Genomic DNA, 56,624 nt, shown 5'->3' with positions numbered 1-56,624 from the left:
GTACTTGGTCTAGTATAGGTATGTTATTTTCATTGATCAGTTCAAATATTTACTTCACATTAGCAGGTTCGTGGATGGTTTATGTAATTGTAACTGCCGTATGCGCCATTCCAATAGTTAGACTAATTAATTTTTCTCCATTAGTTATGTCAGGTCCATTTTTAAACAGTTTTTCGATATCCCCCATATGGGCTGTGATTTATTGGCTTATACCGATTGGAATTAGCTTATTCATCTTTATGGGAACATATAAAATGAGGAGAGATTTTTTTGACTGAATGTGCCATTGAAGTTATGGATGTCTGTAAAAAGTTAGGTCATGAGATGGTGTTTGAAAATCTTAATTTGTCGGTTAACTACGGTGAAATTGTTGGAATAATAGGTTCGAATGGTTCGGGAAAGACTTTGCTATTAAGAATATTAAGCGGGTTAGCATATGTAGATTCAGGTAGTGTCAGAGTAGGAGATGTTTATCTATCTAAGCCTGGAGTGTTTGGTCGCTTAGCTGCTCATGTTGGTTTGCTTATTGAAACTCCGGGTTTTCTACCCTATTTATCTGGATTTGAAAACTTACAAATATTGGCACACATTAGAAATAGGATAGGTCAAGATGACATTCGAAAAACAATGGAACTAGTGGGATTAGATCCATATAATCGTAAACCTGTAAAACAGTATTCTCTTGGTATGCGTCAACGATTAGGGTTAGCACAAGCGCTTATGGAAAAAAATAAAATTCTCTTACTGGATGAACCTACGAATGCCCTAGATCCAGAATTTACAACAGTTTTTTTGGATATTTTAAGTCATTTAAAAGAGGATGGTACAGCAATCATTTTAACGTCTCACGAAATGGACGAAGTTAGAACAATATCGGATAAATTGTTAAAAGTGAAAGATAAAAGGCTGATATTACAGTGGGATATGGAAGTGTTTAATGATGAACCTTAGTTTAGTGTATCTTATTTTAAATAGAAAAAATTGGCTAACAGTTCCTGTTCTTTCAATTATTATTGCATTATCCGAAGTTCTATCAATGTCCCATTTACCTGTAAGTAGAATAGATTTTAATGAATGGGATATACTCATAAATTCTTTTGATTCGCCTCTTCTTGTTTCAATTATTTATCCAATTCTCTTTTTTTCATTAACAGTTGATGTATTAACAGATGAATTTGCAGAGAATTGGCAATGCGGGATGATAATGAAATATTCTTCCCGTATAAATTGGATTTTAAATAAGATTTTTACCACAGTAATACTTGTTTTGGTATATATTATGATTTTTTTGTTTTTTATTCTAACCATAAGCGCACTTTTTGTTCCATGGGAGCCTGGATGGAGTAAGGCATCCTATGCATTAGATACGTTATCAACGGGGGGGCTATCTGCATCAATTTTTAATTTTCCACCCTATGTTATTATACTCAAAATCATTATTTTATTATTTGTTGGTTTATTTGTTTGGTCATCTTTTGTTACAATCATTGGATCTTTTTTTCGGAAAGCATTTGTTGGGTGGTTAGTTGGTGCATCTATTTGTATGATTTCCTATGGGATATGGATGACTCATTCTAATATGAGTATGTATGCACCTACATTACAAATGCTACTCAAAGTGCATTCTGGTTTTTGTTCAAAACTCTTACATATTCCACATTGGTTTAACATTGAGTGGTCGATTGGGACTGAGATCAGTATATTGGTGATTTCAATATTAGTATATATATTATTGTTTAGGAGACATATATTGTGATGAGTTCTTTTTTTAAAATTACTCTAATGGAGTTTTGTAGGATATTAAATAGATGGTATTGGTGGATTGCCCTGATTTTAACTGGATTACTATTTTCGTTTGAAAATTTATCGAAATATGAAACAATAAGTGTATCTAAAATGGAGAATTATCACCTATTTTTATTAGAAAAAGTTTGGTCAGGCCCTTCTATTCATGGAACCTTAATAGAAATTCTATTTTGGAATTTGCCACTTATCATTTTCTTATTACTAGAAGAAGAATCTTTATCACCATTCAGAAGATACTGGAGATATCATATATTGAGTCGGTCAACCAATCGGTTTTTAATGTGGGAGAGTTATACGCTTAGTTTGTACATGGCTTGTTTTATAGGTGCAATGATTTTGGTTTTGATGAGTATTTTTTTTGACGGATGTTTAAATGGTTATTTATCTATTTTAAATAGTATAGAAAATGTCTCGGAGATCATTTCTCTGTGGGGGTATTTTATAAAAATATCGATAGTTTTGGTTAATGTAATAAATATAAGAATATTGATTGATTCCATAACTTACAATTTTAACATTTCAGCATTTCCCTTATCAATTTTATTCATTATTATAATTGTTTTTTTTGAGACAAACCATATAAATATTCCATTTTATTTACCTTTTATAAACTATCATTATATTTTTACATCGTATTACAATCAAAAAATTGGAAAATACACTGAGTTCTTAATCAATTGCCTAACTTATATAATTTTGGCTAATTTCTCTATTTTGTTGATCAAAAGAAAACAAACTATTTAGCTATTCAAATACATTACAACCCCACCCGTCCTGATGGGTTATCGCGAAACAAACTTCCATCCCGTATGTATCGTCTCAATGTCACTAATGACTTGTGCCGGGTTTGTCGCATAATGTCCCGTTCCAACACACCATTGACCGCAGCCTGTGTGGCAAATCCAGCACGCAGGCTGTGGCCGGCGAATTGGTCAGGATCTAGCCCGACCTTTTGTGCATAACGTTTGATGATTAAAGCTACGGATTGGGCGGTCAGTGCTCTTGGTTCCACATTGTCGGACTTATTCACTTTACGGAAGATCGGTCCATTCACGATAAACGCCTCATCGAGCCAAGTTTGTAGTGCTGTAACGGGGCAAGTGGATGCCTGTTGGCCACGTACAATGGCAATCCGTTGTCCTTCTCCCTCTTGATCGGTTTTACTTTGTGGAATGGTCATGACTACGCCATCCTCACGAAATTCAACATCCTCCCATCGTAATGCAACGAGCTCTGACCGTCGAAAGGCTCCAGCAAACCCAATCAGCAGGAGTGCCTTATCTCGGAGTCCCCGGAGTGTAGTTGTGTCGATAGCGTCGATCATTTTTCGCAACTCGTCCGTAAGAATAGGTTGTTTAGGTTCAGCAGCTATGCCATGTTCTCTGCGAATGCCACGCCATACGGTACGCACCAATAGAGACCGAGTGGGGGTTTCCCATTGTTTGGCTTGATGTGCTAAGGATAAGGAAGAAAGTCGACGAACGATGGTACTGGTTTTCGCACCGGCTTCGGCCAGCGCGGAGATATAAGCAGCGACCGTTTCGGGAGTGGCAGGTAAACTTTGTCGTTGATGAGCCTGGCACCACTGGACAAAATCCTTCCAATCGGCGCGATAAGCACGTCGACTATTTTCTGCATGTGAACGTTCCAGATAACGTTCAACTCTGTTTTCGAAAAGAGCGCGATCTACTTTAAAAATGGATTTATCCAACATGGTCGATGTCTTCTTCCAACATGTTCTGTTGTTCCTTTGTGTGTAACGTTTCGAGTTTCGATTCGTAGGCGATGATTCTAGACCAAGACTGGGGAAAAGTGTCCTCCGAAGAAGCAAAGGCTTCCAGTGCATTGAGTAAACGATCCCTATCGGTTGTTCGTACGCCTGGAAGCAGTAGGAAACGGATCAATGCGTTTGCAATAGCTTCATGAGAGAGTGTAGGTTCCACCAGTTGTAGCATGCGGCAACACTCTGCAATTGCTACCGCATCCACGAACACACGTGCACGATTTTGGGCAGCCCATTCGAGAACTTCAACGAGTGGATCAGCACTTTCGCTACCCAGCAGAAATTCCACAATGATATCTGCATGTGCAACCCATGTCTTCATCAATACGAAGTCTCCTCTTGGTTTGGCGTTGGGTGTTCTGTCATTGTATGAGCGGAATGATCCGTCCATTGCTGCTTTTGTAATAATCCACGTACAGTATTCACTTGAATCGACTTTAAATTTTCCAAGTAGACACGTCCCGTATCATCCGTACGAAAAGCAATACGATCGTTAGGTTGTATTTGTAGGAGTTCTCTCACTTCTACAGGCAAAGTAATTTGAAACCGTTGAGAAAGACGCACGATGGATAACAACAATTTCACCACCTCATTTTTAAATGTACGTTATTTATGAATATATCATATTTCTTCATAATTTATCGGAAGAACTATCATGAAGTTAATTATGAGAATCTACACGTATTACTAGCGATAATCTTATCTTATCGATACTAATATGCAAATAAAAAATGGATATCTATGGATGATGTATGTTTTTGTTTTAGACGTATAAGGATTGAATCGGTGGATATTTCAAGAAGTTACTGTAATAATACGGACTTGCGGAGAGATACAAGATGAACTGCAAAGGATATGGAGGGTAAGGATATGAGTGTATGTTAAGTTTAGCCTCTAGACTATCCGCTATTGTCTCGATAGACTGTAAACAAGTTTGAGTGCGGAAAAATTCGATATGTCAGATAGAAAAAGGGGTACTGCTTAACATTGCAAATCCATACCAGTGAGTATAGAATTTTCGAATATCTTTGGGAACGAAGCCAACACCGACGCCGCCCTTCACCCAAAAGTTATCAGGCTGTTGCACGTAATTATTATAAGCGTTTTCCAGAGGCAACAGGGAAAATCACTTCCCTGGAAATGCTTCTGCAGCAGTTTGGTTCTTTCCATAATGCAACCATTTCTTTTATGAGAACTTACTATTTAATTCATGGTGGTATGGAAATACCCGACTATTGGTTGGGGTGGATGACCAATCGAGTCAATATTACTTGGGATAAGCGTGGAGGTGTTTATTTACGTATTATCGAAAAAGACAGCCTATGGATAGATATGCTACGACCTTTGTTAGAACCTGTATCTATTTTTCAAACTGGTCGAGGGAAGTCATCCAAGGATATACGTTCCCATAATCTTGATCTCATATTTACGGTTATGCTGTTATGGGAAACGAATACACACCCAGTTTTTCGACCCACATTGGACTTTTTACGTGGATATATCGAAGGACATAGTTTCTTTACCCCGTTAGGTCATGATAAGTATCGCTTAACGATTCACGGTCCACTGACGGAAGCTTGTCGACATTTGTTAGTCAATTTAGGGGCAACCTCATCTACACAAATCCTCCTACATAAAGGTACACCGAGTTGGAATATTCATACTAAGAGTATCCGTCGGATTCGTGAAACACTGTATCCTCAGGATAAAGATTTTATTTGTCATCCTGAATTCCGGGAACAGATTTGGAAAATCTAATAGTTATCAAAAAAATGATCGACCTGCTAAGCCTTCGTACTTCAGCAGGCCGATCGCTTTAAACAAAATTTTGTTAATGAGATATTTTCTTGGCAATGCTTTCGATTTCTTGTTTAGACAGGTTGGCCACGTCCACGATGTCTTCTATTTTCATACCTCTACGAAGCATGTTCATGACAATTTCCATTCGGCCTTCTTCACGACCCTCTTCGTAGATCTCTTCTGCCAGTTTGGACACTTTTCTCAGCTCCTTCCGAAATAGAAAGGGCCGGCCGGTGTGTTTTTTTATGCTCAACCCGGCCATAGTGATATTTAGTGAATCTGCGTGCGTAGTTTCTCAATTTGTTCGCGAGAGAGGCCTGTGGCCTTTTCAATCACGTTCACAGGCACGCCTTCTGCAAGTAGATTACAGGCGACTTTTTCTATACCTTCCTGACGACCTTCTTCATAGAGCTCTTCTGCCAGTTTGGACACTTTTCTCAGCTCCTTCCGAAGTTGTGCTCGTTGTTTTTCCGTGAGACCTTGATCGCCCAATACGAGAATGGCACTGATCACTAAATCTCGTTCGGTTTCATCTTTTACTTGCGGAATCAGTTTGCGTACTCGGTCAAATGCCTTGTCTTGATTTTCCAATCGCATATTCAGTGCCAATGAGAGGCGCATGCGGTCACCAGGTTCCCATTGTCCGGTACGCAGATGTGCTTCGACTTCATTCAACGCCTGTTCGCCGTCGAGTTGCGACAAGAATACATTCTCGACGCGGTAGAGCGCTGTGCCGATGTCGAGTTCAGCTGGCGCGTTCGTGACACTTGCGTGGTAGAGTACGACCGTGCGAATCTTCACACGATGTTCGTTTGCCAGGCGGGCGTCGTATTCTAAAAAACGATGCAACGTGGATTCCCGTTTCGTTTGAAATTCAAGATGGAACAAATCTTGATTCGCCATTCGCCATACACGATCCATGTGAAGCGTGTTGGCAGGAAGCTCCGTGATGAATGGTTCTTTCAACTCCACTCCGCGAATGCCCAAAATCTCCAAGGCTCCACCAGAGAGAGAACGCGTGAGTACTTTCATTAAGACATCTTGTTTTGCCATCACAAAAACTCCCCTGCATTCAGTATAAAGGATGGTGAAAGACTCAACAATTCTCATTTCACACCGAAACTTCCAGCATCTGCTCCACAGCGGCATCGCTTCGCATCCAACCGCGCCTGGCCTCAAAAAAGGTGCGGTGATGTAGGATGGTTCCATCGGCCAACAAGGTGTGCAGGATCATCATGACTGTCGTGGCTGCCATGAGATTGGTCATCAGGCGCTGCGGGTTGGATACCGACACTTCCCCACAGCTCACTTCGGTTGGCAGTTGGTCTTCTTCCATGAGATCGGGAAAAACTTCACCAGGAAACGGCAAGACGGTTTGTCCTTGAGACCGCACTCCAACAACGACCTGTCCTTCCCAACCGCTGTTTTTAAGGTGGGCCAGTTGATATCGATCCAAGTGTTCAGGATGTTCTGGCAAAGTGACAGCACTGTTGCCACTGTCAATAGAAACGATATGGTTCAATTGAGACAGTTTTTCGTGCAGAATACGCCGAGTACTGCCATTATCTACACAAGCTACGACTACACTGCCGTTTTGGATAGCCAGATCGTCTAGCGATGTTTCGCGTGTTAGGTAGTGTGGATAGGCGGAAATCGGCAAACCGTAGGCACGTGCATATCGTTCTGCTAACACGGATGCCTTGTTCTTGCCGATATCTTGCGGCAAGAAGTATTGGCGTAGCAAATTCTTCTCTTCCACCGTATCTCCATCTATGAGCAGGACGTCCGGAGTGGACGTCCTTTGCTCTTTGAGTCCATAGAGCAGGCGGGCCAATTGCTGCAAGACATACCCGCCTGTTCCACCAACACCAACGAGTGCGATGGATTGCAATCGATGAGGATCGATCACCCGCACAGGCTTTAGCATAGGATGATCCCCTCCCTTTGCAGGGATGAGGTGACCACCCACGGCTCAATATCGCCATCAAAATAGTCTTGTGCGGGCAATATACAGAAGTTCCCGCCACAGGACATGCGCCAGCGTAAGGTAGGACGTTTGTTTTGACAATCACCTATCACGCCATAAAGTCCAGTACGTATCTCGTCCTCGTTGTCAGTGCTGCTGAAAAACGCAGGCATTTGTCCGTGTGAGTGTATCTGCGCGACAACGAAAAGATCCTCGCTTTCCATGAAACCTTCGCCAATCACAGAGACCGAGTTGGAGCGTTGCTTTGGCCACATCACTTCATAGGCGTTGTGACGGCGGTCGAACAGAATATATGCGAGATGCTCGACATCCGGATCTGACTGAAACCGCGTCACAATATCCGCTAAACAGCGGACTGGAATACGGGGAACGGCCAGATTGCATCCAGGGAATCCTATCGTGTATTGACCTTTGACAGGTGCCTGAAATCTTCCGGTTTGCGTCGTACGCACTTCCCACACCGTTCCTTCCTCATCCAACAGATGATACACGGGAGGTTCGGGTTGAGGGACTTCGGTATAGACCAAAATTCCACGTGTTGCGCCTTTTTTGTGTGCTTTCAGTACAGGCACAATATGCCCTGTGGTTTTGTCGTAGACCAGCTCACAACGCTCTTTTGTGAGCTCTGGAAACTGTGGTTCCAGCCAGGCGCGAACGTCTTCGAGTTTCATATCTCGTCCAGGTACGTCGATTCGATGTCCGGCATAGTAGACGACGCGATCGATATCATAGACTTCCGGTTCAGTCTCTTCTTTCGATGCCGTTGGCGCAGTGGTTTTCGTTTTTTTCTTCGACTGCCTTGGTTCGTCGCTCTTGAAAGCTTTTGCTTCTTCCTCAGGCAAGAGATCAAAGAGAGAAGATTGGTTGGTTGTCATACAAATCGCTCCTTGGTTAGTGGTTTTTGGATTTTTGATGAAACGTTTGGACGTCCATGTCCATCGGGATGAGCCATTCCGGGCGTACTCCCTCCTGTACAACGGCGCTCAAAAAATCTTCGTATTCGGTATGGGGAGCGTTGTGAGAACGCCCCACGCCATACAAATCGTGATTGTTGGGTGTTGCCAGAAAAGCAAATACCGATTGTGGTGCCATCTGATGTAATTCGCCTACCCTGCTCGGCAAGCCGTTCCAACACACTTGTCCGCTGGGATATACGTTGGAGAAGGGGTAGCGGTAGAGTTGGCTTTGATGAGTGACGATATCATCTATCGATACAGCCAGACGCAAATGGTGGATTTTTCGCGACTCCTTACCGGTGATCTCGTAAGTGACTTGATACACCAACGCTGGAAATGGAATCAGGAAGGTTTTTTCGCCAAAAATCAAAGGATAGTCCATTCGCGGTAGCCACGCCGTCACGATACAACGGAGCCAATGTTGGGTTTGCAAGGTATCGACGAGCAAAGTCCGCTCCGGTAATGGTGGACTCGAAACAATCGACACGTCGGGTTTCTTCAGTTGTTCTACTACGATGGAACGATCCAAGATATTTAACAGTTCATGGTATCCCACCGTTTTGTAGTGGTGTATACCGTTTTCAATGATTTCGAGCACAGGATATCGCTTGGGGGAGAGTTTCAAGATCACCTCATCCGCGCAGCTCTCTCCATGCACGTGCGTGGGCAACGTTTCCATAGAACATCCGCACCTCCCCAATACGCAGGATGGTTTCCCACGCATTCATGATTTCTTCTTCTGAAGGTTCGGTGATACCCCAGATGAAATGAGAAGAATCGTGGGTTGTGTCGATCATGATGAGATCTTTAGGTCGCAACCACTGGATGAAATATCGGAATTCCACCAGTTGCTCTGGTTCTGGACTTGTGAAGTACATGAGCATGAGAAGATCAGCATTCCATAGTTCGCCTTGTACAAGCGATAAATGATCGAATAACTCATCATCTGTGGAAGTTAAGGTCAAGGTGCAATCCATCGGCATTTGTATCAACCACAATAGATCTCGCAGCTGTCCCTCGTAGATTCCTTCGCAGTCACCATTGTATTCAATGCCATATGGCCAAGTCAGATTATTCAAAGATTCGGGTAGCGCCACTCTGCGCAAGGCATCACGCAAAAATTCCAGATGATAGAGACTGCTGCATAGGTGCTCCAGTAACTCATCGTTCATAGAAACACCTCCGACAAGCTCGGATCGCACATAGCTTTCAGTCGATACAGTTGATGAAGCAAGTCAGGCCAACGGTCCTCATCAACGGTGAATTGAGCATATTCCAGTGCTGGATCACAGGCGTCGTCATTGGATAGCAAACGCCAAGCCGCGCCGATGACATCATCCGTGAGATTCCATAGGTATTCACCATCAAAATCTTGATGTTCGATGCGCATAAGCAGTTCTTGAGCCGCTTGATAGTTAGTGAGTTGGTTGGGATCGTCGGGGCATTTCTTTAAGGCGTTTACAAATTGATCCCAGTGAACGTGGAGGATTCGATCCAAGATGTCTCACTCCTGCACCTTCCCCTTGGCACGGGGGAAGGTCAAATTCCCGCCGTGCTCGGGGTTGAAACAGGTCTTTCAAAATAACGGTATGGCATACAAGTGTGTTTGTCTGATATTCGCGTATCTACTCGATTCGAGAAGTGAGTGGTATCACAGTGGTTGTTGTCTGTTCTCGATCCATACAAGCCACGATACCGCGCTTTGTCAATAAATCGTGAATAAACAATCTTCCTTTTTGTGTCCACTCCGTTTGCAACTGGACGCCGCGATCACCATTGGATCGTGTATATTGAACCGTGTGAGAGTGCGTATAGCCCATATGTTGATATTTGGAATACAGCACCCACTGACCATTCACTTTGAACTGCACACCGTCTTCGTGAAGAATAGCGTTAAGACGTTTTCCAGACAGTCCATAGTCCTTGGCAATCTGTGTGATGCAAACCGTGTCTTTGGAAGCGAGTATTTGATCTACGTAGGTCAGCTTGGGTTCTGCTTCTGCCAAGCATTGCTCTAAAGCGAGTTTATCCGCTTCGAGCTGTTCGTTTTTTTCTACTTGCACAACTAAAGCTTTCAATGCTTCTAAGTAGCTTTTGGGTAAGAGAGAACTAGAAGAAAACTGGCTTGATTGGCGAAGTGTTTCGCGCATCTTTTCAAATTCTTCAATATACGCTTCTTTGAAGCGCATGGCTTCCTTGCCGGTATATCCCATTACCAACAGCGTGAATCCTTGCTCAGTCATCAAAAACTTCGGCATGGTTCTGTTTTGTTGGTTAGTGTAAGAGGACTCCACGAAATGGTGGAGTCGAAAATGAATGCTACATTCGAGCTCCCGAATGTCTTGTAACACTCTGTCATGTCTTTTCCCGAAAACTTCTGCAACCGTCAAACTATCCGTGACTGGCCGATGGTTTTCTACAAACACGAGTGTTTTTTTCATTTTGACCTCAACCCCCAGTCGTTGTTAAGCCACGTGTGTACAACGGGTGAGTTTTTCTTGCTCCACAGGAATATCTCTCATCCATCGAATGGCTTCCCACCATGTCAATTGGGATTTTAAGATCGTCTCCACCCGGTTTGTAGAATCCACATACACGATGGCCACTGTCCGTCTTCCTTCGCGAAAGCCCATCGGTTGTATCCGAATACGACCTTTTTGAGAAACAGAGTGTATGGCTTGTCCAAAACACAAAGTCCACAAGATTCTCATTCGTATTTTCCCCTTTACGCTCCTCGCTCTTGGCGAGGAGTTGTTCCTCGCCATAGGGCGGGTAGTTCGAGCGTATTAAGCGCTTTGTTGTTGCTGTCTCGGACTTAAAACGGGCGATAAAAGTCCCAGCATGTCAAAGTCTGTGAATCCATCTTTGAAAAACACAGGCTCGTTCGGTCCATTCATGCCCACCAATACTTCTTCCCCACGCATGGCTTTGAGTTGACTAATGAGCAGACGTGGATTGAAAGTGATGGGAAAGTCCGGAAGAGCACTCTTCGCCAAAATGGCGACCCAGTCACTGCCTTGTCCATATTGTTCGGACTTGGACTCCACATAGCACCCTTCTTCCCTAAATGTCAAAGTGACACGGGGAGCGGACGATTCACTCAAAATTCCGATACGTTCAAGCGCTTGAAGCCATTCCAAGCGGTTGAGTCGTAGCTGGTATTGGAGTGGTTTTTGTGCGATGAGTCGGTTGATATCTGGATATTGTCCCGAAAGCGCACGCATCATCACTTGATGGCTGTCATCATCCCATGTCACTTGAAGTCCTGATTCGCCAAACTGGATGAGGACTTCTTCATCGTCATCTTCGGGCAAGTGCTTTACCCACTTCGACAATGTTGTGGCTGGAATGATAAGATGTGCACTTTCCAGACTTTCCAATGTACATGAAGCGGTACTCAAGCACAGTCCGTCCGTTGCTGAAGCTTTCAACTGACCGTTTTCAGCAACCAGGTACACTCCCGTGAGAATAGGTCTCACCTCACTGGTTGAAGCTGCAAACGCTGTGTACTGGATCAGCGCTTTCAGTTTAGAGGCGGGTACTCGAAAGACTTCTCTCTCATCGTCCTGGTATTGATACGCCAAAAAATCTTTTGGATCGATTCCAGCCAGTTCCATGTGGGTTTTGCCAGTGCGTATGGTTAACTTGGTCTTTTCGGTGGAGAGAGTGAGTGTATCGTGGCTGCGTGTTGCCATATCGGCTAACATTTTGTACGGCACGACGGCCTCACCGGATTGGTGAATGGTTACAGGGGTATTCATGGCACTTTCCCATACGGTCACGCGTGTCGTAGCCTCCATGTTACTCGTGGTGAAATCGACACGAGAGTCGTCTTGGTTGACCGCGATCTTGACGAACCGGGCGAAATTGGTCGCCTTTTCTAAGGTGGTCTCTTTCACTTCCTGCAAGGCTTTCACTAAAGCTACCTTTTTGATGTCGATTTTCATCTGTGGATACGCTCCTTTTCGACCTGCCCTACTGAGCAGGTCTGATGTTCTCAGTCCCTGCACAAACAGGAGGAAAAAAGCGTTTTTTAGGCACCCAAAGCGTTGGTGTGTGATTCCTCAATATTAGGGAACCATACGTCCTTTAACGTGATATCCAAAAAATCTGTTCTGTACACAAAATCTGCATCTGACAGTGCTTCGAGAATCCATACCCAAGTGTGATCCATATCTACGCCTCCTCCGTGTTCCGTGAAACGACAAAAAGCCACCGAAACACAAATAAGCCTTTCCACCTCTGCTTTTTCGCAGTCGGAAAAACTTCTTCTTGTGTCTCCGTGGTTCATTTCACGGTTGGGCTCTTTGCCCTCATTCAGTTCATGGAACGCTTACTTTTGCGTCTCGCGCTACTCCACCTGACTTCTTTGCCTCCACTACTCCACCCATCCTTCACTTCTTCGCTCTCGCTACTCCATGACGGCGGGCTTCTTGGCTTCGGCTACTCCGACCAGGTTTCTTGGCGCTCACTTCGATGGTTCGCTCTCTTGGAGCGTTGGGTACTTCCCCATCCATGTTTTCGTCGGGCGTGTTCTCCTCTTCCAAGCTTCGGACCCATGGATGGATGTGATTCAGTCCTCTGGAAGCTTGTGAGGCACGCAAGGCACCTGACCCATCTTGATTGTGCCTTGGGGCCTGATTCCCTCGATCAGACTCGTCAGGTCTCGTTGGCATCTCAGCCAAGAGATCGTCTCTTTCTCCTTACCGCACGGCAGCCGCTTTGTTCCGCGAAGGGATACTGCTAAAGCCTTTTTGTTCTGATTCCTGGAAGTTTCTTCACTGTCGCTACTCCGCTTCCCTCAGAACCGATAGGTGCCCGAAGAGACCCGAACCTTCCTATCCGCTTCACCCACGTGCGTCCTAAGCTATTACCAGCCTAGAGTCTCACTGGTGGAGACATGGAGTTTTCTATGGGGTATTCTTTATGGCTTCATTCTCTAGCAGATTTTTCTGTCTGTCAAGCATCAAAAAAACCGCCCCCTATTTGGGAGCGGATGATCCTCAAAGTGCAAAAAGCAACAGTTGATCTTCATCTTGGGATTTTTGTACCTTTTTCGCTTTCTTTGGCAACTGTCTTGCCCAAGCGCCCAAGGTGAATCCGTGATCTTTGTTTGTCTTAACAGTTTCGATGACCCCGGCGGATTCAGATGCTGAAAAAAGGGCCAGATCATCCCATTCGTTCGCGGGTTGATCAGATATCAACTCTAACGGTACTTTGGCCAAACGTTTGGTTTCTATGGCCAATCGTTGCATCGCTTCGTGAACTTCTTGTTGAAATTTTGTTTCTTCTAACATCCAAACCCCCTCAGGAATGTCTCGATCTGCGATGCTTTTCCACTTGGCACTCAGATCTTGAACGTCTCTCAAGCACGCAGCTATGGAATAGGCGGATGCCGATTTTGCATCTTTTTCGGCAAATGCGGCTACTTCCGAACGATCCATTCGTCCTTCCAAAAGCAACGCGTGGGTTCGTTTGGCCAACATGCGCTGAAACTGAACCATTTCATAGGATTGAGAATAGACGTAGTACAACACTTTGCATTTACGGTATTGTCCAATACGCCAGGCTCGTCGGGCAGCTTGCCGCATGGTCGCGATCTCATCCGTAAACTGATAAAAGATGAGTGTTTGAAAATCCAACAAGTCCAGTCCAACTTCCACCAGTTTGGCGTTGCAAATCACAACTTCCACCCCGTCTTTTACCGCTTTTTCTAACCAATCCACTCGTTCTTCCGGAGATATAGTGGCTTTCATGACACGGGAAACCATACCGTGACGTTGAAGTATGCTGTGAATACGTTCGTCCTGAGCAGCCTCTCCGCTATAGCGTACATAGACTACACAGCGTCGGTTGTTTTGCAACTCATCTCGGATGTCTGCGACTAATTGACGTTCTTTCGCCGATTCCGCATCCTCGGAAAGTGGAGCAAAAAAAGTTATAGTTTGGTCGATACTCACAGGTATCTCTTGTTGAACATCAGCCCGGTTCGCGGCATTGACGACTGCCGGAATGAATCCCGAAAAGGCATTGTGATTTCCTGCGGCATACGATTGTTTCATCGCCGCTTCCAGTTCTTGATGGAACTTTTGATAAGCTAGGGCATGTTCCTCATCCATCGATATGAAAATGGGTCTTTCTTCTAATTCCACTAAAGGCAATCCCAAATCCCCTAATTCCAGGAATACGGTTTTATCCGCCAAGTGATTGACGAACAACTTGGGCGATAAACCAGGTATTTCTCTGGGGGGATTGAACAAAATTTTTCGCGAAGTATTCCCACCTGCGGAAACTTTTTGATCTTCATCATATCGCCCTGTCTGCTCCACGGAACCGTAGAGGTGGACAAATTTATTGAGTGATTTATGATCGAGGCCGTCTCGAATCAGTCCTGTTGGATTGATGCGCCACAAGAGATGAAACAAGCTGGAAGCTTTGCCGTCCGATAATGTACCGGTCAGACCTAATACCTTTTTGGCAGCACCCACAATCGCCCCCATAGCTTCTCCTTGTCCAGAGAGTGATTTGTACTGGTGCAACTCGTCCACGATCACCAAGTCGATCCAGTTTGAAAAATACTTTTGGATAAACCAGGCGGGTTGGAGTCTGCGTCTTCGAAGTCCCGGCACTTTTTCTTTCGTCGGGTCTACAGAACGCATCAAGTTATGTCCACAGGCACAACAATGATATTGAGTGATATTTTTCTTCCATTCGATATTCCCGTTCACTTTATCCACGGCTAAATCTGTCCAAGAGAGCTTATTTTCCATCAACCAGGCATCCAATGGACTGTCTGCACGTGATGTAGACTTCGGATGAATCTGTACAGCATAGCAATCCGGACATAACCATACGTCTTCCACGACAAAGGTTCTGTGAGCTTTGTCTGCGGTTCCTGACCGTACTTCCCCAACGGACGAAAGGATAGGTTTAACCGATTGCTTGAGACCTGTACGATCGGAAAGTATATGTTGACTTTTGTAGATTAAGGCAGGCACTTTCGGCATGCCCATTTTGGCAGTATCGCGAGATAACAATAAAAATTCCAAGCGATTTTTTTTTCGCTTCTGAACTCGCTCACGCCAGTACTGGATTAATGTTCGCCAATCTTTGAGTACGGTAACGTGTGCTTGTGGGAGTGTTTTCTTGATTTCAGCCTGTATCCATTTAGGGATAGTGATCCCTGGGACCAAAAGAAGTGTAACAAAACCGCTTCGACTCGTTTGAGCCAGTGCATGAGATACGGCTAGAGAAACGATACTCTTCCCCGTGCCCATATCCGAACTGACAATCACGCCTTTTTGTTCTTTTAGACCTTTCAAAATCGCTTGAGCGGTATGGGCCTGAGCCGGAAAGGGTACGCGACTCATCGTGGCAATGGCTGGATCAATGGGATCGTCCAAGTCATGCAAAGGTTTGGCGATTCCATCGATGGTGGTGGCCAAATGTGGCGCATACACCTGCAAGTAATCTGTGAGAGCCATTTTCCCGTTTTCGTCGATTGGTACGGCATCAGCGATCGCCGGTGCGTTGGTCACGCCGTTTGGCAAGTGGATTTTCTTTGTGTTCAACAAGTCACCTAAGATTTCACAAGCCTTTTCTTCGGTCAGTTCCGGACTACGTTCAAACGCTTGAAGACCACGCCATTGTTCGACCGCATCTGATGTCCAAACCTCCAACGGATGGATGAAATTCAGGGTTTGACAAGTCTCCCACAACACTTCTTGCCACTCAGGAACCATGGGTAAGTTGAAATCGCTCGCAAATCTTTGCAAAAAAACTTTGGCCAAGTTATCCTCGCCTGGCAACAGAAATATGCGGGATTCCTCTGCGGGCAATACCTCATCAACGGCTGCCTTGGGAAGTAACAACACGTGTGTTAATGTTCCTACGCTTTTTGCGATCATTCGATATCCATATTTCTTGGTAACCAGACTCTTTTGTTTGCGATCGTCTTGAATTTGTTGAATGAGCTGACCTTTGATGATCCTAGCTGCTACAGCTCGTACATTTTGGTCGGTATCAATGAGACCGGTTGCCAAAAGTTCGACTCCCTGGTCAGTGGATTTTGTGACCGTGAAATGTGCGTGTGCTTGCATCCAGTTGGAATCATCAGAAAAAATGAGTTTTTTCATCTTAGCCCGCTTCACAGAGCACATCTCTATGGAAGCTACCGCCCCCAAGAGAATGTGCTTGGGAGCGGATTCGCCTCCTTTAGATGGGATTATTCGATGGTTCGTATCGTTCCATTGGCTTCAATGGTTCGGACAGCCGTGATATAAGATTCGGAATCTACAATGACTTCTGTTCCATCATCTTTTTTGACGATATCGCGAGTGACTTTTTTTCGGCTCATACCCACCACCATGTGTCGGTTTTCATCAACTCCAATGGCTCCGTTCAACACTCCACTGGCTATCAGTGTGGCCATGTGTGTGCGACGAAACGGCAGCAATGGTCGGTGAAGTTTGTGATGGGGATCGTTTCCGTACAACATATTGGAAGCTATTTGAAAAGCCTCGGAATGTAGCAAGTCCTGCGCTAGTTCTGCCTTGTCGTAGACGTGACCTCGAAAGAGAATGGGTCGTTCTTCTACGCCGGGTATCCCCCAGGTACGGCCATCCTGAATATCGATTGTAGGCAGTTGGGTTTCTTCTTTACCTACCCACAAAAGTGTATTTCGAGTGACATAATCGGCTTCTGTGAGATCGGAAATTCGCGTGATCGGTTTCTGTCGTTTTTGTCCAAAAATCACAATTTGTTGGTACACCGCGTACTCTCGATCCGTGAATCGATATACACCTATATCGGTGAACCGAAATATAAGACTATCAATGATCGACTTGGTGAGCACGTAGCGCGGTATGATGTATACCAATAGACCGCCAGGTGTCAGCCACTTCGTGGTATCTCTTAAAAATACCCACTCACTGCGCAGCCCTTCTGACTTTTGCCCTGAAACTTCGTCATAGGGCGGATTGAGGAATAGCAGACTCATGGACTCTTTTTCGATCCGTGCTCGTTCAAAAGCAACATGTACGACCTGATCAAGGCGTTTTTGAGCTTCAGCAGCTCGTTGACCGTCAAGTTCCACGCCATACGTAGCTACGTTTGAGAAATGTTTGGCCAATCGCTCCAGTGCTTCACCTGTCCCACAACAAGGATCAAGTAGACGAATGTACGCTTCCTTGGGTTCCAGTCGTCGAACCATTTGTTCTACCATGCTGATAGGCGTTGGGTAGTAACCTGCTTTGGCGATACCTTCTAGTCTCATGCAGATTTCCTCACGTCTAAAAACGCCAGCAACAAGAGGTCCTCCCTCCGCCTCTGACGTTCAGACGGAGGGTTCACCTCCTTGGGTATTTTTCTGATTTAGCGCATAGTGATATATGTCACAAAAAATGTGGCCATAATACCGGCGATGGTAGAAAAAATCACGACCGCTCGATCCACTCTTTTATCCAATTTTTCTTCGATAGATTCAAAACGTTTATCTATGGATTCAAAACGTTTATCTATCAAATCGAAACGTTTGTTCACGTCATCTTTGAAGGAAGTGAGTTCTCCACGCAAATCATCAATGCGCTGATTCGTCATCTTTATCTGATCACTTAATGCCATCCAGGGCATCATCAGTAATTGATTTTGCTGTTGAGACAATTCCTTCTCATCCATGACGTGATTCACATCCTTTCTCATCTATATCCCCCGTCTGTTTTACGCGGACGGGGGTGTCCCTCCGCCTCTAACGTTCAGACGGAGGGTTCACCTCTCCTTCGTTAAAAAATATGAATGTGTTGGTTCAGCAGCGCTCCGAGTAAAAGGAGTATAACCGATCCTAAAATCCCCCAGAGAAATCCTGGCTTTTGCAGCATTTTGTTTTCGAGCGAATCGATTCGTTTCTCAACCGCTTCAAAACGTCTGTCTACGGCTTCAAAACGTCTGTCCATATCTTCTTTCAAATCATCAATGCGACGATTCACGGCATCAAACCGTTCGTTGATACTTTTTTCCATGGCATTAAACCGTTCGTTGATACTTTTTTCCATGGCATTAAACCGTTCATTGATACTGCTGTTCATCTGTTGAATTTGGTTGCTAATGAGCAGCCAAGGCATTTCCGTCACATTGCCTGGTTGACGCTGATGGGATTGCAGTTCGTCTTCCATTTGGCTCACTTCTTTCGCCCGTTCTGACATATCGATACCTCCAGTGTAGCACGTTTTTCAAAAAAGGATACGGCTCCACACATGAATGACGCTCAGGTTAACTGGCTTGCTGTAGCAAGTTGGGGAGGATTGAATCCAAAATGCGGTTCGCCGCTTTTTGAATGCGCATCCCACTTGCCTTCAGCTGATCTAGGGCGTTTTCTCCTGACCAATGAGCGATATATCCGAACGAATACGAGGATGTATCCAATCCCAGTGCGTCGGCTACGACAAAGGCCACCGATTCCGCTTCTAATTCTCGAATTTTGGTCACAACCTTTTCCTCAGAAGGGACATGTAGAAGTCCATGCGCCCATTCGTGGATTAAGGTTTTGCTCTTGTGACGTTCATCAAGACTTTTGAGCAATGCAATACTTCGTGTATCTGTATAGAAACAGCCGTTTGCCCCTTTTAAATCGTCTTTCTCTTCGATAGGAAACGGACAGGCTGTACGAATTGTAGACCAGTTTTCCCATGCGCCCTGGAGACGGTGGATGGGGATTTCAGGTAACGGCTCGCCCTCTGTTTGAGAGATATCGAAGACGGTAGCACCGCGAAATCCTTTTAGAACGATTTTGCCTAACTCTTCGGTCTCATCATCCTTTTCTTTCACCAACATCGGTGCGATGATGGTGATCCCTTTTTCACCTTTACGCACGTGCCGTCCAAGCTTCTTCCACGCTTGATATCCGGCCACACGCCTGGCATGCGGACACTGAAAAAGGATGAGCAGGGTGTTTTGAAAACTATAGCTGTGAAATTGGGCTTGAAAACGCAAATAACTCTTCCACTTATCTTCAGACAAGAGCGTTTTCAGTCCTTCCTCCAACCGTTCTAAGGCATCCTGAACTTTTTCGTTCAAATTCTTTCGCTCCTTCATACCGCCCCTTACCACGGGGACGGTAAAGATGTCCCGCGTGGTCGGGCGTGAAGCAGCTCATTTGTCTATAGAGGTTTCCTTTCGTCCGGCGTGAATATTAGACGAAGGTTTAGACAATTTGACGAGCAGTAAAGATGTCCATCCTGATCGTTCCATGCTGTCTCCCGAGAAAAATGTTTTCCACAAAGCGTGCAGCATATCACGGCCGTGTTTTTTTTCAAGGGTGACCGCCTCCAACAGACAGAGTTTGAAATCCGAAAGGATCACGGTGTCGTCTGGAATGGCGAACCCATACACCAGATTCCCATTCGTTGGCCACATAGAGCGTGACAATCGCATTCAGTTTCTGATCGACCACCACATGGATGGGGCGGTCATCCCATTCGCCTCGTTTCATGACAAATTGCTTGTTTCGCTGGACCGTGACGCCGTGTTTTGCGACGTTGGTCACGACGTCAATCGGTACATGTCGTTCGACTAATCTCTTGACGGCATGTTCCTTGTACGTTGGATTCGTCGATTTCATAGTAGACACTCCCATCCTCCAGTTGACCTCGATGAGCCGTAAAGATGTCACTCAAGGTACCATCGAGGTAATGACGCAATATGTGAGTCAATAGGGTTTCGTCGTCCGCTTGGAACCACATCGGGATACTCATATCAAGCACCTTTTTTCATTGAAGTGTTGTCCGGATGAATGACGGTCAATGGACAATCCGATACATACGCGGCGATCCATTGTCCAGCAAATGTTTCCATCTCTAGATGTTCGACGCTTTCTGCGTTATCGACATAAACCGGCAACACTTCCGGTACGGCAAGCGACATGAGCAGTCTCGATATCTCCAGATCGCACCGCACTCGTTCGGAAGTGGAGAGTGTGCGATAGGGCTTGTCGTTCCAAGTCAATCCAAACGCTTCTTTGATTTCCCCGTCTTCATTGACCGTGTACAGCTCTATGTGCGTGTGTACGAGTGGCTCATTGAGTTGTTTGTGCTGGATCTGAACATAACGCCACTTAAAGTTTTTCACAGCCTGAATGTTTTGCTTGATTTTCTCCAGTTCATGAAGGACCTGTTCCAACTCATGCTGGTTTTGTTCACTGCTTTGACGAGCGTAGTCCCACATCATCTTCTTTGACTGATACTCCACCATTGCCGCCTTTTCTGCTTCGACTAAGGCAGCATAATGTGCCAATGTTTGTTTCATTTGCTGGATTTTCTCTCGCAGTTGACGCGTATGCTCCGGCTGGGACAGTTGTTCGATCTTTGCCTTGAGCGATTCTCCCTCTTCCTGAATACTCTTCAGGAGAACCTGTACTTTGCCGTTATGGGCGTTGCGCTTGTTTTTGGCGATTTCTTGCTGAGTTTTCGGCAATGGCTGATGACACGTTGGACAGTTGGCATCGATGTCCGGCAATAACTGCTGTTTGACTTCCATGTATCTTGAGCGCGCTTGTTGCAAGCGGTTTTGCAGTTCCTTGATTTCTTGCGGCACTTTTTCCAAAAGAAGTTCCAAACGGGTCAACTCCTTTTGGGTAGCCGCGATCTCGGCTAACTTGGCTTCCCCAAGCGTGGATTGGAAGGGTTCGGGTTCTGATTCCGCCAGTTTTGCTTTCCAACTCTCTATGGCACCTTCCAGGCGCAAGGCCTCTTCTTCATGCTCCTTGAGTTCGGATCGAAGGGTCTTGAGCAGTACATCCGCCGAATCCAACCCCATCCCAAAATGAACGTTGGATAAATAGGTTCTTTCTGACGGCAGAAGAGCTTCCAGGACTTGTTCGATATCGACTTGACTGACACGTCCCAGTACAAGCTTCGCTTCTTTCGGTTCCAAGCCACTGAAATAGCCAGGAGAGAAAATCGATAAGAACGTTTGAAGTTCTCCAAACCATCCTTCCACCGTCCCCGGTTTGGGCCTGTTGCCATTGACGAGCAGCTGTACCGCCCCTTGTTCAGGTTTGATTCGCAATATCGTCAGAGATTGTCCCTGCTGAATTTGCCAGACCGTCTCTACCTTCATGGACCTAGCTCCTCGACGCAGAAGGCGGGTATCCGCGTTCTTCTTGCCTAATGCATCGGTGCCATAAAGACACCACACGACCGCTTCCATCAATGTCGATTTCCCTTGGGCATTGTGAGCGAGAATACGATTTTCACCGGACTGAAACGAAACCGTTTCCTGTTCGAAGCAGCGGAAATTCTCCACATGAATTTGCATGAGTTTCATCATCCATCGACCCTTTCTACGAGTGGTTTGGAATGACACCAAGCCCCACGTAGCCGTGCGGGACTTGGCATATCCCGCACGGACGGGTTGAATGTAAAAGACCAGCACAAATCTAAGGGATTTCCCCTTGGCTTCGTACTGGTCTTGTGTAGCGCAGCTAAGCACTGTAATGGGATGGCTATTTTTTCAGGTCATCCCATTCTAAAGTCGAATTTGGTTTGAGTCAGGAATTCATGGACTAGAGAAAAGGGATTCGAGCAATTGTTCCTCTAACACTCTTTCCTCTTCCTTTGTCTTTTTGGATTCGATCTGTAAGTTTTGCTTGATTTCTTCTTTCAAAGATTCCACATCCAGTGCGTCAAAATCTACGACCACCGCAGAACGAGCCTGTTTGTGAATGTTTTCAGCAATGTATTCTGCTACAGCCATATCAAAGAGGCCATACATTTTTTCGTTATTTTCATCGATATATACCGGAAAGTTGATGAATTGAACGTTTTGAATTTGTTCAGTCATTTTCACGATTTTCTTCCCTCTTTCCATTCTGACCCACTCTCCCGCTTCGGTTGATGATGTTCATTATAACCCGAAGCATAGAGAGAACGAGCGGCATGGCGACTATATTCACTGTAATGCATCGCCGTGATCACTCGAAATTCTGCAAATCTACCATGTCGATCTTGTCTTTGACGCAAGGCCAAACCTACAGCAATCTGCGACTGGTGATCGACTATGGTAAAAACAGGGTCAGAATTTTGGTAAGGATGCTCCCCGAACGGATAGCCATAAGGTGAGTGCATTTCGTGAATGTCACCTGACTGTAATACAGAAATGATGGTTCGCCTTGTCAGATTACGTTCTTGTATACGAATTTGCGCATGTTCTGTGAAATAGATCCGTTCTTCTGGTTCACTCAAGTACATGCACAGAATCTGTTTGACATCCTTCCAATAAGGTTCATAAGCCATGGTTCAACGCCCATCATCCTTGCACACTGAAAGAGGCTTCCCCCTCTCGTGTGTTGAACGAGAGGGGCTCCCTCCTTTGATGTTAGAATGTTAGACGCAGTTGCTTGGCCTGTTGTGCATAGCGTTCATCAACGGTAAAGAGCACAAAGGTTTGTTTGTTTCTCCGAATCTCACAAGGAATCCCTCGCGACTCGTAATATCGCTTGGTTTGAATCGCTTTTTTCTCATTTTTGGTAGCTGTCAAATAGACCATCTCTGTTGCCTCCTTTAAAACGGCATATCATCGCCTAGATCAGGAAGGTCATCTCCAAAAGGATCGTCTCCAAAAGGATCATCCCCGTAGGATGCACCTGTACTTTGTTTGGGTGAAGTATTCTTCGGGGATGCAGTAGAGTTTGTTCGTGGAGATGCGTCTCGATGACCTGAATCTAAAAATCGAACGGATTCGGCCACGATTTCTGCCACACGTACTTTTTGCCCGTCTTTATTTTCGTACGATCGAGTTTGCAGCCGCCCATCTACCGCAGCCATACGGCCTTTTTTGAGGTATTGAGCTACCACTTCCGCTTGTTTTTGCCAAACGACAATTTGAATGAAATCTGTTTCCCGTTCACCATGTTGGTTCGTTCTAGGACGATCCACGGCTAGGGTAAATCCACCCACAGCTGTACCGCTATGGGTGTATCTCAGTTCGGGATCGGCCGTCAAACGACCAATCAGAATGACTCGATTCAACAAGGTTCCACACTCCTTTTTAGCTCGCAACAGATGCGTTTTGATCCAGATGTAACTGATCAATGAAATACACATCTGGCCATGTATCAGCTTTTTGTTTGGCGTGAACGTAAATGATTCTGCCAACGCCTATCTCCGAGGCCATTTGTATATGCGCCGGGTCAGAAGTGGCTAATTTCATAAGCTGACCCTCCCGATCCGCTGCGCGCAAAAACAACCAGGTGAGACCTTCTTGATCCTGCTTGAGCCGTTTGTCGGCCACGACGAGAAGCGTAGGTTCCGCTTTTTCTCCACCCACAACCTGGTCCGCGAGGAACAGATCTTCAGGCAACTCGTCTTCTGGAATGGGTTCTACGACAGGAGCAGCTCCAATGAGTGGTTTTTGCTTTAAGAAATCCGTCAACTTCAGATCGTCAATGCCCAACTGTAGGACAAACACCGTTTTCGGCTTTCCTTCAGGACTCACCACTTTGGGGATGACGCGAAGCTTCAAGGGAATCATCTTAATGGCCCCGCCTGTTAATGCACGCAACATTTGAATGCTGCTGTTCAGATTCACCGTTGTGTGGTAGCTGGTCGTATCGAGTTGCCAGCACCCAATACCTGGTACTTCTGGAAGGAAAAATTGGAGCTGCCCCAGCTCTTTGCATTTTTTCTCTTGATAAAGCGGACAGTCTTGGTAGGCGCAGGGCATCTGCACTCGTCCACCTTGTCCATCCACTCGATAAGCTACCTCTCCATCTCCTCGACAAAACAGCTCGTATCTTCCTCCCACGCTCCGATAGCTGGAGAGCCATTGGGGAAAGAACTGATCGGGATCGTCGGAAGGGAAACAGATGGTAATTTCTCGTGGTTTATCCCCATAGACGCTTTGAAACGCTTGGGCTGCCGCTTCACTGGTCGTGTCATCCGCCTTGACGACAAAGTAATCCACAGCAGATGGATACTCATGTCCACTCTTGTCCGAGACTTTTTTCACGCCCAGGTGAATTTTTCCGACACGCGGCACTCGATAGATGTCACTTCGACCTTTGATAGGCATATGTCATGCCTCCTTCATCCAATGTTCATTCACACTTTTTAGTGTGTGTGGATGCTGTTCTTGCGTGGCAAACAGTCTGGCCAAACGGCGTTCGATTTCCTGTTCAGCCTGTACGTGTTCACACCACGTCTGCCAAATCCAGTCCAGTTGTCGTTTTCGATATGCTGCCCATTCTTCGTGAGACATGCGAGCAGGTTTCGTTTTGGGGTGTCGATGGAGGGATTGAAATCCAATCTCTTGAAGTTGTGCCGTGGTTAAACGCTCTGCCGGATGCAATTTGCGGGTCCGGTGATGAGGATAAAGTTTTTGTTTGGCGACCGTTTCGGATAGGCCATGGAGCTTGGCGTAAAAGGCAATCACACCACCTTTACTGTCACAAGCCCAGCAGTGAAAGAGGTCTTTGTCGAGGTTCAGTTCCAGGTTCCCCTTGATATCCCCACAGAATGGGCAATGATCAGCTTTCACCTGGTCGGGACGATAACGACTAACGGGTGTGAGTTGGAGACCTGCCTGCTCGGCGATCTCGCCAATTTTGACCCATCCCATACCAAGTCCCTCCTCGTGGTCGATTCAACACTTGGTACCGCTCCTTTCGTGTTCCGTGAAACGACAAAAAGCCACCGAAACACAAATAAGCCTTTCCACCTCTGCTTTTTCGCAGTCGGAAAAACTTCTTCTTGTGTCTCCGTGGTTCATTTCACGGTTGGGCTCTTTGCCCTCATTCAGTTCATGGAACGCTTACTTTTGCGTCTCGCGCTACTCCACCTGACTTCTTCGCCTCCACTACTCCACCCATCCTTCACTTCTTCGCTTTCGCTACTCCATGACGGCAGGCTTCTTGGCTTCGGCTACTCCGACCAGGTTTCTTGGCGCTCACTTCGATGGTTCGCTCTCTTGGAGCGTTGGGTACTTCCCCATCCATGTTTTCGTCGGGCGTGTTCTCCTCTTCCAAGCTTCGGACCCATGGATGGATGTGATTCAGTCCTCTGGAAGCTTGTGAGGCACGCAAGGCACCTGACCCATCTTGATTGTGCCTTGGGGCCTGATTCCCTCGATCAGACTCGTCAGGTCTCGTTGGCATCTCAGCCAAGAGATCGTCTCTTTCTCCTTACCGCACGGCAGCCGCTTTGTTCCGCGAAGGGATACTGCTAAAGCCTTTTTGTTCTGATTCCTGGAAGTTTCTTCACTGTCGCTACTCCGCTTCCCTCAGAACCGATAGGTGCCCGAAGAGACCCGAACCTTCCTATCCGCTTCACCCACGTGCGTCCTAAGCTATTACCAGCCTAGAGTCTCACTGGTGGAGACATGGAGTTTTCTATGGGGTATTCTTTATGGCTTCATTCTCTAGCAGATTTTTCTGTCTGTCAAGCATCAAAAAAACCGCCCCCTATTTGGGAGCGGAGTATTCAGGCTTCCTCTTTCATCAATACGGGTATGCCGTAATAACCTTGATGATCTTGACCGAGAATTTCAATCATTAAAATTTCGCCACGTTTGGGGGGGATTCTTAAACCGACAGGATTAATTCGAACCAGAAAGCCAGGATGAATTTCCCCCATAATAACCCGCTCCCGATAATATTTCACAGTAACTTTGGCCATAGTTCCTTTTTCTAGTTTCATATGTGTCTCAAATGGATTTTCTATCAGATGACATCTGCTGACCACGATTCTTTGTCCATCGATCACGCGCATGATTCGTACAGGAAATTCTTCTCCAATGTGACCTTTTTGGCGATTTTCCTCCACCCAGTCATACCACTTCTTAGGCAGTATAGCTAAGTAACCTCCGACATCGACCAAGTAAGAAGTTCTTCGAACCGCTCGAATAATGCCTGTGGCTTTGTTTCCTACCTGTCGAACACGTTCGGCGTTCAGACGACGAAGAATCGCCAATCCTTGTGTACGATTGATCAACATCGTCATGTTACCGGCATCCTTGATATCAAAGTCCTGAACCATGCCGCAAACCCAACGACCAATGAGATCAAATGGATCTTGTCCAGTTTCAAGGCCAGAATACTCAGGCTCGATGGGCATCATCACTTTGCCTGCGCCGACATCACCAATGAAAAAGGTTCTTTGAACTCCATCCACTTCCACCTTCTCCATACCAAGCAGGTAAACTTGTACGACCGTTTTCGCCCGCTTCCAGTTCGGCACAGCCATCCGAAAGTCGGTTTCTGTTAGTGCCAGGGGTTCCGAGCTTCGCGATCCATCAGCAAAAGTATTCACATAGACGACACGGACGTTTTCCATTTAAATCACACTCCAGTTCGTTGATAATCATAACTATCTCAACCATACCATTTTCAACGTCTTATTAAGCGTCATCATATCGTCAACTTTTATCGCTTCTTTCTCTGAAAACCACAAGATTCACAGATCCACTTTTCCTTTCCATCCCGTTCCATTAAGGTTAAAGGTTTCTCACACATCGGACATTGCAAGAAACTTATAGTTTCATCAGCAGCATTTTGCTTTTTCAAGTCGATCCGTTGGATAGCTTGTGGTTCTGACTGTGGGATCGCCTGATGAGTCAACTTGCGGAAACTGGGCATGACAGGCGTTGTACCCGCTGTTGTGGCTGATTGTTTCGAAGGTATAGATTTCTGTTCTTTCCATGGCTGAATCGGTATTCTTTCCGGCCATGTGTCAGGTTCAGATGCATTTTTCATGACGACCATTTCTGATGGTTGGATAGATGCCTTGTGTCCAGTGGATGGAATCCACTTCTCCAAACGTTTTGAGGATTGAACTGATCTCTTTAATGGATGTTGCTTTAACCAATCATCCGCATAGGATGTGATGCCTACGACAGGACGTTGCGCCTCATTGTTTTGAGTGATCGAAAAAATCGCTTCGTTGGCCTTGAGACCATATGACAAGTCTTCCACGCGAAAACGCGGATCGACGGCTTCTGTTCGACTGACTTTCCGATCCAGATTGCGATTGTCAAAGCCAAAGAAACCAAGTTTATTTTCGGAATGCGTTTCCCGAACCTGACGGATCGAACCGAGTGCATGTTCCAAGAATTTAGCATCATCCGGAGAAGGAGATGGAAAGTAAATTTTGTTCCGGCAACTCCCTTCTACGACGTCCTGGAACTTCTTGCTGACGTCGAGCAGCTGTGCACGTGCTTGATAGGCGAGCATTTGACCTACCCGATATTTGCGTGCCTGAGAAAACATTTCGGTGTAGGCCTCCGTTCCATAGACCGCAAATTCGTCCACATACAAGTAAACGGGACGCCGGGTATTTTCATTCCCTTTGCGTCGCAGTGTATACATCTTGAGTGTGACTAGAAAGAGTTTTCCAAACAGTTTGCCCTCCGGCTGATTCCCGGTAATGACCGTCACCAACCGTCCTGGACGTGGCCCTTCAGGATTGAGTAGTTCTTTCAGATTGAGTCCTGGCAAGCGAGATGTGCCCAAGACATTTTGTAGACGTGGGTTATACGCGATTTCCCCCACAACAATTTTGAGTCCTTGGGTGATTTTTTCGAGTTGATCCAGTTTTTGCTCGTTTCTTGTATCGATTAAAAAAGATCGAGCCACGGCAGACACCATGTTTTGCGTATTGGGAGGAAGCGCTTGAAATCTGGCTACAACATCCGCTCTCTCGTGTTCCCATTGGGCAGTGAATTCATCGAGCGGATCGGATTTTTTTCCAGATGGTTTGAAATTTCTGGTTTCTTGAGAGGAACAGTCTTGTATCATTTGACAAATGGCTCGGAAATGGAAAATATCCGTCACCAAATTGGCAAACTGAAGGAAGTCTGTTTGTGGCCAAAGGGAAACTTGAATTTGAATGACACTGCGTAGCAAGCCGTCTTGTGCGTTTTGGAAAAATCCTTCTTGTTTGCCCATTTTCTCTTTCAAAGCAGCTTGTACATTATTCAAAATATCGGCGATATTCCCGCCGCCAAAAGGGTTGAAGGAAACCGTACTATCTAAAAAAGTTTGGTCTTCCTCATCATCACTGCGAAGATCGATGATATCCACCGATAGACCAAAGGAGCGGGCCGTTTGAATGGCCTTTTCGGAGAATTCTCCATCCGGCTCAACGACGATGACATCCATCTGCCAACCTTCTGCCATTGCCTTGAGATCTTGATAGATCGCCTTCAAGAGGATACGGCTGGTTTTTCCTGTACCAATACTGCCTAGCAAAGCGGTATTTAAAAAGCGATCTTTTCCTTCGATACGAATAGGCTTTCCTGTGTCGCGATCAACAGCTAATTCGATGGGAGAAATAGGGTAATCTTCTTTTGGGATGGGTTGGGTTTCATCCAACGAGACCCAAGAGAAAGCTGACTGCCATTTGGCTCTTTGGTGAGCAGGCAGCATCCGATAGATCAGATAGAGTACTAGGATGACCCCTCCCACCACACATACAAGAGCGATCACCCAGGGATTTTCATGAACCACAGGATTCGTTGTATTGAGTGTTTGTGTTTGAGCCGTTAAGCCCTGCAAGGGTGATCCCTTGGCCACTGTAAAGAGCGAAGTGGGTACAGGGTGAAGAACCTGTTGTTGCCAAGAGGCCACGTGTTGATGAACTTTGGCCACGATATATCCAATAATGACCAGAAACGCCATCGTACAGGCTGTGATGAGTGTGCCAAAAACGCGGTATACGGTGCGATACAGACCGTAAAAAGCACCTATCGCTATGACGATCCAGAACCACGGGCTAGCCAACCATCTGGCCATATCCGCAGGAGGAAGAAGTACCGGTGGTTTCATCGCGTTCACCTCCTACAACAACGCCAGAGCGAGGAAGCCAAACACAGCTATGCCGCCAATCATATGGTCCCAGGCACTTCCCGTAGTGAGGATTCGCATCCCCAATCGCTTCGACCAAGGCCAAAACAGCGGTACGCCTCCCGCTATGGCATCCGCAATCAGATGCAGGATGTAGCCAATCATAAGACCAAGAACCGCTACATGTACCTCAGAAAAAACGGTATGGACGTGCCAAAGCCCGTACCCGAGCATAAAAACAGCGATAAGGCTGTGCGTGAAGGTACGATGTTTGGAGAACATGGCGCCTACGCACCAAAGAGCGATAGGGATGGTCGCCTGCCAAGATAGATGATGTTTCCAGGCGAGATACGCGAGGAGTATTGCAATGAGTCCCAATCCCAAACGTCTGGAAAGATTGCGAGAAGTCCGAAAGGCAAGCGTCAATACGATAACTATTCCCCAAGCGTCGAGAGAGGTTTCTCTGTGAAGCAAAAACACCATGCCAACCAACAAGGCAAAGACGGGCAAGGCCATGAAGCGCTCCAAATCGCGAGAAGCGAGCGCATTCGGTTCATCGAGATCAGGCAAAAGTGAGCCGATGACAAACGCTGCGACAAGAATGGCTTGCAAGATGAGCATGTGCGGGATCGTCCGCCAACTGTGGCTTAGAAGGCGGCGCATGGGTTCCCAGGATTCGTGGAGTAAAAAAGGTGTGGCCACGACAGCACCCACTGCGCCAATTCCCATATGACTGCGCCCCAACATAAAAAATACACCCCTTTGTGGAGAAGTACACTTTCTACAAGGAGCGTACCATGTTTGTGGATTAGAAAAACGTCAAAAAAACATCAATTTTGGATGTTAGATATCAGAACAAGCCATGCCACAAATCCTGTGGCTGCTGCTATCCAGGTAGTGGCGAGTTGCGTCGTTTGTGTTTGATGTCTGGTGAAAAAGTAGGTGATGACAGTCGGTGCTCCTATACACCCAACGAGCCAGATCAAGAAAGTAAGCGTAACATGGTGGTTCATTTTAGACAACGCGTCCTTGAGTGCTCGTATAGGATGCCCAACGTTCCTGTAGAGCCGTATAAAGGTCCTCTTCCATATCCTCAAGATTCTTTAATGCCCATTGAATATAATCGATTGGCACATCTTCTAACGGTTTTCCTTTGTGCTTGCCAAAAGGCATCGTCGTAATAGGGATGCATGAAGCGGCATAGGCTATCAATTCTTCGACCTGGTCACTTTGAGCCATACGTTTTCGATAAGTGAGCAATTCTTGCCAAAACACATGCGCGGTCACAAATGTATCTCCCGCTGCGCTATGTGCCATATCTGCGTCGAGTTCAAGACCAAGCCAATAACGCAGGTATTGATTGGTGTGTTTCTGTGCTTCTGGCCACAAATGACGAGCTAAACGGTAGGAACAGATCCACGGATGATGGGTTTCCGGCAAGAAAGACCGATCAAACTTGGCATTATGGGCCACCAGTACAGCGTCCTGGATATGCGTCAGAATGGTTGGCCACACTTCTTCCCATGTGGGTTTGTCTTTGACCTGTCGATTGGTGATGTGATGCACTTCCGAAGCTTCCGGCGGTATCGTTTGTTGGGGATTGACAAGCGTCTGATAGAGTGTGCGAATGCCGTTTTTGCTCACCTCGACCAGTGAAATGTCCACAATCCGATGGATGGTTGGGTCTAGACCTGTCGTCTCTGTATCCAGCACCACAAAGCGTGTATCCTGTATACGCATGTAGGTTCACTTCCTTTTTTGGAGATTGTAACCAAAATAGGACGTTGGAACAAGCCTGTAACCGACAGAACACGCTCTGCGGTCACGAAGATATACCGTGTGGATGGAAAAATGCTCCTGTCACAAAATGTGTAGCGGGTACGTCTATACAGGGGAACAATCGAAACTAGGGGTGGTTTTTGTGCAAAAACGAATCTGGGGACTGACTGCGTCTATGCTTGCGTTAACATGTTTGACGGTGACCGGGTGTGGGACAATGTCATTGATCAATAAAAATGGAAATAAACTCAACTCTACAGCATCATCTGATAGTCCCCATTCATTTAAGCCAAGTCGAACACATCGAGATGTTAATTCAGCCAAGAGCGTAGTTATATCTCCTTTAGAAAACCTAAAATCAATCTATATGGTCAATGGAACCACCGGATGGGCCAATTCTTCCCGTTCAATTTTTCGAACTACAACGTCGGGACGAAAATGGGTACGAGTTTTCAATTCCAAGCACATTTTAGCGTTGGATGCAGTTAATTCACAAAATGCTTGGGTGATCACTCAAGGTAGTGCTCGCCATGTCACTCTCAACACTACAAGCGACGGTGGCGTCCATTGGAGAATGGATCGTCTCAGTGCGCCTTGGACAATAGTAAACGCCCAATTACATGTTTCCATTAATTCTCAAGATAGTTCGTTTGGATTCGTAATGTTATCGGGACCTCTGGATTTGCAAACAGGGCCACAAGCCTTATGGAGAATATTACGAGGTCATGTTTCCTCCTCCCCGGTTTATCAATCCCTCCATGGGTCCATTCAAAAGATTCAATATGCCACACCGAACGAGGCATGGGCCACAAATTATTTTCCTAATCCTAATCACAAATCTTTTTCTTCCTCCCTGATGATCTCAACGAACGGAGGTATGTCTTGGGGTCCTGTTACATTGTCTATCCCACACTCGCTTCTCATGAAAGACATGAACAATCACAAAACCAATCCAAAACTGCAAGCTTCGGTACTTGCCATATATCCTCCCACATGGGTTTCTCATATCGGCTTCCTATCTGTATCCCTAACTCTTCCATATACAACCAGAGAGAACACCGTGGACTACCAACGATACTTTGTTCTCTATCATACTGTTAATGGAGCTCAATGGAAACCTATTTGGATAAGTCCCGATTCTTCCCTCTTAACAGACTTTTTAACATCTAAAAAGGGATGGGCTATCGTCTTTCAGGGCAAACAACAGGAATTGGAGCAAACCCTGACAGGTGGTCGCTCATGGGAAACGGTTGCACCCATCCCCTCAACGATCCATCCCATCTGTCTCAAGTTTTTCGGTCAAACAGGATGGATCGTCTCCCAGAGTATTCAATCAAATTCCTTGTCTTTATGGAGATCTCAGGACGGAGGGAAGAATTGGAATGTTGTAGTTGAGTAGCACGATTTTATTCGATATAGAACGCTCCACTATTCATTCAACAAATCCCCGGAGATGTCGTAGGATGCCAAGTGTAATTAGAACTGCTGCTCACTCCATCTACATATGGAGTTACATCATAATCTGGGTCTTGAATATATTGCCAAATCATCGGCGCATATCCACCCACTGTTGGCATGGGGCAATATAGTTCTTCCACGGTCGTACAATCTTGTGAAGACTGTGTATCAGCAATCCACACTACAATTGGCTGTGGAGAAATCCAATTATTAGAATCTAGGAGATTTTGAAATTCTCCAATTTGACTCCCGTAGAGTCCTAGCGTAGTAGACGACGAGAATGAATTTGCCGCATTTAAATTTGCAAGTTCATTTAAAAAACCTTCTACGACAGTTTGATTTTCATTCCAAGCCGTAGAGTCATTCGCAGTATTCCAGCCACCACTACCGAGCGATACAGCTCCAAACATTGTACCCCCAGGATATCCTCCGGGATATTGTTGGTTCCAAAACTGGTTCCAGAAAACCTGGGCCTGTTCTGCTCCCCATTCTTCATAAGTCTTCCCATAAGGTGTATTTCCTGGGCCTTCAATGTTCCAGTAAGCAAAGGCAGGAATAGAAATACCTGTGATAGCCCAATAGATACTTACAGTTGTACCATAACCCATTCGACCGAGATAAAAACTCATTCCGCAAGGATTACTGGAAGTTCCTGAATCCGAACCAAAATACCATGTCATTGAATATCGCTCCCTTTTGATGTTAGTTCCACCCGGCCGGAGTGGTGAGGGGCTTTCGTTTTGCCCCTCTACTCTTTAAAAGCACCTCTACTCCCCATTTTGAGCATGCTCTTCAAAAATTTTTTTCAGAACCTCTTCCAACATTCCCGTACAAACTTGCGATTGAGCTTCCTCTCTCCACCATCTCGGCACAGATGACACTTGCTGATCGATCTCTGCTCGGAAATATCGACATAACAGAAAGACATCTACTTCCTTGTTTTGTCTGACTTGTTCCAAAAGATTGTGTACCTTCTGTGTTCTATCCCTCATTTTGTATCTGCTCCTTTAATTTCCGAATCGCTTGACGGTGTATATGGCTAATCGTTGTTTGGGCAATCCCTATTTGTTTGGATAATTCCCGTTGACTTTTTCCTTCCCAGTACAATCCATACAGAATGGTTTTTTCACGCTCGGATAAGCCAGAAAACCATTCCATCTCACGGTTTGAATGATCAGCTAACAAATCAGGGATGGATTGGATAAACTCTTCTCCTTCTACATTCGCGGCATTGAGAATGAGGTCTTCTCGGCTCCATCTCTTGTATTGGTTTCGCGTATGGACTGCCACATGCCGTATGATCTTGCGAATCCAGGCTACTTCTTGCTCAGGGGTATAGGTGGTCATGCTCGGTCACGTCCTTGCACATGTCCCCGTCCACGTCCCCAGTAGAGGGCATAGCCAAGCAGTTCGTCCTGGATAACCTTGGCCTGTTCCGCCAACAACAAACTCACCTGTTCCAACCGCTTCTGGTCTTCCTCGTTCTCCAACATTTCCGCGCACCTGGTATAGGCTATCAACGCTTTGTGCGTTTGGGTCAACGCTTCAATAAGGCGTTCTTTGCATATCATGTGGTATCATCCTCTCAAGTCCATGTTTGTTTTTTCGGTCACACTTTTCGTGACCAGGTGCCACCCTCCAACGGCGGTTGCCGCTAACAACACGCCGTTGAGGATGAGCACTGTCCAACCTCCCACATGGGTAGGTAGTGGTCTTGTCGTGAAAATCACCAACATTTCTCCCACCATCACAGCCAGAAAACGCGTAGGTAAACGCTGAAATACTGGCCACGTTTTCACCATCTGTACCACCAGCATGACGGCCAAACTTCCACCATCCACGGTGTGCAGGGAAGAGATTGTAAACAACGGTTCCATTTTTTTGCACCTCCCTTGCAGTTCTAAAATCCCCCCTACTTTTAAAACCGTTTTGACTTGCCATTTTGATTCACTTTTTTCAAAAAAATTTTTGCAGTTGCTGAATAGCCTTTGTTTTCAGCCGATGAACCGTACTTTGAGATACCTTCAGTTCCTCCGCTAACTCTCGTTCCGTCTTGTCTTCCAAAACGAGACCCACCATGACTCTTTTCTGTTTTTCGGGCAACGTCTCCAAAACCAACCTCATTTCCACTTCTTGAAAATCTCTTTCCGCATCCGTGGAAGGCAAAGTCTCTATGGGCTCCTCATCTTGCTCATTCGCTTGATTTAAGGTCAATTGTTCATGATTTCGATACCGACTCTCCCTGCGCCAATAGTCCACCGACTTTGCTTTGGCCACAGCGATCACAAAACGTTTGATATCCTCTAACGTTTCAAGGGTGTGCATACAGAAGCTTCTTTCTCTTCCATTTCTCGAAGCGCTTTCCAAACGGCCAATCGCAAACTCTGAAGACCATCTTCGTCGTGCAGTATCGGTGATGATTGCATCAGAATCTGATCCACGATGGGCCAGTACACTTGGGGATTCATAAGGAACCTTCTTTCTCTATCAGCAAGGCGGGTATGAAAATGACGACGAAGCACGAAGAAATGTGACAAACCTAACGAACATATGTTCGTATCTATCCTACAACATTTTCCACGTACCGTCATCCCCTCTGCCAGTATTCCAGAATATGCAAGACGGTTTGTCCAAGATGAGCACGTTTACACAATTTGCAGAAGGGAAAGGATGATGGCAGAGGTGATAGAAACACTATGCGCAAATTTCATCCGCCAAGAAGTCGGTTTGGCCTATGGTTGGAGAGAAACGGTATATCCTTGATGGAGTTGTCTAGAAAGAGTGGTATTCATCATACGACGTTGAGCAAGCTGGCAGGTCATCCTAGTCAAAGACCTTCTCGTTTAACCGAGCGGAAATTACGGCCGGTGTTGAGGGAGTACGGAGTGGACACAACAGATTTTTGGGATCTTGGCCTGTAGTGAGGAAAGAGCGTTTCTCAGACACCGACGTCGCTCATGCGAAAAACAGGTTTCCACGTACGTCACAGGAGGCTCCAGATTCATGAAGTTGACGTGGAGAAGTCCGTTCTTCGCCATAGGCGTCTGAATCACGCTCTTTTCTCATGAATATGACACTTCTGGCAAAATCAACACGGTTTTAGCGGATGCTGGCTCGAAATCGGCAATGTGGGAAGCCACTGCAACCCCAAAAGCTCCCATATCGACCTTGCCGTTGGATGAGCTTTCCTCCACACTTTGGACAAACACCTGTGTGGATGGCCTGCTCCATCGCCCTGGTATTCTTCTGAATTCGACGAACATGCTCTTTGTACGCCGTTTTATCTACGACACGCATCTCTTTGAGTTTGGCATAGGCTTGTCCAACTTGCCCATCGGTTAAACGCACCGTTTTTTGCGCCAGTATCCATCGTACCAAGTCCCTCATGTGGAGCACAGGAGACGAAGCGTGAACACGAAGGCTTGTGTGGTTGGGAAAGACCACAATGGGCACAAACGCTGTTTCCGGCAATTCTGGCAAGACTTCCTGAAGCGTCCTGACATGCCCAAAATTCTGGTGCAGTGGATTTTGAAGGGTGTGACGTTGATGGCCCATCGATTGTGTCCACTGATTTTGGTGTTCTGTGCCTACAATTTGTCCACCACGGTTTTTTGTTTCGATCACAAATACACCAAATTTGGAAACCACAATGTGATCGATTTGTGATGTGCGACCATCTTTCTTGCGAAGCAGCACATTGTCCAAGGTGTGATAGGTTGTAGACGGAAGTTTGACCAGCAATCCATCGACTTTCAATTCGCCCATTTTTCCCTTGAATTTTGCGCCAAACAACCGAAGTCCTACGAATAGAATAAAGATTATTGCCAATAAAATACCCAAATCTCCGCTCATTTGATGCATGACGGTCGATGTGTTCATGTTCATCCTCGCTTCAACCTACATGTTTTTGTTTTTCACTATACACACGAAACATTTCCAGCTTCTTTTCCAACCACACACGCACTTCTGGTTTTTGTAGCGCTTCTCTCCACTTGTCCGCCTGAAAGTTTTTCACCAAAATCTTGACGCGCTTCCGGGCGAATCGTTCCGTGAGCACGTCGGCTGCCATCCCGCGTGTCCATGTCTTGTTGTGTGGAATCCTGTATTTGTCGAGCATATAGCTCTGTTTCTCTGTTATTGGCAACGCGCGCCAATCGGCTTCTTTTTCAATCAGGCGGGTATCCAGCAAATCCAGAAAAGCTTCTGCCACACCTTGCGCATATTCCAACGGCAGTGCTGACGCATGCAAGGGCATAAAACGTTCACCGTTCAGTTCGAGCACAGGCCAGAAGTGCGTGTCTACCTGGAACAAATAGGCCCAACGGTTTTCACCAAAAGAGATGGCAAACACTTCCCGATCTTTTCTTCGAATGTGCTGCCAACGAAAACGACTGCGATTGGCAAAGAGATTTACAGCTTGTACCAACCGTTCTTCCAATTGAGTTTTTGCCTGCTGGGTTTGGACTTCCTCTTGTATCCACTGGGCAATACTCTGATCTTCTCTAGGCTGCCCCTCCAGAGCGTGTACAGATTTCGTTTGCTTCTTTTGGCTGTTCACGAGTTTCGTGAACGTCTGCAAGGACTTGTCATCACTTGCCCCCACCAAATCCAGAACCAGCGCATCCCGCTTGTTCGGATGTAACCGTAACGCTCTTCCAACCATCTGTGTGTAGAGCGCCTGCGATCGAGTGGGCCTGGCAATGACTACACAGTCCACATCCGGCTGGTCAAATCCTTCGGTCAGGATCTGACAGTTCACCACCACACGCAATCGATTGGCTGCGAAATCTTGGAGAACACTCGCACGTTCTTCCACCGACATCTGTCCATCTACTGCGGCAGCGGCTACTGCTTGATCCTGAAATCGTCTGGCGAGCGCTTGAGCGTGGGCGATGTCGACAGCAAATACAATAGATTTACGCTGAGGTGCGAACTCTTGCACCGCATCCACAACCGCATCCAGCGCCCTCGATTCATTCATGACTTTCGCCAGATCTTTGGCATTGTAGTCACCAGCAGTGGTCCGAATATGTCCCAAATGCAGGTTGGGAATGACCACCTTTTGGCCACGCACATCCGACAAATATCCGTCCACGATCATATCTAAAATCGTACGCTCATACGCGAGATGTTCAAAAATGTCGCCCAGTTCATGCTTGTCTGCACGCTTTGGCGTAGCTGTTACGCCGAGCAGCTTCGGGCCGTTCGTTTCAAACACACCCAAACGTTGCAGAACCTGCACAGCGCCTTCTGCTCGGCTGTGATGACATTCGTCGTAGATGACAAGCGAGGGTTCCCGAACCTTCCTCCCCATCACAAGTGTTTGCGTGGACGCAACCAGCACCTGGGCCAGTTGCTCATTCTGTTGACCTTGGATACGGCCGACCACTGCTCCTGGCCAAACCATACGGATTTTTTCTTCCGCCTGATCCAACAGTTCGGTTCGGTGCGCCATCACGAGTACCGGCTTGTCCGTCCTCGTTTGTTCGATATAGCGCCTCGCGATTTCACCGAAAACAATGGTTTTTCCTGCGCCTGTTGGCAAGACCATCAATTGGCGTGAATGTTCAGGCAAGGCTCGAAAAAACGCCTCTACTGCCTCCACTTGATACGGACGAAGCCGGATACCACTCAAATTCTCACCTCCGAGTCTGATAAAAAAACACAGATTTATTTTACAGGATTCTCCTAATGAAAATCTTTATTTTCTGGATTTTCTTCGTAAGGATCGGGCGCATTCAACCAGGCCTTTTCCAAGGTTCTCATGATGTCATCTTCCATTTCTCTCATTTCGTCCTCATCTTGTTCTTCGCCTAAAACGCGCCGCATGCTGATCCGGGTCATATAGGCATCCACTTGCTCTTCCAAACGCTCCAGGTAGTATAGACGCATCACCATGCGTGTTGGTTTGTTGTTGAGAATGGTTTGCAGGTCTTCATACAGCGCTTTCCAGCCTTTCACCTCCAGTAACCGTTCCATCATCTTTTCGTGCTCTGTTTTCGTTCGTTCCGCTTCTTGAGAGGCTTCATACTGGATTTTAGCGTCAATTCGTTCGATGAAACTTCTCATATTGTGCATGTAATACCAGTTGTTTAAATATTCTTCACGAGGAACAACGACTTTATCTTTCGTAAGATGTTTTGCTACCTTTTTCTTGTCAAACGGTTTGTCCAATAGTCTGCCAACATCCTTCCTCTAACCAATTGCATCGCTATGTGCACTTCCTATCATCGCCGAAACCAGCGCAGACGTATAGAAGTTTTCTGCCGCCGTCCATTCGTCGTTACGGTTTTCGATCAAATCGACCATTTTGAGGTACGCCTGTTCCCACTGGGCTAACTCACACCTGTGCAGATGTTCTAGGGCTTCATGCCACAGTTCGACCTGACGCTTGGAAAGGGGTGTAGGGTCGCTCATCAGATGTTGTCTGGCTCGTCCGATATCCAAACGTAACATAGTTGAATTCGATACGAACGGTATAGTGGCTTCTGCCAAGGTCGCAGCATGTTCCAGTTCGTGGCCAACGATCAAGGGTTGATTACACCAACTCCGCAAAATGGTGGAGTCCCAAGCTTCTTCAAGCGTTTCCCAAGCGCACCAAGGCAACTGTGTCTTGAAACGATAGAGTTTACGAGCGAGATGTCTGCATCTGTTTTCTTCTGAATCTTCCCACAGGCTAAGTTGAGTAAGTTCGAGCGTCCATTCGATCCGATCCAATAGCGGCTCATCCTCCCATGCTGTGTTTTTTCAGTTCGTCAAAAAAGTATCGTTCGTGATAAGGTGTAAGAAAATGCAAATATTTACTCGCTTTATCCTCTTCTTCTCTATCCTGTATATAATCTTGCAAAGCATCAATAAGCCAGAATGCTTCTGCATACATCAGTCGAATTTCCAAAAACTCTCCAACATTTCGCGTCTGGAAACTATTTGCTATCAGTGTTCGTAGTTCATACATATCTCGAACGCATGAAGCGTAACGACTGGACAAATGTAAAGTTTTTTTCTCGCAAACTTGTTCAAGTGTCCAATCTAAAAATTTTAACCAAAAAGCTAAGTCTTCTTGTGGAACCCACAAAGAACGATAAACATGTGTGCCTGCAAAGTCATAACTCCCTCTTAACAACCGTTCAGCCATTTGACGTTCTAGATACTCATGCTCAGGTTCTGACATTTCTCGGATAATAGCCATACTTTCCACCTCTTCTTTACATTCTTCTACCTCCCAGTGCAAGAATAGCGTATGCATTGCCTTTTTTAACGTCATCATTTCGTCATTATTGTTTTGGATCGGACAAAGCACGGATAAATCTCGACGTAACTTTCGCATCCCCACCATAGTGCTTCGCGGACAGCAGAAACAAGTTTTCTTTAGCTCGTGTGATGCCCACATAGCAAAGTCTGGTTTCTTCTCTCAGCTCTTCGGGGGTCGTGGAACGACGATGAGGAAATACGCCTTCCACCATTCCCGCCAAAAACACAGTGTGGTACTCCAACCCTTTGCTTTTATGGAGAGTTGACAGGCACACGGCGTTTCCTTTTTGTTTTCTTCCTTTCTCCACCATCCGATCCACGTAACGCAGATATTCGTGCAGTTGCCCAAATCGACGAGCCGACAAGATGAACGTATCCAGCCACGACTCGCCCTGCATAGATTCCGGGATCAATTCCGGTACATTTTGTACCAACCACTGTAGTGCGCCACCAGGTCCCCCTTGTTCTGCCACCTTCCCCAACGCGCGCAATACATCTGAAAACGGTTTGCATTTCGGATGTTCCATCATGGATACCCAGCCCCGTTCTGTCACTTCCGTCACTACAGATCGAGGAATTTTTCGATTCGGGCGATTGATGAGTTTTCCCCACACTTGTGGCTCCGCATAAGGATTCAAGGCTCGTAGATAGTCCAACAGACCTTTGACCACGTAGGATTCATAGAAGTGTTTGTCACCGACCACTTGATACGGAATGTCCGCTTCCTCCAGAGCTTCTTCAAAGATTTGAGATTGCAGATTCGACCGATACAAAATCGCCATCTGTTGCCACGGTAGTTCTGGATGTTTCTGGTGTCTGCGTCTAATTTCCGTCACAATAAAACTGGCTTCTTCGACTTCGTTCTTAACCTGCACAGCTTGTACCACGGCGTCTTCCATGTCTCGCGCCGCTATGACCTGTTTCTCCAACTGGTATCCTCGATTGAGCGCAATGACTCGTTGGCCAAGCTCGACAATGAGCTCGTGCGATCGATAATTCATAATCAGGTGAACAACCTTCGTTTCTGGAAACGTGTTTAAAAAAGTTTGCATGAGTTCTGGACGCGCACCACGAAAACCGTAGATGGCTTGCCAGTCATCCCCGACAGCAAACAGATTGTGTGTCCGTTCCGACAGTCCGAGCAACAGCTGCCATTGTGCCCAATTGGTATCCTGAAATTCATCCACCATGACGTAGTCCCACCGATTTTGCCAGAGTTGGCGCATCTCTTCTCTTGAGCGCAAGAGCCGAACAGCGTCCTGGAGCATATCTTCCATGCCGTAGCACTTTTTTTCTTGCCTTAACGCTTCGTAGGCGTAGTAGACTTTCCCAAGCAAACTATCCGCTTGAGGTACACGCAAATCTGCTTTCGCACGAGCAATTTCGGCTATGGCTTCGGACAGTTTCATCACTGGTCCTATGCCATGCGTATTGTACGGACCAGCTGGTTCCAACACGCGTTCTACAAGCCAGGATGTATCGGCTTGCAGCTTCCAATCTGCCGCGTATACCCCACGCACCATTTGATAAGCCACGGCATGCAGCGTGCTGATGGTGACTTCTTCTGCTGCCTCAACACCGATCAGTTTGGCCAAGCGTATTCTCATCTCTTCCGCCGCTTTGCGCGTGAACGTACAGGCCAGAATTTTCTTCGGTTGGACGTGGCAGGACTCGATCAAATACTGAATTCGAGCCATGAGCATCGCCGTTTTTCCCGAACCGGCTGCGGCCACAACCAGGCACGGACCGTCTTTATGTTGGGCAGCTTCTTGCTGCGCTGGATTCAACTCTTGAAGCTTTGGCATTCAACATCCCACTCCATCTTTCCAGAAATGAGCACAACCATTGATCTCGTCCAATTCCACTTTCTACCGTACCAAAAACAGCACAAAAAAAAGTGCTCATTGGGCACCAATTTTTTTGGAATCTTCCGTTCACCAAACAAATCAAAATGAAAAAAGAAGTGTCTAGCAGATGAGATCAAAAATGAAGATGTTTAGCGGATATGTTGAAGAACCATTTCCTGTATGCAGCGACCAACTGGGTAATAGGAAACTTCTATATCGTAGGCAGGGGCGGTATGAAGCCCGTAGTGAGTTCTGCTCACCATCAGTCCTTGATGTTCTAAATCCTTGGCCAATTGGTGGATTGCCCAAGGCATGAGTTTGACATTGGGAATCGGTCGAGAGTTGCGCACTCGAATGAGACGTACACGGGCAGGCAATAATTCCGATCGCAAATAAATACGAGCCACGCCTGTGACTTTAACGTGACAGGTGGCTTGAAAAACGCGTATGACTTGTCCAATTTGACCGCAATAATCGTCTAGTGCAATAATCCGCACAAATTCGCCTACTTGAAACTCTCTCGCCAAACCTTCTCACTCCACAGGTTCTACACATTCCACACGATTTTGACATCCTCCCCATGCCTAAAGGCAGGGGATTCCAACCATCACTAGTTGGCTTTCCTGCTTCGTTGAGGCTTGCCTTCTCGTTGGCTGTTGAGCTTTCGAGCGGGTCTTATCGCCTCTCCACAGGCTAACACCGCAAGCCCTGCGGCTAAGATGTTTTGAGCGGCGTTCACATCTCTGTCGTGATGTTCCCCGCATTCTGGACATGTCCACTGTCTGACACTGAGTGGCATCTTCGGCATGATATGTCCGCAATCAAAACACCGTTTGCTGGAGGGGTAGAATTTGTCGATTTTGACGACCGTTCTACCGTACCATTCAGCCTTATATTCGAGTTGACGTACAAACTCGCCCCATCCTACATCTGCAATGGATTTTGCAAGGTGGTGATTGCGAATCATGTTCTTTACCTGCAAGCTCTCTACGGCGATCACTTGGTTCTCGTTTATCAACCGTGTGCTGAGTTTATGCAGGAAGTCTTGACGACGATCCGCAATCTTGGCGTGAATACGTGCAACTTTAAGACGTTCTTTGTCTCTGTTTTTGGAACCTTTCTGCTTCTTTGCAAGTCGACGTTGCGCTTTGGCAAGACGTTTTTCGTCTTTGCGGAAGTAACGTGGATTGCCAAACTTCTGACCCGTCGAAAGAATGACGGAATCGGTCAACCCAAGATCGATACCCACTTGGCTGTCACAAACAGGTTCTTGAGAAATTTCCTCATCTACAAGGATCGAGATGTGGTATCGGTCTGCCGCATCTCGGCTCACCGTGACGGATGAAGGAGTGCCTGTAAACCGCCTTGACCAGCGAATGTTCAGTGGTTCGGACATTTTCGCAAGCGTGATGCTCTCTCCATCCCATTTGAAAGCAGATGATGCAAAGGTAACCGATTGCTTACCATGCTTCTTGTGAAATTGCGGATATCCTCCTCGGTCTTCAAAAAAGTTGATGAACGCACGATCAAGATGCCGCAACGCCTGTTGGAGCGCGACGCTGGAAACTTCATTGAGCCACACCGTCTCTGGTTGCCGTTTCAAGACCGTCATTTGAGCAGACAAATCCTTATAGTATAGACGTTTGCCCGTCTGGTAGTACGCATCGGTTTTGAGACGTAATCCCCAATTATAGACGTAGCGAACACAGCCAAACGTCTTGGCTAGAATTTGCTGTTGTTCTTCTGTTGGGTAGAAGCGGAATTTATAGGCTCTCTGTGTCATGGTTACATTATATATCGTCTTGTGTAAGAACTAAAAGACTTTCGCCTCACGGCGAGCGTCTTATATCCCCATAGCTAAAGCAAGGGGTTTTACGGCGCATTTGATAACGGAAATTCCCAACTTTGGGGGAGACTTTGTGATGGCGCATGTCGGATTCTCGAAACGGTTTCAGCATCGACTTCAATTTGGCCAAAGGTATCTCTTGTCGGGATAGATACTGCGGAACATGTTGCTGCTGCAAAATCACTGGCATCCGTGTGTGAATGTCACTGACGACAGCGTTGGCTTTCGTGGTGAGGATACTGCACGTACGGATGGTTTCGCCGTTTTCTGCACGCCAAACATCATAGATTCCTGCCAAAGCGAACCAAGGTTGATCTTTGAGACTGAAGTAGTACGGTTGTTTCTGGCGATCCCATTCGTAGTATCCAGAGGCCGGAATGATCATCCGTTTGCGTTCGGCCAGATGACGCAGAACGATGTTCGTATGCAAAGTCTCCACACGAGTGTTAATTGGTTTCGGACCTTGTCCATACCAGGCTGCGGGTTGAAGGCCCCAATGTAGCGTCCCAAACCGATGTTTTTCTCCGTCCGATACAATCGCTGGAATCGCTTGACCTGGTGCTAGGTTGTAGTGCGATTGGGGGATTTCGGTGGCTACATCCACGTGGAAAAAACATCTCACATCTGAAAAGTCGTCAAAGTAGAAAGCGAAACGTCCGTACAAAAGGTATCCCCACCTTTCCATGCCAATTCGTTCATGAAACCATCAACTCAGAAGTATCTGGATTTTGAGTAATACTTCCTCGATGATAGACTTAGGGACACTTCCTATCCATTCTGCCTGCCGAGCTTGCCAATCTAAACTTTTCACTTGATCGGACAAAATAACACCTTGAATGGGAAATTTTTCAGGAAGAACCACTTCGAACGGATAGCCTTTCATTCGGCTGGTAATAGGGCAAAAAAGTGCTAGACCAACCTTTTGGTTATAAACGATTGGAGATATCACCAGACCAGGTCTCCGTCCTGCCTGTTCATGACCTGCTTGCGGATTAAATTGTAGCCATACCACATCCGCACGTTGTGGAATATAGATGTCTTTATATTTCACCAAACTTCATTTCCTTCTGCTTCTCCCATATCTACAGCTTCATGTTGATTCTCTGGCGTAATTTGTGATATGAGTTCTTCTAGTGTATAGGCCTTTCTATGGATGATGATATTTTCACCATCCATTTTCAATTCCACAAAAGTTCCCTCTTGCAAATGAGCCTGTTCAGCTATTGGCGCTGGAATGCGAATCCCTAAACTGTTGCCCCATTTCGTGACAGTTGTTTTCATCCCATTCACCTCTCTGTATACACATAGTATATACATTTCAACCCAATGAAGGAAACCCAATTATCAAGTTTTCGAAATTTGCATATAAGGCCTACCTAGACTGACCGGATACCCAACTGACAGGACAACCTAAACAGGCTGACGCTGACTAACCAACCTTGTTATACTGAACGTGCAGACGCGAACGTTGGTTTGCAATCCGACATCAGGGGGACCGTCCGCATGCCGACATTCACCTACGGAACAACAACAATTGAATACACGATGCGTCACCAGTCGTCCAAACGTGATTGCACCATTACTGTTGACTGGAAAACAGGCGTGTCTGTAGTCGTACCCGATGAAATCGACCAGGCACACATCGACGCAGTGTTGCGACGCAAAGCACCGTGGATACTTCGCAGACTCATTGAGTTCAGTGAAATTAAGCCATTATCAACTCGCCATGAGTTCATTAGCGGAGAAAAGTTTCCATATCTAGGTCGGCAATATCGGTTGAAGGTTGTGGCGGGAGATGACGTTTCTGAAGTGTCTCTGGCGTTCCAGAATGGTCGGTTCGTGGCAACCGTGCCGAAGTCATCTAATCCTACCTGGCGTGAGGAACATCTCAGAAAGGCGTTCCGTGATTGGTACATCACACATGGAGCTGTAAAGGTGCAGCAACGGATAAGGCTATTCGCCCCACGTTTGAGACTAGAACCGTCCAAGATTGTTATCAAAGACCAACAAGCACGTTGGGGAAGTTGTACGAAGAACGGGACCATCAACGTCAACTGGCGAGTGTTGATGGCCCCGATGCGAATCGTCGATTACGTCGTGGTGCATGAGTTGGGGCACATGATTCACGCCGACCACTCAGCGGAGTTTTGGACCGTCGTGGCGTCAGTAATGCCCGATTACGACGAGAGGAAGGAATGGCTACGGGTGCATGGGGCGACGTTGGAACTATGAATGAAACGTCTAAATTTTAGAGCGGTTGTCTATCGGGTCAAAATAAATTAATCCCGATGTTTGTGCAGCCTTAACCTTCATATCTAGCATAGTGGCGAAAGGTATGCGGCCTTCAACAACCATCGTTAAATCGGCTCCATCTATTAGAATTGTTCGTAGAGTTTTGCCCATCACTAACTGCTCTACAGATTCCGTTGAAAACCCATTAACAGAAAAGAAGAACCCTCGCCCATACATTTTGCCTTCCACTTTATAGGCGAATTGATACAACGCATCAGACGCTATTAGTTTGTCATGCCACTTAGCTTCGATGATGTAATGTTCGCCATCATACTTTATTGCCCCATCAATCTGCTCCCCATGTATCCTGAATGGTTCTGTAACGCTCAACCCTGCATGTTCGGAAAGTTCTCGCAAAAACTGTTCAAACTCATATCCCCTTTGCTGGTGGCTCAATTGTTTAGCACGAAAGAGGTTAAGAAATCGGTCTTTCAATTGATCTAGAGACTTGGCTTTTGCCCGTTCCGCTGCCTCTGCTGCTCTTGCAGCCGCCGCTTCCCGCTCGGTCTTTATCTTTGCATCTCGTATCTCTTGGATTTGAGATAGATGGGTAATGCGTCTCTTTGCTTCCTGCTCGTCTAACTTTCTCAAAGTTTGAAAAAAATAAGGGTCAAAATGGTTCCACTCGGTAAGTGCCTTGAGCATCGCCCGGAACTGCCCGACTCCACCATCCGTACGTCCGTGAAGGGCAGAGAAAACCAAATCGACGATTTCTGCCCTGTTTACGGTTTCCTGTTGAGTTACGCTTCGCAAGTCGGAATTCGTGCATCCGCAACTCTTAAAGAAATCTATAATATCCTTTTTCGGCCAGAAGATTGCTAGAATACAATTCCGCATTGCATCGGTTATATCCTTCGGAAACTGTTGTGGCATCAATTTCAGTCCTTTACGCCTTGAAATGCACCTTCGCCAAGTTCATCACCTGCTGAGCTATGTACTCCAGCTTATCCGACGGGCACTTAGCTGCCCTCAACTGCCGTTTAATACGACTCCGCATTTCGCGTTGAACGTCCTCCTTGGTCGGCCAGTCACGTATATTTTTAAGTGCAGATACGTCTTCTACCACAATCTGCGTCAAGTCAGCCAACTGTTCATCATCGTGGCTGTCAGATGACAGTTCACTCCTGAGTAGATCGTAGAACGGACGTTGTTCACGGACGACGCCAGACGTTGACTGCTCTGCGTTGTACCCTTGGATGTCCTTGCGAATCAGTTCTTGTAGTTGCAAGACTAGTTGGACAGTCTCCAGACGATGTTCCTTCCACTCCGTAATCAACGATTCTAACTTCTCACGCAGCGACGTGTAATGAACGGGATTCTCGTCCATCTTGACGCGAATTTCATGTCGAATGGCGTGTTCCATCTCGGATGCCTTCGCTTCGTCGGAAGACATGCTGTCAACGTACTCACCAAATCGACTGGACAAAATGTCAATCGGGTCGTGCAGAACCTCAATGGCGTTGGCTCGGACGTGTTCCTCGATGAGCTGCTTCACCTTGGCCCCACAGTCCGAGATGTCCATTGCCTCGTCGCGGTAACGCTGCTTCGCGGCGAGTCGCACCTTCCCTAAGAACTTCAAGTCATCCCGGTACGGATTTGCCAACGGGCTAGGCATCACCAGGTCCATACTTTCTGCAAACCGTTTGAACGCTAGGTCGAATTCAACCCTTACATCCTCTGGCTCTAACACCTTGATGCACGCTTCCAAGTTCTCATGGCCGACATGGTCGAAGAAACGCATAGCGGCACGATGACGACTTTGCAGACGCGGCAGTTCGGACTCAACAGGCATCATGACGCCACGAATATCCTTTTCGTGGAATACGTCCAACGCCTGTTTCAAGAACGCAGATACACCAAAGTAGTCTACAATCAGTCCATACGTCTTGCCGTCGTACGTGCGGTTCACGCGTGCAATCGCCTGTAGTAAATTGTGCTCACGTAAGGGCTTGTCGAGATACATGACTTGCTCGATTGGGGCGTCAAAGCCCGTCAACAGCATGTCGCAGACGATGATGAACTGCAACTTGTCATCGGGATCTTTGAAACGCTCGATATAATTCCTCTGCTGCTGCTCCGTCAGGTGGAATTTTTTGATTTCATCCTTGTCGTTATGGCCCGTTGAGATGATAACCACGGATTCGGGAGCATTCAGCTTATCCAATGTCTGCTTATACAGGATGGCCGTTTCCCGATTCACGGCAACGATTTGAGCCTTGAAGCCGTTTGGAGCGATGTGCTGTTCATAGTGCTCGATGATATCCATACAAATGGCTTCAATACGCCTCGGAGCGGCTGTAATAGCCTCGGCGGTAGCATACTTCTGTTTGATACGTTCTCGATCGTCCACGTCGTAATTGGCGAAGATACGGTCAAATAGGGCGTCCAGGGAACGTCCCTCAATCTGCAAGTCTGGCATACGGCTTTCGTACAGAATGGGAACTGTTGCCCCATCGTCAACTGACTGCTGGATTGTGTAGGTGTCGATGTATGTACCGAACGTCCGAGTCGTGCTTTTATCCTTCTTGTCAATCGGCGTCCCCGTGAACCCAAGGTAACAGGCGTTTGGCAACGCAGTTCTCATGTTGGTTGCAAGCTCTTTGTACTGTGTGCGGTGGCTCTCGTCCACCATCACGAAGATGTTGGCATCGGTACTTAGGACTTTATCGCCTTCTGATTCCGCTTCTTGGAACTTTTGAACCGTAGTCATTACTGTCTGGCCGTGCCCCTGACGTAGAAGACGCCGCAAGTCGGCAACCGATTCAGCACGATTAGGGTTCGGAAATCCGCATCGCCTAAACGTGGAGGCAATCTGTCTGTCCAGGTCTTTACGGTCTGTCACGACCAGAATAGTTGGATTGCCCAATTCGGATAGCCGACGTAACTTGACCGCCAGATACAGCATGGTTAGCGACTTCCCGCTACCTTGCGTGTGCCAAACGACGCCGCCACGTTCATCTAACGAATCGGCATTTACAATACGGTCAATGGCTTTATTGACGGCACGAAACTGCTGGTAACGCGCCAACTTCTTGATGGTACGTCCTCCCTCGGGTTCGTAGACGATGAAGTTCTGAATTAAGTCCAGCAAGTTACGTTTGGTCAACATTCCGACGACCAGAACATCCTGTGGGTTCACTTCGGTCGTCCCGATATCTGACGCAGTGAACGGGTACGGGTCCTTCCATTCCCCGTAGTGACGCAACTTCGCCCCTACGGTTCCGTATTTGGACTGCTGTCCGCACGTACTGATAAGGATTTCGTTGTAGTAAAACAGTTGGTCAACTTCGGACTGGTAACGCTCCAACTGCTTGACGCCCTGAGCGATTGGACTGGATATAAACGGGCTTTTACACTCGATGACGACCAGAGGCAAGCCGTTCACAAACAACACCACGTCAGGGATGATGTTGTCCGTCAGACCACTCACCTTGAACTGATCGACGACCAGAAACTCGTTGTTGTCGATGTTGTCAAAGTCAATCAACTTGACCGTCTGGTTCTTTTTGCCGTGCCCCAGGTCTTGTTCGACCGAGACGTAGTGAACGATGTTTTCATGAATGGCTTCGTTGGCCTCCATGAGGCTGGCCGCTTCGAGGTGGGTTACGTCACGGACGACCTTGTGCAAGTTATTGTCGTCAATCCACGGGTTGATGCGTTTGATAGCGTCACTTAGACGTTGTTCCAGAACGACGTCCCGCAACGTCTGGCGTTCGCCTTCAAGGGACGAACCGTGTATGTACGTGTAGCCCAACCGTTTCAATTGTTCGATGATACGGTTTTCAACCAGTTCCTTTTCGTTCCAATCCTGTGTGGTCGTCATACGGACACCTCGGACGATTCATCGACATTGACACGGACTTTGCCAGTGAGAAGGACTTGCATTAGGGCTTGCTTTAAGCTGTTTAAACCGCTTAGAGCGTTCTTCTCATTCTCAATTTTAGCGTCCACCGAAGATAGGGTATCGACAATCGCCCGTTGTTCCTTTAGCGGCGGCAAAGGTAAATACACCTTCTTAAGATTTGTTGCATTGATATTTGACTGACTGACTCCAATTGACATGTAAGCCCTAATCCTCGCCTGTCCCGCATCAGAGTTCATATAATAGTTTAGGAAGTTCTGGTCAATCATCTCTTTGTTTCCTCTAACTCGAATCAAATAGGACGCAAAAGTAAATTTCCCGTCATGTTTAAAAATTGCAGTTTTCCCAACAAGGTCTTGACTATTTGTCCGATTAAATAGAACATCGTCCATGTTCAATATATAGTTTTGGATACTGGATTCTTCTACGTTCAGGTACTTTAGGTCTTCAACTATAACCATACCTGACTGAATATTGTTCATGCGAAGGACGGGTATCCCTACAGGTTCAGTTGACAGTGATTCAGATAGTCCATATTGACAATCTACTAAAATATCACCAATCGTTTTAACGTCCCACTCCGTCGGAATCTCGCCAATCTCCGTCTGCTTGAACGTCGTGTGACCAATTCCCTTTGTCAACAACTGCTGCATCAAGCCACGTTTGACAACATCGGTCTGGTCGATGATGCGTTGCGTGGCGGCGATGGCATCGTCAACGGACGTGAGAATGGCGGCGATTTTACGTTGTTCGGAGAGAGGCGGCGCCGGAACCTCAATGTTGTATAGGCTTTCACGGCTCAAACTTGGAACCCCTGTCGCCTCGTTCAACTTGCTCAAGCCATAATTGGACAGGAAGTAGTACAACCACTTCACGTCGGCTACGGTGTTGTCTGGGAGCAACCCATAGGCAGTATCTATTATCCAACAGTCCTGTTCAATGAACAGCGGCTTATCAATAGTTCCTTTTCTACCGACCATTATCAGAGGTGCATTGAACAGTGATTTCTCCGAGTAACCCACTATCCCACTTGTCCCAATGATGGGATGGCCAGAATCGGTCTGAACCGTTTCCTTCGGAGATTTTCCGTATTTGAGCTCACCAAGGTTTCGAAGGCTGAACGACTGCCAATCGTTATTCACCATAGCCCAACTCCTTCAGGTAGCCGTTCATCACAAGTTCCACCTGACGACGCTCGTCCTCAAGGCGTCGCAACTCGGCAATGGCATCCTCAACATCGATTTGTTCTTCTTCATCCGTCGAGTCAATGTATCTGGCGATGTTCAAGTTGTAATCGTTCCTACGGATTTCATCCATGTCGACAATGCGACAGTATTTATCAATGTCCTGCCACGCATCATACGCCGACACGATTTTCTGGATGTCCTCGTCACGCAAGAAGTTCTGGTTCTTTCCCTCTTGGTAGTCGATGGCCCCGTTCAGGAAGAACACCTTGCCGCGTTTGTCGGCGTCCTTGTGCCGGTTGAATACCAGAATACACGCCGGAATACCTGTCCCGTAAAACAGGTTCGATGGTAAACCAACAACGGCTTCCAACAAGTCTTCCTCCAAAATACCTTGGCGTATCGTCCCTTCTGTACCCCCACGGAACAGAACGCCGTGCGGCATGACGACGCCAGCTTTTCCTTCATGATTCAACGTGGCAATCATGTGCTGAACGAACGCCAAGTCGCCTTTGTCTTTTGGCGGTAGACCGAAGCGGAAACGTCCATAACCGTCCGATTCGACGTCCTCCCGTCCCCATCCCTTCAAGCTGAACGGCGGATTCGCAATAACGCGGTCGTACAGCATCAGTTCGCCGTCTTGAACCAACTTTGGGTCACGTATGGTATCGCCTTTTTCGATACGATGGTCACTGAGTCCGTGTAGTAACAGATTCATCTTACAGATGGCCCACGTATTCAAGTTCTTTTCCTGGCCGTGCAGCGTCAGGTTGCGTGGATTGCCTCCAGTAGCCTTGATATAATCAACGGATTGAATCAACATGCCGCCTGACCCTGCTGTCGGGTCGCATATACGCATACCTTCTTGCGGCTTAATGAGTTTGACGATGAGTTCAACGACCTTGGACGGTGTGTAGAATTCCCCGCCTTTCTTGCCAGCGTCGTCGGCAAACATCTTGATCAGGTACTCGTACGCACGGCCCAATATGTCTGGCTCTGACAAATTGGCGTTGCTCAGGTCCAACGCACTGAAATGCTGAATTAGTCTGGATACGGTCGCGTCGGGTAGACGTTCCTTGTCGTTGAAGTCGATTGACACCAAAACGCCTTGTAGCGTTGCGTTCTCTTCCTCCAACAGTTCAAAGGCGTGGTTAATGACGGCCCCGATGTCTTGCGTCACAGAACGAATGTGCGACCATCTAGCACGTTCGGGAACGAAGAATTGGTGTTCGTCATGGTCGTACCAGCCGTAATCCTCGCCTTCTTCACGTTCAATACGCTCGGCCGTTTCGACAAATACGTCATTCAGACGTTTCAGGAACAACATGCCGAATATATAGTTTTTGTAGTCGGACGAGTCGATGCTGCCACGTAGAATATTGGCCGACTCCCAAAGATGTGACTCCAATTGCTGAAGCGTTATTTTGCTCATGTATGTCCCCCATGACCCGAATGAATTCTTTGATGATGATTCGATACTGTTCTACGATTTTCCTGTATATGACGGGTATACACGATATCTGGTGACCCCGAGGTTTACAAAACGTCGCAGAAAATTTTTTGGCGTTTTATTCGTTTGGAGAAGGCGAGATTCATCGTAATGTGGCAAGGATACCCCCACTTCAGAAGTGGGGAAGGAATTGCTACGAACTTTCCCTCTTTAAATAGTAGGATGGAGATGCCCCCTCATGAGGGTTCTGGTGCAAAGATTGCGAGCAGCGTAGACTGGTCTGTTTGCAATCCATGGATTAGACGGATGTTCCGAACAGGTAATCTATGAACAACACAATGGAACAAGCAGGCGTGTGCTTCTTCCGTGGCATATGCATAGTTTCTATCCCAGCAAGAGTCTTTTCGGCAGTCACGAATGATTTGAACCCAAGCATGGGTTTCGTAATCCTCTTGAATGCGTTCATACATGCCGCGGCGTCATACCAACGATTAATACGATGATCGCTGCACTCAAGTGGTTTTTGCACCAGAACCTGTCAATATATTATAATATGGAATGCCCAGCCCTCGCAGGTTTCGACGTCCCCCGGTCACTGCGCTAAAATTTTTGAAAATTACGATTAGCGCTATACTGAAGCTACTTGACACGAATTTTTGGAGGTGTTGTAAATATGTTGGTATCATATGGTCTTGACATAGGGAATAAATCATTTGCATGGTGCAGAATCGACCAATATGGCGTTTCAAACCACTCTACAACTAATCACAAAGCACAAAATAAATTCTCCAAACTTAAAAAAGCTTTAGATCTTGATTTAAAAAATGGGAATTCGATTGCTATAGGGGTCGATGCACCGATGTGGTTCGTTGACGATTTTAAACCCCGTTTTAAAGAGGAAACTGCAAATCACGAGTGGTACAACCGTAGTGGAGCGGCAGCTACGGTCATGAGTTGGGTGTATTTGACACAGATCCTCTGCTTAATCTCCGCCTATTCTAACTACATTGCAACGCTCAACATTAAAAAGCTCGCCCCGCCAACCACCTCGGGCATTGTATACCTCTATGAATGTTTCATGACAAGTCATTATAAGATCTCTACCCAGTACCCATCTTTGAAAGGAATTAGTCGTGACCTGGTAGACGCATTTGCGGTCGCCGCTGCTTCTTGGATTACTCATACACAGCAACAACCGAAAAGTAACATTCCTCTATACAACTCCGTAACTTTGACGACACCAAGAATAATTAGCCCCAGCTATAATGGGACCTGTTATTCGATATGGCATGCAATGGGACATGCCGTCGGATTACAAGTCAGTGGTGGACCTCAATCTCACTGTGATGTTTTCTGTTACTGATCCTGAAATATTCATAACATGATCCTAAGAGGGCTATGAATACAAGCTTGTTGCTGCTTGCATTGTTTGTCGGCGAAATTCCCACTGTCAATGTCACTTGGAATTCATGGTTCATTAAAGAAAGGATTTTTTTAGAATGCCTTTTTCTCAAGGAAATGTGCAATATTGTCCAGAATGTGGAAACACTCAAATTCATAATGCTGACAGCAAGCATCTAGAAGTACCTGACAGTCACCGTTATGAATGTGCTAGTTGTAAAGGTAGCTTTGAAATAAACAAGTTATAGTCCCACTCTTCCTGATGGGTTATCGCGAAACAAACTTCCTTCCCGTATATATCGTCTCAATGTTACTAATGACTTGTGCCGGGTTTGTCGCATAATGTCCCGTTCCAACACACCATTTTATAGACTGATGAAAAGGAGAAATGGAGCTGGATTAGACGATTGGCTGGACAAAGCGATGAGTTGTGGTATCCACGAACTTCGGAATTTTGCCAGAGGGATACGAAAAGATTACGATGCAGTCTACGCAGGTATTTCGCAACCGTGGAGTAATGGTCAAGTGGAAGGCCAAGTGAATCGACTAAAAACGTGAACGTCAAATCCCGCCCACCTTGCACTACCCCCCTCATGCTGTAGCAAAGTCGTATATGAAAGCAAACCCCGCCGGGGAGCCAGCGGGGCACCTTCATATGCTATGCTTTTTTCGGTCTCCTGCGGATTCGCTCAGGCAGACGCTCCGACCACGGCAGCAACTCGTTCATTGCCGTCTGGTCGTCCGTCTGGATGTTCGGTAGCCGTTCGAAAAGGTACTCCAGGTACAGGTACGGGTTCAGTCCGTTCTCCTTGGCCGTCTCCACCAAACTGTACGTGGTGGCACTTGCTCTCGCGCCCCGTGGGGTGTTCGCGAACAGGAAGTTTTTTCGTCCGATCACGAACCGCTTCATCGACCGCTCACTCCGGTTATTGTCCAACTCCAAATGCCCGTCTTCCAGGAACGTGGTAAGTTTAGACCACTGGTTGAGGCAATAAGAAACCGCCTGCCCCAAGGCGCTCTTGGGCAGCAACTGTTTGTTCTGCTCCTGAAGCCATGCCAAAAACTCGTCCAGCACCGGCCGGCTTAACCTCTGCCGCTCTATGTGACGTTCTTCTGGGCTCGCGTCCTTCAGAGCGCGTTCAATCTTGAACAACCGGTTACAGTATTCTAATCCTATTCTGGTCGCTGTCGGTTTCTTTCGCTCCTCTGCTGGCAGTGCAGTGTGTGCCTCATGAAACTTGCGCCTGGCGTGTGCCCAGCACCCGACCAGCTTCACCCCTGGAAGGTCGTTGTACCCGCTGTACCCGTCCACGTGCAGGTACCCCTCGAATCCTTCGAGAAATCGCTTCGGGTGCTCTTTCGAGCGGGTCTCCTGATAGTCGAACAGGACAATTGGCGGTCCATCTGCACCACTGCGGTGCAACCACATGTACGATGTCGTCTCAGCCGGTCGTCCTGGCTCATGCAGCACTTGCAGTGTCGTCTCGTCCGCATGAAGATACCGCCGCTTGCGCAATTCCTCGTGCAACTGGTGGTATATGCGTTCGAGCCATCGTGTCGCGCCTAGTACCACCCAGTTCGCCAGCGTCTGCCGGGTCAACTGCAGACCCTGCCGGGCAAACTGCTCCTCCAGCCGGTACAGCGGTAAGCCGTCCACGTATTTCTTGTCCATCACATACGCCAACATCGATGCGGATGCCAGGCTACCCGGTATCGGGGGCTTGGGCATCTGTGCCTTGACCATGGGCGTTTCGGTCCCATGCTTGTCGCACGTCCGGCATGCGTACTGTTGTTGCACGTGTTCACGTACCTTTGTCTGTGCTGGAATGTGGATGAGCTCGCGACGGATTTCCACACCCGCCTCGTCCATCACCTCGCCACAACACGGGCACTGACGTTCCTCCTCCGACAGACGGTACTCCACCCGTTCCACCGGAAGGTCTGCCAGCATGGCATCCCGCTGGCCAGGCTGCTTCTTGCGTCGCTCATAGGTCACCGTCTCGAGGGTGGGTTCCGTTGCCTCCGGCTGCGCCTCAACCTCGGCCTCATTGAATAACAGATCCAAGCGCATCTGGTCATTCGCTACGCGTTCGCTGGACTTCCCAAATTGCCGATGACGGGTCAGGCGAAGCTGCTCCAGCAGCAGTTTGACCTGCTTTTTCAGCTCCGCGACTTCCTGTTCCAGCGCATCGTTGCGCTGTTGAAGGGCTTCCAGTTGGTTTGGGGTCTCCGTCGTCGTGTTCATCATGCAAAACGATTTCGACACACTTGCCGAAATCCCTTGACAGATCCTTCTGTGTTTATCGGTCTCACACCACTTTTTTCGCCGTAACTTTGGGGTGTGCCTTTGGTTGGTTGAGTGGCAGTCCGTCCAACAGCCAGTTCAGCTCCCGACGGGTGATGAGGAGGGTCTTGCAGTCCCTGGCGCCCGGCCATTCAAACCGTCCCCGCTCCAAGCGGCGGTAAAACAGCCAGAAGCCGTTGTGTTCCCAGTACAACAACTTCAATTTGTCCCGCTCCCGGTTACAAAACGCGAATACCGCTGGAGAAAACGGGTCCAGCTGAAAGGACTCCTGCACGAGGGCCGCCAAACCGTCGATGGACTTGCGCAGGTCCGTGCTGCCGCAGGCCAGATACACGCGCAACTCCGGTGCGGTGTCGATGTTCAGCATAGCGATGCCAGAGTGCGCACCACATCGCGCAGCAGATCCGAGTCGTAACCAGGTAAGACCTCGATCACAGCAGGCCCTACGCGTACGGACAGCGGCTTGTCCGTCACTTCAGTCGCAAACTCGTCCAAGCGCACCGGGATAAAACGCGGCTCAACATCATCGCGCCCCTGGCTGTCGTGGGCGGTGTCCGCCTTAAACTTGCCGACCCAATACCTCAGCTGGTGCTCCTTGACCTGATGCGCGGCACACCATGCTGCTCCGGTTAACCCGCTGGCCCGAAAGTCCGTCACACGGGCGCGCCAAAGCTCGCGAAGTTCTTCTAACTCGGCTTTTGTCACGATGATCCCTCCATGACTGGATTCTGGAGGGGATCATCTCGCAGAAGAAGGACTAACGCTAGGTGTGCGCTATTTGACGCACACC

The 56,624-nt window shown here is 47.0% G+C and carries 68 protein-coding genes and 1 pseudogene (1 of these 69 running past the window's edge); 10 read left to right on the top strand and 59 right to left on the bottom strand.

Going from position 1 to position 56,624, the window contains the following annotated elements; genetic code table 11:
- The 4 genes in view from ACOJUR_RS15620 to ACOJUR_RS15605 are tightly spaced (at most 4 nt apart) and all read left to right on the top strand, a layout consistent with a single transcriptional unit that may run on beyond the window.
- Positions 1–278 carry the final stretch of a hypothetical protein gene (locus ACOJUR_RS15620; RefSeq protein ID WP_420950618.1) on the top strand. Its footprint begins 565 nt before the window's first position, so the window shows 278 of its 843 coding nt (coding positions 566–843); its start codon lies off the left edge, out of view; the stop codon is at positions 276–278.
- Positions 271–951, top strand: coding sequence for an ABC transporter ATP-binding protein (locus tag ACOJUR_RS15615; RefSeq protein WP_420950617.1), 681 nt, complete (start codon positions 271–273; stop codon positions 949–951). The genes ACOJUR_RS15620 and ACOJUR_RS15615 overlap by 8 nt, the downstream gene beginning before the upstream one ends.
- Positions 952–955: 4 nt before the next feature.
- Positions 956–1,756: a hypothetical protein gene (locus ACOJUR_RS15610; RefSeq protein ID WP_420950616.1), complete on the top strand. Its 801-nt coding sequence runs from the start codon at positions 956–958 to the stop codon at positions 1,754–1,756.
- The gene (locus ACOJUR_RS15605; RefSeq protein WP_420950615.1) at positions 1,753–2,550 is read left to right on the top strand and encodes a hypothetical protein; all 798 of its coding nucleotides are present in this window, start codon (positions 1,753–1,755) and stop codon (positions 2,548–2,550) included. Before ACOJUR_RS15610 ends, ACOJUR_RS15605 begins: the two co-directional genes overlap by 4 nt.
- Positions 2,551–2,563: 13 nt before the next feature.
- Here ACOJUR_RS15605 and ACOJUR_RS15600 read toward each other — a convergent pair whose 3' ends face one another.
- The 3 genes from ACOJUR_RS15600 to ACOJUR_RS15590 are packed head-to-tail and all read right to left on the bottom strand — an operon-like array spanning position 2,564 to position 4,165.
- Positions 2,564–3,520, bottom strand: a complete 957-nt coding sequence (locus ACOJUR_RS15600) for a site-specific integrase (RefSeq protein WP_420950614.1) — start codon at positions 3,518–3,520, stop codon at positions 2,564–2,566.
- Entirely contained in the window at positions 3,510–3,914 is a 405-nt protein-coding gene (locus tag ACOJUR_RS15595; protein ID WP_420950613.1) for a hypothetical protein, read from the bottom strand. Before ACOJUR_RS15595 ends, ACOJUR_RS15600 begins: the two co-directional genes overlap by 11 nt.
- On the bottom strand, positions 3,911–4,165 hold the full coding sequence (locus ACOJUR_RS15590; protein WP_420950612.1) for an AbrB/MazE/SpoVT family DNA-binding domain-containing protein: 255 nt from the start codon (positions 4,163–4,165) through the stop codon (positions 3,911–3,913). The genes ACOJUR_RS15595 and ACOJUR_RS15590 overlap by 4 nt, the downstream gene beginning before the upstream one ends.
- A gap of 411 nt (positions 4,166–4,576) precedes the next feature.
- Between ACOJUR_RS15590 and ACOJUR_RS15585 the strand changes: the two genes are divergently transcribed.
- Complete coding sequence (locus ACOJUR_RS15585; protein ID WP_203115828.1) at positions 4,577–5,347, top strand: hypothetical protein; 771 nt, start codon at positions 4,577–4,579, stop codon at positions 5,345–5,347.
- A 73-nt stretch (positions 5,348–5,420) separates the two neighbouring features.
- Here ACOJUR_RS15585 and ACOJUR_RS15580 read toward each other — a convergent pair whose 3' ends face one another.
- The 30 genes from ACOJUR_RS15580 to ACOJUR_RS15435 form a co-directional block, all read right to left on the bottom strand.
- Positions 5,421–5,585, bottom strand: coding sequence for a hypothetical protein (locus ACOJUR_RS15580; protein WP_420950611.1), 165 nt, complete (start codon positions 5,583–5,585; stop codon positions 5,421–5,423).
- Positions 5,586–5,659: 74 nt separating this feature from the next.
- Complete coding sequence (locus tag ACOJUR_RS15575) at positions 5,660–6,442, bottom strand: RpnC/YadD family protein (protein ID WP_420950610.1); 783 nt, start codon at positions 6,440–6,442, stop codon at positions 5,660–5,662.
- Between the two features lie 58 nt (positions 6,443–6,500).
- Complete coding sequence (locus ACOJUR_RS15570) at positions 6,501–7,316, bottom strand: ThiF family adenylyltransferase (protein ID WP_420950609.1); 816 nt, start codon at positions 7,314–7,316, stop codon at positions 6,501–6,503.
- A complete protein-coding gene (locus ACOJUR_RS15565) occupies positions 7,310–8,251 on the bottom strand; it encodes a Mov34/MPN/PAD-1 family protein (protein WP_420950608.1) in 942 nt (313 codons plus the stop codon). The genes ACOJUR_RS15570 and ACOJUR_RS15565 overlap by 7 nt, the downstream gene beginning before the upstream one ends.
- Before the next feature lie 16 nt (positions 8,252–8,267).
- Entirely contained in the window at positions 8,268–9,011 is a 744-nt protein-coding gene (locus tag ACOJUR_RS15560) for a hypothetical protein (RefSeq protein WP_420950607.1), read from the bottom strand.
- Complete coding sequence (locus tag ACOJUR_RS15555; protein WP_420950606.1) at positions 8,965–9,504, bottom strand: hypothetical protein; 540 nt, start codon at positions 9,502–9,504, stop codon at positions 8,965–8,967. The genes ACOJUR_RS15560 and ACOJUR_RS15555 overlap by 47 nt, the downstream gene beginning before the upstream one ends.
- Positions 9,501–9,830 (bottom strand): hypothetical protein, encoded by a 330-nt coding sequence (locus ACOJUR_RS15550; RefSeq protein WP_420950605.1) that lies wholly within the window; start codon positions 9,828–9,830, stop codon positions 9,501–9,503. The genes ACOJUR_RS15555 and ACOJUR_RS15550 overlap by 4 nt, the downstream gene beginning before the upstream one ends.
- A 127-nt stretch (positions 9,831–9,957) precedes the next feature.
- On the bottom strand, positions 9,958–10,773 hold the full coding sequence (locus ACOJUR_RS15545) for a phage antirepressor KilAC domain-containing protein (protein WP_420950604.1): 816 nt from the start codon (positions 10,771–10,773) through the stop codon (positions 9,958–9,960).
- Between the two features lie 24 nt (positions 10,774–10,797).
- Positions 10,798–11,043, bottom strand: a complete 246-nt coding sequence (locus ACOJUR_RS15540) for a hypothetical protein (protein ID WP_420950603.1) — start codon at positions 11,041–11,043, stop codon at positions 10,798–10,800.
- Positions 11,044–11,118: 75 nt separating this feature from the next.
- Positions 11,119–12,279 carry a DNA polymerase III subunit beta gene (gene dnaN / locus ACOJUR_RS15535; protein WP_420950602.1) on the bottom strand — a complete coding sequence of 387 codons (1,161 nt, stop codon included), beginning with the start codon at positions 12,277–12,279 and terminating at the stop codon, positions 11,119–11,121.
- An 86-nt stretch (positions 12,280–12,365) separates the two neighbouring features.
- Positions 12,366–12,506 carry a hypothetical protein gene (locus tag ACOJUR_RS15530; RefSeq protein WP_203115817.1) on the bottom strand — a complete coding sequence of 47 codons (141 nt, stop codon included), beginning with the start codon at positions 12,504–12,506 and terminating at the stop codon, positions 12,366–12,368.
- Between the two features lie 220 nt (positions 12,507–12,726).
- Positions 12,727–13,017, bottom strand: coding sequence for a hypothetical protein (locus tag ACOJUR_RS15525; RefSeq protein WP_420950601.1), 291 nt, complete (start codon positions 13,015–13,017; stop codon positions 12,727–12,729).
- Between the two features lie 318 nt (positions 13,018–13,335).
- Positions 13,336–16,467 (bottom strand): helicase-related protein, encoded by a 3,132-nt coding sequence (locus ACOJUR_RS15520; protein WP_420950600.1) that lies wholly within the window; start codon positions 16,465–16,467, stop codon positions 13,336–13,338.
- 89 nt (positions 16,468–16,556) lie between these two features.
- Complete coding sequence (locus ACOJUR_RS15515) at positions 16,557–17,606, bottom strand: DUF6094 domain-containing protein (protein ID WP_420950599.1); 1,050 nt, start codon at positions 17,604–17,606, stop codon at positions 16,557–16,559.
- 98 nt (positions 17,607–17,704) lie between these two features.
- Positions 17,705–18,031: a hypothetical protein gene (locus ACOJUR_RS15510; protein ID WP_420950598.1), complete on the bottom strand. Its 327-nt coding sequence runs from the start codon at positions 18,029–18,031 to the stop codon at positions 17,705–17,707.
- A gap of 80 nt (positions 18,032–18,111) precedes the next feature.
- Positions 18,112–18,531 carry a hypothetical protein gene (locus ACOJUR_RS15505; protein WP_420950597.1) on the bottom strand — a complete coding sequence of 140 codons (420 nt, stop codon included), beginning with the start codon at positions 18,529–18,531 and terminating at the stop codon, positions 18,112–18,114.
- 67 nt (positions 18,532–18,598) lie between these two features.
- The gene (locus tag ACOJUR_RS15500) at positions 18,599–19,402 is read right to left on the bottom strand and encodes an ArdC-like ssDNA-binding domain-containing protein (protein ID WP_420950596.1); all 804 of its coding nucleotides are present in this window, start codon (positions 19,400–19,402) and stop codon (positions 18,599–18,601) included.
- A 235-nt stretch (positions 19,403–19,637) separates the two neighbouring features.
- The gene (locus tag ACOJUR_RS15495; protein ID WP_072875123.1) at positions 19,638–19,946 is read right to left on the bottom strand and encodes a DUF4258 domain-containing protein; all 309 of its coding nucleotides are present in this window, start codon (positions 19,944–19,946) and stop codon (positions 19,638–19,640) included.
- A gap of 134 nt (positions 19,947–20,080) precedes the next feature.
- On the bottom strand, positions 20,081–21,757 hold the full coding sequence (locus tag ACOJUR_RS15490; protein ID WP_420950595.1) for an AAA family ATPase: 1,677 nt from the start codon (positions 21,755–21,757) through the stop codon (positions 20,081–20,083).
- A 123-nt stretch (positions 21,758–21,880) separates the two neighbouring features.
- Complete coding sequence (locus ACOJUR_RS15485) at positions 21,881–22,171, bottom strand: hypothetical protein (RefSeq protein WP_306955103.1); 291 nt, start codon at positions 22,169–22,171, stop codon at positions 21,881–21,883.
- Positions 22,168–22,572, bottom strand: coding sequence for a DUF4258 domain-containing protein (locus ACOJUR_RS15480; protein WP_420950594.1), 405 nt, complete (start codon positions 22,570–22,572; stop codon positions 22,168–22,170). The genes ACOJUR_RS15485 and ACOJUR_RS15480 overlap by 4 nt, the downstream gene beginning before the upstream one ends.
- A 127-nt stretch (positions 22,573–22,699) precedes the next feature.
- Positions 22,700–22,870, bottom strand: coding sequence for a hypothetical protein (locus ACOJUR_RS15475; protein ID WP_306955098.1), 171 nt, complete (start codon positions 22,868–22,870; stop codon positions 22,700–22,702).
- Between the two features lie 14 nt (positions 22,871–22,884).
- On the bottom strand, positions 22,885–23,355 hold the full coding sequence (locus ACOJUR_RS15470; RefSeq protein ID WP_420950593.1) for a single-stranded DNA-binding protein: 471 nt from the start codon (positions 23,353–23,355) through the stop codon (positions 22,885–22,887).
- Positions 23,356–23,371: 16 nt separating this feature from the next.
- Entirely contained in the window at positions 23,372–24,394 is a 1,023-nt protein-coding gene (locus ACOJUR_RS15465) for a recombination directionality factor (protein WP_306955095.1), read from the bottom strand.
- 3 nt (positions 24,395–24,397) lie between these two features.
- Positions 24,398–24,940, bottom strand: a complete 543-nt coding sequence (locus tag ACOJUR_RS15460) for a CHC2 zinc finger domain-containing protein (protein ID WP_420950592.1) — start codon at positions 24,938–24,940, stop codon at positions 24,398–24,400.
- A 253-nt stretch (positions 24,941–25,193) separates the two neighbouring features.
- Positions 25,194–25,484: a hypothetical protein gene (locus tag ACOJUR_RS15455; protein WP_420950591.1), complete on the bottom strand. Its 291-nt coding sequence runs from the start codon at positions 25,482–25,484 to the stop codon at positions 25,194–25,196.
- Positions 25,485–25,800: 316 nt separating this feature from the next.
- The gene (locus tag ACOJUR_RS15450; protein ID WP_306955092.1) at positions 25,801–26,652 is read right to left on the bottom strand and encodes a 4-hydroxy-3-methylbut-2-enyl diphosphate reductase; all 852 of its coding nucleotides are present in this window, start codon (positions 26,650–26,652) and stop codon (positions 25,801–25,803) included.
- 89 nt (positions 26,653–26,741) lie between these two features.
- A complete protein-coding gene (locus ACOJUR_RS15445) occupies positions 26,742–29,141 on the bottom strand; it encodes a type IV secretory system conjugative DNA transfer family protein (RefSeq protein WP_420950590.1) in 2,400 nt (799 codons plus the stop codon).
- Between the two features lie 12 nt (positions 29,142–29,153).
- Positions 29,154–29,906, bottom strand: a complete 753-nt coding sequence (locus ACOJUR_RS15440) for a metal-dependent hydrolase (RefSeq protein WP_420950589.1) — start codon at positions 29,904–29,906, stop codon at positions 29,154–29,156.
- 267 nt (positions 29,907–30,173) lie between these two features.
- A complete protein-coding gene (locus ACOJUR_RS15435; protein WP_420950588.1) occupies positions 30,174–30,899 on the bottom strand; it encodes a putative quorum-sensing-regulated virulence factor in 726 nt (241 codons plus the stop codon).
- A gap of 181 nt (positions 30,900–31,080) precedes the next feature.
- Here ACOJUR_RS15435 and ACOJUR_RS15430 point away from each other — a divergent pair, with 181 nt between their 5' ends.
- Positions 31,081–32,337 (top strand): WD40/YVTN/BNR-like repeat-containing protein, encoded by a 1,257-nt coding sequence (locus tag ACOJUR_RS15430; protein ID WP_420950587.1) that lies wholly within the window; start codon positions 31,081–31,083, stop codon positions 32,335–32,337.
- Between the two features lie 37 nt (positions 32,338–32,374).
- On the opposite strand, the gene ACOJUR_RS15425 is transcribed toward ACOJUR_RS15430, so the two are convergent.
- The 7 genes from ACOJUR_RS15425 to ACOJUR_RS15395 form a co-directional block, all read right to left on the bottom strand.
- Positions 32,375–33,076 carry a hypothetical protein gene (locus tag ACOJUR_RS15425; RefSeq protein WP_420950586.1) on the bottom strand — a complete coding sequence of 234 codons (702 nt, stop codon included), beginning with the start codon at positions 33,074–33,076 and terminating at the stop codon, positions 32,375–32,377.
- Positions 33,077–33,163: 87 nt separating this feature from the next.
- The gene (locus tag ACOJUR_RS15420) at positions 33,164–33,388 is read right to left on the bottom strand and encodes a hypothetical protein (RefSeq protein ID WP_420950337.1); all 225 of its coding nucleotides are present in this window, start codon (positions 33,386–33,388) and stop codon (positions 33,164–33,166) included.
- The gene (locus ACOJUR_RS15415) at positions 33,378–33,743 is read right to left on the bottom strand and encodes an RNA polymerase sigma factor (RefSeq protein ID WP_420950585.1); all 366 of its coding nucleotides are present in this window, start codon (positions 33,741–33,743) and stop codon (positions 33,378–33,380) included. Before ACOJUR_RS15415 ends, ACOJUR_RS15420 begins: the two co-directional genes overlap by 11 nt.
- A complete protein-coding gene (locus tag ACOJUR_RS15410; RefSeq protein WP_203114151.1) occupies positions 33,740–33,967 on the bottom strand; it encodes a hypothetical protein in 228 nt (75 codons plus the stop codon). The genes ACOJUR_RS15415 and ACOJUR_RS15410 overlap by 4 nt, the downstream gene beginning before the upstream one ends.
- Positions 33,968–33,973: 6 nt before the next feature.
- Positions 33,974–34,273, bottom strand: coding sequence for a hypothetical protein (locus ACOJUR_RS15405; protein WP_203115742.1), 300 nt, complete (start codon positions 34,271–34,273; stop codon positions 33,974–33,976).
- 79 nt (positions 34,274–34,352) lie between these two features.
- Positions 34,353–34,721, bottom strand: a complete 369-nt coding sequence (locus ACOJUR_RS15400; RefSeq protein ID WP_420950584.1) for a sigma-70 family RNA polymerase sigma factor — start codon at positions 34,719–34,721, stop codon at positions 34,353–34,355.
- Entirely contained in the window at positions 34,700–34,864 is a 165-nt protein-coding gene (locus ACOJUR_RS15395) for a hypothetical protein (RefSeq protein ID WP_203115738.1), read from the bottom strand. Before ACOJUR_RS15395 ends, ACOJUR_RS15400 begins: the two co-directional genes overlap by 22 nt.
- A gap of 228 nt (positions 34,865–35,092) precedes the next feature.
- Between ACOJUR_RS15395 and ACOJUR_RS15390 the strand changes: the two genes are divergently transcribed.
- Entirely contained in the window at positions 35,093–35,317 is a 225-nt protein-coding gene (locus ACOJUR_RS15390) for a helix-turn-helix domain-containing protein (protein WP_072875409.1), read from the top strand.
- A gap of 178 nt (positions 35,318–35,495) precedes the next feature.
- Here the strand turns inward: ACOJUR_RS15390 and ACOJUR_RS15385 are convergent, their stop codons facing one another.
- From ACOJUR_RS15385 to ACOJUR_RS15335, 11 genes are all read right to left on the bottom strand, one after another.
- Positions 35,496–36,275 (bottom strand): nuclease-related domain-containing protein, encoded by a 780-nt coding sequence (locus ACOJUR_RS15385; protein WP_420950583.1) that lies wholly within the window; start codon positions 36,273–36,275, stop codon positions 35,496–35,498.
- 13 nt (positions 36,276–36,288) lie between these two features.
- Entirely contained in the window at positions 36,289–38,031 is a 1,743-nt protein-coding gene (locus ACOJUR_RS15380) for a DEAD/DEAH box helicase (protein WP_420950582.1), read from the bottom strand.
- Positions 38,032–38,084: 53 nt separating this feature from the next.
- Positions 38,085–38,570, bottom strand: a complete 486-nt coding sequence (locus tag ACOJUR_RS15375) for a hypothetical protein (protein ID WP_203115732.1) — start codon at positions 38,568–38,570, stop codon at positions 38,085–38,087.
- A 21-nt stretch (positions 38,571–38,591) separates the two neighbouring features.
- The gene (locus tag ACOJUR_RS15370; RefSeq protein WP_420950581.1) at positions 38,592–39,113 is read right to left on the bottom strand and encodes a hypothetical protein; all 522 of its coding nucleotides are present in this window, start codon (positions 39,111–39,113) and stop codon (positions 38,592–38,594) included.
- Between the two features lie 7 nt (positions 39,114–39,120).
- On the bottom strand, positions 39,121–39,627 hold the full coding sequence (locus ACOJUR_RS15365; protein WP_420950580.1) for a hypothetical protein: 507 nt from the start codon (positions 39,625–39,627) through the stop codon (positions 39,121–39,123).
- A 43-nt stretch (positions 39,628–39,670) separates the two neighbouring features.
- Positions 39,671–41,452 (bottom strand): ATP-dependent helicase, encoded by a 1,782-nt coding sequence (locus ACOJUR_RS15360; RefSeq protein WP_420950579.1) that lies wholly within the window; start codon positions 41,450–41,452, stop codon positions 39,671–39,673.
- Positions 41,453–41,643: 191 nt separating this feature from the next.
- Positions 41,644–42,021 (bottom strand): hypothetical protein, encoded by a 378-nt coding sequence (locus ACOJUR_RS15355; protein WP_420950578.1) that lies wholly within the window; start codon positions 42,019–42,021, stop codon positions 41,644–41,646.
- Between the two features lie 83 nt (positions 42,022–42,104).
- Positions 42,105–43,277, bottom strand: a complete 1,173-nt coding sequence (tnpB, locus tag ACOJUR_RS15350) for an IS200/IS605 family element RNA-guided endonuclease TnpB (RefSeq protein WP_420950577.1) — start codon at positions 43,275–43,277, stop codon at positions 42,105–42,107.
- Positions 43,278–43,323: 46 nt separating this feature from the next.
- Entirely contained in the window at positions 43,324–44,004 is a 681-nt protein-coding gene (locus tag ACOJUR_RS15345) for an SOS response-associated peptidase (RefSeq protein ID WP_420950576.1), read from the bottom strand.
- A 42-nt stretch (positions 44,005–44,046) separates the two neighbouring features.
- The gene (mazF, locus tag ACOJUR_RS15340; RefSeq protein ID WP_420950676.1) at positions 44,047–44,376 is read right to left on the bottom strand and encodes an endoribonuclease MazF; all 330 of its coding nucleotides are present in this window, start codon (positions 44,374–44,376) and stop codon (positions 44,047–44,049) included.
- An 11-nt stretch (positions 44,377–44,387) separates the two neighbouring features.
- Positions 44,388–44,621: an AbrB/MazE/SpoVT family DNA-binding domain-containing protein gene (locus ACOJUR_RS15335; protein WP_420950575.1), complete on the bottom strand. Its 234-nt coding sequence runs from the start codon at positions 44,619–44,621 to the stop codon at positions 44,388–44,390.
- Between the two features lie 222 nt (positions 44,622–44,843).
- Here ACOJUR_RS15335 and ACOJUR_RS15330 point away from each other — a divergent pair, with 222 nt between their 5' ends.
- Positions 44,844–45,572, top strand: coding sequence for a M48 family metallopeptidase (locus ACOJUR_RS15330; RefSeq protein ID WP_420950574.1), 729 nt, complete (start codon positions 44,844–44,846; stop codon positions 45,570–45,572).
- Positions 45,573–45,581: 9 nt separating this feature from the next.
- Here ACOJUR_RS15330 and ACOJUR_RS15325 read toward each other — a convergent pair whose 3' ends face one another.
- The 5 genes and pseudogenes from ACOJUR_RS15325 to ACOJUR_RS15305 all read right to left on the bottom strand — a co-directional run.
- On the bottom strand, positions 45,582–46,505 hold the full coding sequence (locus tag ACOJUR_RS15325; RefSeq protein WP_420950573.1) for a restriction endonuclease: 924 nt from the start codon (positions 46,503–46,505) through the stop codon (positions 45,582–45,584).
- A gap of 13 nt (positions 46,506–46,518) precedes the next feature.
- Positions 46,519–49,455, bottom strand: a complete 2,937-nt coding sequence (locus ACOJUR_RS15320) for a type I restriction endonuclease subunit R (protein WP_420950572.1) — start codon at positions 49,453–49,455, stop codon at positions 46,519–46,521.
- Positions 49,452–50,639: a restriction endonuclease subunit S gene (locus ACOJUR_RS15315; RefSeq protein ID WP_420950571.1), complete on the bottom strand. Its 1,188-nt coding sequence runs from the start codon at positions 50,637–50,639 to the stop codon at positions 49,452–49,454. Before ACOJUR_RS15315 ends, ACOJUR_RS15320 begins: the two co-directional genes overlap by 4 nt.
- Positions 50,629–52,110 carry a type I restriction-modification system subunit M gene (locus ACOJUR_RS15310; RefSeq protein ID WP_420950570.1) on the bottom strand — a complete coding sequence of 494 codons (1,482 nt, stop codon included), beginning with the start codon at positions 52,108–52,110 and terminating at the stop codon, positions 50,629–50,631. The genes ACOJUR_RS15315 and ACOJUR_RS15310 overlap by 11 nt, the downstream gene beginning before the upstream one ends.
- A 316-nt stretch (positions 52,111–52,426) precedes the next feature.
- Positions 52,427–52,582 (bottom strand): annotated as a pseudogene (locus tag ACOJUR_RS15305) (IS6 family transposase); the annotation flags it as partial.
- A 219-nt stretch (positions 52,583–52,801) separates the two neighbouring features.
- Between ACOJUR_RS15305 and ACOJUR_RS15300 the strand changes: the two are divergent.
- Both ACOJUR_RS15300 and ACOJUR_RS15295 read left to right on the top strand, forming a co-directional pair.
- Positions 52,802–53,491, top strand: coding sequence for a hypothetical protein (locus ACOJUR_RS15300; protein ID WP_420950569.1), 690 nt, complete (start codon positions 52,802–52,804; stop codon positions 53,489–53,491).
- A gap of 413 nt (positions 53,492–53,904) precedes the next feature.
- Positions 53,905–54,087: a transposase gene (locus tag ACOJUR_RS15295; protein WP_420950568.1), complete on the top strand. Its 183-nt coding sequence runs from the start codon at positions 53,905–53,907 to the stop codon at positions 54,085–54,087.
- Positions 54,088–54,187: 100 nt separating this feature from the next.
- Here the strand turns inward: ACOJUR_RS15295 and tnpC are convergent, their stop codons facing one another.
- The 3 genes from tnpC to tnpA form a co-directional block, all read right to left on the bottom strand.
- Complete coding sequence (gene tnpC, locus ACOJUR_RS15290) at positions 54,188–55,774, bottom strand: IS66 family transposase (RefSeq protein ID WP_420950675.1); 1,587 nt, start codon at positions 55,772–55,774, stop codon at positions 54,188–54,190.
- Between the two features lie 64 nt (positions 55,775–55,838).
- Positions 55,839–56,201, bottom strand: a complete 363-nt coding sequence (gene tnpB, locus ACOJUR_RS15285; RefSeq protein ID WP_072875299.1) for an IS66 family insertion sequence element accessory protein TnpB — start codon at positions 56,199–56,201, stop codon at positions 55,839–55,841.
- Positions 56,195–56,539, bottom strand: a complete 345-nt coding sequence (gene tnpA / locus ACOJUR_RS15280; protein ID WP_072875300.1) for an IS66 family insertion sequence element accessory protein TnpA — start codon at positions 56,537–56,539, stop codon at positions 56,195–56,197. The genes tnpB (ACOJUR_RS15285) and tnpA overlap by 7 nt, the downstream gene beginning before the upstream one ends.
- Positions 56,540–56,624: the final 85 nt, after the last annotated feature.

Origin of the sequence: Alicyclobacillus tolerans, assembly GCF_048984885.1 — a bacterium.
GTDB classification, from domain to species: Bacteria; Bacillota; Bacilli; order Alicyclobacillales; family Alicyclobacillaceae; genus Alicyclobacillus_I; species Alicyclobacillus_I tolerans.
This window is presented reverse-complemented; position numbering and strand designations above follow the sequence as displayed.

Coding starts and splice junctions, on each gene's coding strand:
- ACOJUR_RS15600 (WP_420950614.1), bottom strand. CDS start 3,520: ATGTTGGATAAATCCATTTTTAAAGTAGATCGCGCTCTTTTCGAAAAC.
- ACOJUR_RS15575 (WP_420950610.1), bottom strand. CDS start 6,442: ATGGCAAAACAAGATGTCTTAATGAAAGTACTCACGCGTTCTCTCTCT.
- ACOJUR_RS15570 (WP_420950609.1), bottom strand. CDS start 7,316: ATGCTAAAGCCTGTGCGGGTGATCGATCCTCATCGATTGCAATCCATC.
- ACOJUR_RS15565 (WP_420950608.1), bottom strand. CDS start 8,251: ATGACAACCAACCAATCTTCTCTCTTTGATCTCTTGCCTGAGGAAGAA.
- ACOJUR_RS15560 (WP_420950607.1), bottom strand. CDS start 9,011: ATGGAAACGTTGCCCACGCACGTGCATGGAGAGAGCTGCGCGGATGAG.
- ACOJUR_RS15555 (WP_420950606.1), bottom strand. CDS start 9,504: ATGAACGATGAGTTACTGGAGCACCTATGCAGCAGTCTCTATCATCTG.
- ACOJUR_RS15545 (WP_420950604.1), bottom strand. CDS start 10,773: ATGAAAAAAACACTCGTGTTTGTAGAAAACCATCGGCCAGTCACGGAT.
- ACOJUR_RS15540 (WP_420950603.1), bottom strand. CDS start 11,043: ATGAGAATCTTGTGGACTTTGTGTTTTGGACAAGCCATACACTCTGTT.
- dnaN (WP_420950602.1), bottom strand. CDS start 12,279: ATGAAAATCGACATCAAAAAGGTAGCTTTAGTGAAAGCCTTGCAGGAA.
- ACOJUR_RS15530 (WP_203115817.1), bottom strand. CDS start 12,506: ATGGATCACACTTGGGTATGGATTCTCGAAGCACTGTCAGATGCAGAT.
- ACOJUR_RS15520 (WP_420950600.1), bottom strand. CDS start 16,467: ATGAAAAAACTCATTTTTTCTGATGATTCCAACTGGATGCAAGCACAC.
- ACOJUR_RS15515 (WP_420950599.1), bottom strand. CDS start 17,606: ATGAGACTAGAAGGTATCGCCAAAGCAGGTTACTACCCAACGCCTATC.
- ACOJUR_RS15510 (WP_420950598.1), bottom strand. CDS start 18,031: ATGAGAAAGGATGTGAATCACGTCATGGATGAGAAGGAATTGTCTCAA.
- ACOJUR_RS15505 (WP_420950597.1), bottom strand. CDS start 18,531: ATGTCAGAACGGGCGAAAGAAGTGAGCCAAATGGAAGACGAACTGCAA.
- ACOJUR_RS15495 (WP_072875123.1), bottom strand. CDS start 19,946: ATGAAATCGACGAATCCAACGTACAAGGAACATGCCGTCAAGAGATTA.
- ACOJUR_RS15480 (WP_420950594.1), bottom strand. CDS start 22,572: ATGTACTTGAGTGAACCAGAAGAACGGATCTATTTCACAGAACATGCG.
- ACOJUR_RS15475 (WP_306955098.1), bottom strand. CDS start 22,870: ATGGTCTATTTGACAGCTACCAAAAATGAGAAAAAAGCGATTCAAACC.
- ACOJUR_RS15465 (WP_306955095.1), bottom strand. CDS start 24,394: ATGCCTATCAAAGGTCGAAGTGACATCTATCGAGTGCCGCGTGTCGGA.
- ACOJUR_RS15460 (WP_420950592.1), bottom strand. CDS start 24,940: ATGGGATGGGTCAAAATTGGCGAGATCGCCGAGCAGGCAGGTCTCCAA.
- ACOJUR_RS15450 (WP_306955092.1), bottom strand. CDS start 26,652: ATGGAAAACGTCCGTGTCGTCTATGTGAATACTTTTGCTGATGGATCG.
- ACOJUR_RS15445 (WP_420950590.1), bottom strand. CDS start 29,141: ATGAAACCACCGGTACTTCTTCCTCCTGCGGATATGGCCAGATGGTTG.
- ACOJUR_RS15440 (WP_420950589.1), bottom strand. CDS start 29,906: ATGTTGGGGCGCAGTCATATGGGAATTGGCGCAGTGGGTGCTGTCGTG.
- ACOJUR_RS15435 (WP_420950588.1), bottom strand. CDS start 30,899: ATGCGTATACAGGATACACGCTTTGTGGTGCTGGATACAGAGACGACA.
- ACOJUR_RS15425 (WP_420950586.1), bottom strand. CDS start 33,076: ATGACATGGTATTTTGGTTCGGATTCAGGAACTTCCAGTAATCCTTGC.
- ACOJUR_RS15420 (WP_420950337.1), bottom strand. CDS start 33,388: ATGAGGGATAGAACACAGAAGGTACACAATCTTTTGGAACAAGTCAGA.
- ACOJUR_RS15415 (WP_420950585.1), bottom strand. CDS start 33,743: ATGACCACCTATACCCCTGAGCAAGAAGTAGCCTGGATTCGCAAGATC.
- ACOJUR_RS15410 (WP_203114151.1), bottom strand. CDS start 33,967: ATGATATGCAAAGAACGCCTTATTGAAGCGTTGACCCAAACGCACAAA.
- ACOJUR_RS15405 (WP_203115742.1), bottom strand. CDS start 34,273: ATGGAACCGTTGTTTACAATCTCTTCCCTGCACACCGTGGATGGTGGA.
- ACOJUR_RS15400 (WP_420950584.1), bottom strand. CDS start 34,721: ATGCACACCCTTGAAACGTTAGAGGATATCAAACGTTTTGTGATCGCT.
- ACOJUR_RS15395 (WP_203115738.1), bottom strand. CDS start 34,864: ATGAATCCCCAAGTGTACTGGCCCATCGTGGATCAGATTCTGATGCAA.
- ACOJUR_RS15390 (WP_072875409.1), top strand. CDS start 35,093: ATGCGCAAATTTCATCCGCCAAGAAGTCGGTTTGGCCTATGGTTGGAG.
- ACOJUR_RS15385 (WP_420950583.1), bottom strand. CDS start 36,275: ATGAACACATCGACCGTCATGCATCAAATGAGCGGAGATTTGGGTATT.
- ACOJUR_RS15360 (WP_420950579.1), bottom strand. CDS start 41,452: ATGCCAAAGCTTCAAGAGTTGAATCCAGCGCAGCAAGAAGCTGCCCAA.
- tnpB (WP_420950577.1), bottom strand. CDS start 43,277: ATGACACAGAGAGCCTATAAATTCCGCTTCTACCCAACAGAAGAACAA.
- ACOJUR_RS15335 (WP_420950575.1), bottom strand. CDS start 44,621: ATGAAAACAACTGTCACGAAATGGGGCAACAGTTTAGGGATTCGCATT.
- ACOJUR_RS15330 (WP_420950574.1), top strand. CDS start 44,844: ATGCCGACATTCACCTACGGAACAACAACAATTGAATACACGATGCGT.
- ACOJUR_RS15325 (WP_420950573.1), bottom strand. CDS start 46,505: ATGCCACAACAGTTTCCGAAGGATATAACCGATGCAATGCGGAATTGT.
- ACOJUR_RS15320 (WP_420950572.1), bottom strand. CDS start 49,455: ATGACGACCACACAGGATTGGAACGAAAAGGAACTGGTTGAAAACCGT.
- ACOJUR_RS15315 (WP_420950571.1), bottom strand. CDS start 50,639: ATGGTGAATAACGATTGGCAGTCGTTCAGCCTTCGAAACCTTGGTGAG.
- ACOJUR_RS15310 (WP_420950570.1), bottom strand. CDS start 52,110: ATGAGCAAAATAACGCTTCAGCAATTGGAGTCACATCTTTGGGAGTCG.
- ACOJUR_RS15300 (WP_420950569.1), top strand. CDS start 52,802: ATGTTGGTATCATATGGTCTTGACATAGGGAATAAATCATTTGCATGG.
- ACOJUR_RS15295 (WP_420950568.1), top strand. CDS start 53,905: ATGAAAAGGAGAAATGGAGCTGGATTAGACGATTGGCTGGACAAAGCG.
- tnpC (WP_420950675.1), bottom strand. CDS start 55,774: ATGAACACGACGACGGAGACCCCAAACCAACTGGAAGCCCTTCAACAG.
- tnpB (WP_072875299.1), bottom strand. CDS start 56,201: ATGCTGAACATCGACACCGCACCGGAGTTGCGCGTGTATCTGGCCTGC.